Annotated in this window: 54 protein-coding genes (2 of these 54 only partly in view); 26 read left to right on the forward strand and 28 right to left on the reverse strand. The window is 65.4% G+C overall.

Annotation, left to right across the window (positions count from 1 at the left end; all coding sequences use genetic code 11):
• From Q9316_RS05610 to Q9316_RS05675, 14 genes are all read left to right on the forward strand, one after another.
• Positions 1 to 1,165 carry the end of a baseplate multidomain protein megatron gene (locus tag Q9316_RS05610; RefSeq protein WP_306034244.1) on the forward strand. Its footprint begins 2,672 nt before the window's first position, so the window shows 1,165 of its 3,837 coding nt (coding positions 2,673-3,837); its start codon lies beyond the left edge, outside the window; its stop codon occupies positions 1,163 to 1,165.
• A gap of 14 nt (positions 1,166 to 1,179) precedes the next feature.
• On the forward strand, positions 1,180 to 1,386 hold the full coding sequence (locus Q9316_RS05615) for a hypothetical protein (RefSeq protein WP_306034245.1): 207 nt from the start codon (positions 1,180 to 1,182) through the stop codon (positions 1,384 to 1,386).
• Positions 1,387 to 1,467: 81 nt separating this feature from the next.
• Positions 1,468 to 1,719, forward strand: a complete 252-nt coding sequence (locus tag Q9316_RS05620) for a hypothetical protein (protein WP_306034246.1) — start codon at positions 1,468 to 1,470, stop codon at positions 1,717 to 1,719.
• 41 nt (positions 1,720 to 1,760) lie between these two features.
• Positions 1,761 to 2,432: a response regulator transcription factor gene (locus Q9316_RS05625; protein WP_306034247.1), complete on the forward strand. Its 672-nt coding sequence runs from the start codon at positions 1,761 to 1,763 to the stop codon at positions 2,430 to 2,432.
• Positions 2,422 to 3,840, forward strand: coding sequence for an ATP-binding protein (locus Q9316_RS05630; RefSeq protein ID WP_306034248.1), 1,419 nt, complete (start codon positions 2,422 to 2,424; stop codon positions 3,838 to 3,840). The genes Q9316_RS05625 and Q9316_RS05630 overlap by 11 nt, the downstream gene beginning before the upstream one ends.
• A 108-nt stretch (positions 3,841 to 3,948) precedes the next feature.
• Positions 3,949 to 4,383, forward strand: coding sequence for a hypothetical protein (locus Q9316_RS05635; RefSeq protein WP_306034249.1), 435 nt, complete (start codon positions 3,949 to 3,951; stop codon positions 4,381 to 4,383).
• Between the two features lie 161 nt (positions 4,384 to 4,544).
• Positions 4,545 to 5,684 (forward strand): c-type cytochrome biogenesis protein CcmI, encoded by a 1,140-nt coding sequence (gene ccmI, locus Q9316_RS05640; protein WP_306034250.1) that lies wholly within the window; start codon positions 4,545 to 4,547, stop codon positions 5,682 to 5,684.
• Positions 5,681 to 6,130, forward strand: coding sequence for a cytochrome c maturation protein CcmE (gene ccmE, locus Q9316_RS05645; RefSeq protein ID WP_306034251.1), 450 nt, complete (start codon positions 5,681 to 5,683; stop codon positions 6,128 to 6,130). Before ccmI ends, ccmE begins: the two co-directional genes overlap by 4 nt.
• Positions 6,127 to 8,112, forward strand: coding sequence for a heme lyase CcmF/NrfE family subunit (locus Q9316_RS05650; RefSeq protein WP_306034252.1), 1,986 nt, complete (start codon positions 6,127 to 6,129; stop codon positions 8,110 to 8,112). Before ccmE ends, Q9316_RS05650 begins: the two co-directional genes overlap by 4 nt.
• On the forward strand, positions 8,109 to 8,567 hold the full coding sequence (locus Q9316_RS05655) for a cytochrome c-type biogenesis protein (RefSeq protein WP_306034253.1): 459 nt from the start codon (positions 8,109 to 8,111) through the stop codon (positions 8,565 to 8,567). Before Q9316_RS05650 ends, Q9316_RS05655 begins: the two co-directional genes overlap by 4 nt.
• A 134-nt stretch (positions 8,568 to 8,701) precedes the next feature.
• Entirely contained in the window at positions 8,702 to 10,267 is a 1,566-nt protein-coding gene (locus Q9316_RS05660; protein WP_306034254.1) for a Do family serine endopeptidase, read from the forward strand.
• 110 nt (positions 10,268 to 10,377) lie between these two features.
• The gene (locus tag Q9316_RS05665; protein ID WP_306034255.1) at positions 10,378 to 11,061 is read left to right on the forward strand and encodes a response regulator transcription factor; all 684 of its coding nucleotides are present in this window, start codon (positions 10,378 to 10,380) and stop codon (positions 11,059 to 11,061) included.
• Positions 11,062 to 11,065: 4 nt separating this feature from the next.
• On the forward strand, positions 11,066 to 12,490 hold the full coding sequence (locus Q9316_RS05670) for a sensor histidine kinase (protein ID WP_306034256.1): 1,425 nt from the start codon (positions 11,066 to 11,068) through the stop codon (positions 12,488 to 12,490).
• A 33-nt stretch (positions 12,491 to 12,523) separates the two neighbouring features.
• On the forward strand, positions 12,524 to 15,475 hold the full coding sequence (locus Q9316_RS05675) for a bifunctional [glutamine synthetase] adenylyltransferase/[glutamine synthetase]-adenylyl-L-tyrosine phosphorylase (RefSeq protein ID WP_306034257.1): 2,952 nt from the start codon (positions 12,524 to 12,526) through the stop codon (positions 15,473 to 15,475).
• Positions 15,476 to 15,490: 15 nt separating this feature from the next.
• On the opposite strand, the gene Q9316_RS05680 is transcribed toward Q9316_RS05675, so the two are convergent.
• Positions 15,491 to 17,839: a PAS domain-containing sensor histidine kinase gene (locus Q9316_RS05680; RefSeq protein WP_306034258.1), complete on the reverse strand. Its 2,349-nt coding sequence runs from the start codon at positions 17,837 to 17,839 to the stop codon at positions 15,491 to 15,493.
• A 119-nt stretch (positions 17,840 to 17,958) separates the two neighbouring features.
• Positions 17,959 to 18,699: a helix-turn-helix transcriptional regulator gene (locus tag Q9316_RS05685; RefSeq protein WP_306034259.1), complete on the reverse strand. Its 741-nt coding sequence runs from the start codon at positions 18,697 to 18,699 to the stop codon at positions 17,959 to 17,961.
• Between the two features lie 74 nt (positions 18,700 to 18,773).
• Between Q9316_RS05685 and Q9316_RS05690 the strand changes: the two genes are divergently transcribed.
• Positions 18,774 to 19,142, forward strand: a complete 369-nt coding sequence (locus Q9316_RS05690; RefSeq protein WP_306034260.1) for a VOC family protein — start codon at positions 18,774 to 18,776, stop codon at positions 19,140 to 19,142.
• Positions 19,143 to 19,151: 9 nt separating this feature from the next.
• Here the strand turns inward: Q9316_RS05690 and pepN are convergent, their stop codons facing one another.
• On the reverse strand, positions 19,152 to 21,800 hold the full coding sequence (gene pepN, locus Q9316_RS05695; protein ID WP_306034261.1) for an aminopeptidase N: 2,649 nt from the start codon (positions 21,798 to 21,800) through the stop codon (positions 19,152 to 19,154).
• A gap of 323 nt (positions 21,801 to 22,123) precedes the next feature.
• On the opposite strand from pepN, the gene Q9316_RS05700 reads away from it, so the two are divergent.
• Complete coding sequence (locus Q9316_RS05700; protein WP_306034262.1) at positions 22,124 to 23,062, forward strand: DMT family transporter; 939 nt, start codon at positions 22,124 to 22,126, stop codon at positions 23,060 to 23,062.
• Here Q9316_RS05700 and Q9316_RS05705 read toward each other — a convergent pair.
• The 7 genes from Q9316_RS05705 to Q9316_RS05735 form a co-directional block, all read right to left on the reverse strand.
• Entirely contained in the window at positions 23,053 to 24,339 is a 1,287-nt protein-coding gene (locus Q9316_RS05705; RefSeq protein WP_306034263.1) for an MFS transporter, read from the reverse strand. The genes Q9316_RS05700 and Q9316_RS05705 overlap by 10 nt on opposite strands.
• 371 nt (positions 24,340 to 24,710) lie before the next feature.
• Positions 24,711 to 24,854, reverse strand: coding sequence for a hypothetical protein (locus Q9316_RS05710; RefSeq protein ID WP_306034264.1), 144 nt, complete (start codon positions 24,852 to 24,854; stop codon positions 24,711 to 24,713).
• A 48-nt stretch (positions 24,855 to 24,902) separates the two neighbouring features.
• Complete coding sequence (locus Q9316_RS05715; RefSeq protein WP_306034265.1) at positions 24,903 to 25,079, reverse strand: hypothetical protein; 177 nt, start codon at positions 25,077 to 25,079, stop codon at positions 24,903 to 24,905.
• Between the two features lie 212 nt (positions 25,080 to 25,291).
• Positions 25,292 to 26,155: a uracil-DNA glycosylase family protein gene (locus tag Q9316_RS05720; protein ID WP_306034266.1), complete on the reverse strand. Its 864-nt coding sequence runs from the start codon at positions 26,153 to 26,155 to the stop codon at positions 25,292 to 25,294.
• A 44-nt stretch (positions 26,156 to 26,199) separates the two neighbouring features.
• Positions 26,200 to 27,492, reverse strand: coding sequence for an Hsp70 family protein (locus tag Q9316_RS05725; protein ID WP_306034267.1), 1,293 nt, complete (start codon positions 27,490 to 27,492; stop codon positions 26,200 to 26,202).
• A 145-nt stretch (positions 27,493 to 27,637) separates the two neighbouring features.
• Entirely contained in the window at positions 27,638 to 28,426 is a 789-nt protein-coding gene (locus Q9316_RS05730) for an SDR family oxidoreductase (protein ID WP_306034268.1), read from the reverse strand.
• A gap of 22 nt (positions 28,427 to 28,448) precedes the next feature.
• Positions 28,449 to 29,852, reverse strand: coding sequence for an FAD-binding oxidoreductase (locus Q9316_RS05735; protein WP_306034269.1), 1,404 nt, complete (start codon positions 29,850 to 29,852; stop codon positions 28,449 to 28,451).
• Positions 29,853 to 30,112: 260 nt separating this feature from the next.
• On the opposite strand from Q9316_RS05735, the gene Q9316_RS05740 reads away from it, so the two are divergent.
• The 4 genes from Q9316_RS05740 to Q9316_RS05755 all read left to right on the forward strand — a co-directional run bounded on the left by Q9316_RS05740 (position 30,113) and on the right by Q9316_RS05755 (position 35,043).
• Positions 30,113 to 31,777, forward strand: coding sequence for an electron transfer flavoprotein-ubiquinone oxidoreductase (locus tag Q9316_RS05740; protein WP_306034270.1), 1,665 nt, complete (start codon positions 30,113 to 30,115; stop codon positions 31,775 to 31,777).
• A gap of 228 nt (positions 31,778 to 32,005) precedes the next feature.
• Positions 32,006 to 32,635 carry a L,D-transpeptidase gene (locus tag Q9316_RS05745; RefSeq protein ID WP_306034271.1) on the forward strand — a complete coding sequence of 210 codons (630 nt, stop codon included), beginning with the start codon at positions 32,006 to 32,008 and terminating at the stop codon, positions 32,633 to 32,635.
• Positions 32,636 to 32,991: 356 nt separating this feature from the next.
• The gene (locus Q9316_RS05750; protein WP_306034272.1) at positions 32,992 to 33,990 is read left to right on the forward strand and encodes an ABC transporter substrate-binding protein; all 999 of its coding nucleotides are present in this window, start codon (positions 32,992 to 32,994) and stop codon (positions 33,988 to 33,990) included.
• Between the two features lie 165 nt (positions 33,991 to 34,155).
• On the forward strand, positions 34,156 to 35,043 hold the full coding sequence (locus Q9316_RS05755) for an ABC transporter permease (RefSeq protein ID WP_306034273.1): 888 nt from the start codon (positions 34,156 to 34,158) through the stop codon (positions 35,041 to 35,043).
• 65 nt (positions 35,044 to 35,108) lie between these two features.
• On the opposite strand, the gene Q9316_RS05760 is transcribed toward Q9316_RS05755, so the two are convergent.
• Entirely contained in the window at positions 35,109 to 36,017 is a 909-nt protein-coding gene (locus Q9316_RS05760) for a DMT family transporter (RefSeq protein WP_306034274.1), read from the reverse strand.
• A gap of 139 nt (positions 36,018 to 36,156) precedes the next feature.
• On the opposite strand from Q9316_RS05760, the gene Q9316_RS05765 reads away from it, so the two are divergent.
• The gene (locus Q9316_RS05765) at positions 36,157 to 36,627 is read left to right on the forward strand and encodes an Lrp/AsnC family transcriptional regulator (RefSeq protein ID WP_306034275.1); all 471 of its coding nucleotides are present in this window, start codon (positions 36,157 to 36,159) and stop codon (positions 36,625 to 36,627) included.
• Between the two features lie 71 nt (positions 36,628 to 36,698).
• Here Q9316_RS05765 and Q9316_RS05770 read toward each other — a convergent pair whose 3' ends face one another.
• On the reverse strand, positions 36,699 to 37,712 hold the full coding sequence (locus Q9316_RS05770) for a zinc-binding alcohol dehydrogenase family protein (RefSeq protein WP_306034276.1): 1,014 nt from the start codon (positions 37,710 to 37,712) through the stop codon (positions 36,699 to 36,701).
• Between the two features lie 101 nt (positions 37,713 to 37,813).
• Between Q9316_RS05770 and Q9316_RS05775 the strand changes: the two genes are divergently transcribed.
• Positions 37,814 to 38,218: a winged helix-turn-helix transcriptional regulator gene (locus tag Q9316_RS05775; RefSeq protein WP_306034277.1), complete on the forward strand. Its 405-nt coding sequence runs from the start codon at positions 37,814 to 37,816 to the stop codon at positions 38,216 to 38,218.
• Between the two features lie 19 nt (positions 38,219 to 38,237).
• Here the strand turns inward: Q9316_RS05775 and Q9316_RS05780 are convergent, their stop codons facing one another.
• Positions 38,238 to 39,476: an MFS transporter gene (locus Q9316_RS05780; protein WP_306034278.1), complete on the reverse strand. Its 1,239-nt coding sequence runs from the start codon at positions 39,474 to 39,476 to the stop codon at positions 38,238 to 38,240.
• Between the two features lie 343 nt (positions 39,477 to 39,819).
• Here Q9316_RS05780 and Q9316_RS05785 point away from each other — a divergent pair, with 343 nt between their 5' ends.
• Entirely contained in the window at positions 39,820 to 40,758 is a 939-nt protein-coding gene (locus Q9316_RS05785) for a diacylglycerol/lipid kinase family protein (protein WP_306034279.1), read from the forward strand.
• Between the two features lie 5 nt (positions 40,759 to 40,763).
• On the opposite strand, the gene Q9316_RS05790 is transcribed toward Q9316_RS05785, so the two are convergent.
• Complete coding sequence (locus Q9316_RS05790) at positions 40,764 to 42,134, reverse strand: glutamine synthetase family protein (protein ID WP_306034280.1); 1,371 nt, start codon at positions 42,132 to 42,134, stop codon at positions 40,764 to 40,766.
• 147 nt (positions 42,135 to 42,281) lie between these two features.
• Here Q9316_RS05790 and Q9316_RS05795 point away from each other — a divergent pair, with 147 nt between their 5' ends.
• A complete protein-coding gene (locus Q9316_RS05795; RefSeq protein ID WP_306034281.1) occupies positions 42,282 to 43,655 on the forward strand; it encodes an aspartate aminotransferase family protein in 1,374 nt (457 codons plus the stop codon).
• 6 nt (positions 43,656 to 43,661) lie between these two features.
• On the opposite strand, the gene vapC is transcribed toward Q9316_RS05795, so the two are convergent.
• The 7 genes from vapC to Q9316_RS05830 form a co-directional block, all read right to left on the reverse strand.
• Positions 43,662 to 44,051 (reverse strand): type II toxin-antitoxin system VapC family toxin, encoded by a 390-nt coding sequence (vapC, locus tag Q9316_RS05800; protein ID WP_306034282.1) that lies wholly within the window; start codon positions 44,049 to 44,051, stop codon positions 43,662 to 43,664.
• Positions 44,048 to 44,278: a type II toxin-antitoxin system VapB family antitoxin gene (locus Q9316_RS05805; RefSeq protein ID WP_306034283.1), complete on the reverse strand. Its 231-nt coding sequence runs from the start codon at positions 44,276 to 44,278 to the stop codon at positions 44,048 to 44,050. Before Q9316_RS05805 ends, vapC begins: the two co-directional genes overlap by 4 nt.
• A 60-nt stretch (positions 44,279 to 44,338) precedes the next feature.
• On the reverse strand, positions 44,339 to 45,841 hold the full coding sequence (locus tag Q9316_RS05810) for an AMP nucleosidase (protein ID WP_306034284.1): 1,503 nt from the start codon (positions 45,839 to 45,841) through the stop codon (positions 44,339 to 44,341).
• 60 nt (positions 45,842 to 45,901) lie between these two features.
• Positions 45,902 to 46,222, reverse strand: a complete 321-nt coding sequence (locus Q9316_RS05815; protein WP_306034285.1) for a YnfA family protein — start codon at positions 46,220 to 46,222, stop codon at positions 45,902 to 45,904.
• A gap of 70 nt (positions 46,223 to 46,292) precedes the next feature.
• Positions 46,293 to 46,469 carry a hypothetical protein gene (locus Q9316_RS05820; protein ID WP_306034286.1) on the reverse strand — a complete coding sequence of 59 codons (177 nt, stop codon included), beginning with the start codon at positions 46,467 to 46,469 and terminating at the stop codon, positions 46,293 to 46,295.
• 32 nt (positions 46,470 to 46,501) lie between these two features.
• Positions 46,502 to 46,666 (reverse strand): hypothetical protein, encoded by a 165-nt coding sequence (locus Q9316_RS05825; RefSeq protein WP_306034287.1) that lies wholly within the window; start codon positions 46,664 to 46,666, stop codon positions 46,502 to 46,504.
• Between the two features lie 175 nt (positions 46,667 to 46,841).
• Positions 46,842 to 47,180 (reverse strand): DUF2147 domain-containing protein, encoded by a 339-nt coding sequence (locus Q9316_RS05830; protein WP_306034288.1) that lies wholly within the window; start codon positions 47,178 to 47,180, stop codon positions 46,842 to 46,844.
• A gap of 468 nt (positions 47,181 to 47,648) precedes the next feature.
• Here Q9316_RS05830 and Q9316_RS05835 point away from each other — a divergent pair, with 468 nt between their 5' ends.
• Positions 47,649 to 47,918 carry an SEL1-like repeat protein gene (locus tag Q9316_RS05835; protein WP_306034289.1) on the forward strand — a complete coding sequence of 90 codons (270 nt, stop codon included), beginning with the start codon at positions 47,649 to 47,651 and terminating at the stop codon, positions 47,916 to 47,918.
• Between the two features lie 78 nt (positions 47,919 to 47,996).
• On the opposite strand, the gene Q9316_RS05840 is transcribed toward Q9316_RS05835, so the two are convergent.
• From Q9316_RS05840 to Q9316_RS05855, 4 genes are all read right to left on the reverse strand, one after another.
• Positions 47,997 to 49,112, reverse strand: a complete 1,116-nt coding sequence (locus tag Q9316_RS05840) for a pyridoxal phosphate-dependent aminotransferase (protein WP_306034290.1) — start codon at positions 49,110 to 49,112, stop codon at positions 47,997 to 47,999.
• Positions 49,113 to 49,229: 117 nt separating this feature from the next.
• Positions 49,230 to 49,658 (reverse strand): PilZ domain-containing protein, encoded by a 429-nt coding sequence (locus tag Q9316_RS05845; protein ID WP_306034291.1) that lies wholly within the window; start codon positions 49,656 to 49,658, stop codon positions 49,230 to 49,232.
• Positions 49,659 to 49,777: 119 nt separating this feature from the next.
• The gene (locus tag Q9316_RS05850) at positions 49,778 to 50,134 is read right to left on the reverse strand and encodes a hypothetical protein (protein WP_306034292.1); all 357 of its coding nucleotides are present in this window, start codon (positions 50,132 to 50,134) and stop codon (positions 49,778 to 49,780) included.
• Positions 50,135 to 50,253: 119 nt separating this feature from the next.
• A complete protein-coding gene (locus Q9316_RS05855; protein ID WP_306034293.1) occupies positions 50,254 to 51,477 on the reverse strand; it encodes an acyl-CoA dehydrogenase in 1,224 nt (407 codons plus the stop codon).
• A gap of 229 nt (positions 51,478 to 51,706) precedes the next feature.
• On the opposite strand from Q9316_RS05855, the gene Q9316_RS05860 reads away from it, so the two are divergent.
• Positions 51,707 to 52,735, forward strand: coding sequence for an extracellular catalytic domain type 1 short-chain-length polyhydroxyalkanoate depolymerase (locus Q9316_RS05860; protein WP_306034294.1), 1,029 nt, complete (start codon positions 51,707 to 51,709; stop codon positions 52,733 to 52,735).
• Positions 52,736 to 52,742: 7 nt separating this feature from the next.
• On the opposite strand, the gene iolB is transcribed toward Q9316_RS05860, so the two are convergent.
• The 3 genes from iolB to iolD all read right to left on the reverse strand — a co-directional run.
• Positions 52,743 to 53,537 carry a 5-deoxy-glucuronate isomerase gene (gene iolB / locus Q9316_RS05865; protein WP_306034295.1) on the reverse strand — a complete coding sequence of 265 codons (795 nt, stop codon included), beginning with the start codon at positions 53,535 to 53,537 and terminating at the stop codon, positions 52,743 to 52,745.
• A 9-nt stretch (positions 53,538 to 53,546) separates the two neighbouring features.
• The gene (iolE, locus tag Q9316_RS05870; protein WP_306034296.1) at positions 53,547 to 54,464 is read right to left on the reverse strand and encodes a myo-inosose-2 dehydratase; all 918 of its coding nucleotides are present in this window, start codon (positions 54,462 to 54,464) and stop codon (positions 53,547 to 53,549) included.
• Between the two features lie 173 nt (positions 54,465 to 54,637).
• Positions 54,638 to 55,235: the 3' portion of a 3D-(3,5/4)-trihydroxycyclohexane-1,2-dione acylhydrolase (decyclizing) gene (iolD, locus tag Q9316_RS05875; RefSeq protein ID WP_306034297.1), read on the reverse strand. 1,253 nt of this gene lie beyond the right edge of the window; 598 of the gene's 1,851 nt are visible here — the last part of the coding sequence; the start codon falls outside the window, past its right edge; its stop codon occupies positions 54,638 to 54,640.

The raw sequence follows: 55,235 nt of genomic DNA on the forward strand, positions 1-55,235 counted from the left end.
CCACCGGGCCGGCCAGCGGCAAGTCACCTTCCGCCTGCCGCCGACGGCGCTCGGCTTCACGCCCGGCGATGTCGTGCGGCTGGCGGCCGGTCCGGCGGGTCGCTTCCTGATCACCGGCATCACCGACGGACTGGTGCGCGAGGTCGAGGCGCGCGGCATCGCGGCCGGCGACAGCGCGGCGCCCGCGCCGGACGGCGGCGGACGGCCGGTGGACGGGCCCGGCCCGTCGGATGCCTTCGCGCCGGAGATCGTCTTCCTCGACCTGCCGGTGCTCGGTTCCGGCGCCGCGCAGGATTTTGCCCGCATCGCGGCCTATGCGCGGCCCTGGCGCTCCATGGCCGTCTCCAGTTCCGACGGCGGGGAGGGGTATCGCAGCCGCTTGCGCCTCGACCGGCCGGCGCGGATCGGCTGGCTCGTCGAACCGCTTGCGGCCGGCATTGTCGGCCGGTTCGATGCCGTGGGCGCGGTGATGCTCGAATTGCCGTCCGGCGGGCTCGCTTCGGCGGATTCGGTGAGCGTCCTCAACGGCGCCAACCGCATCGCCGTGCGCGCCGGCAACGGCGACTGGGAGATCATAGGCTTTAGGGACGCGAGCGAGATCGCGCCGCGGCGCTGGCGATTGACCGGACTGCTGCGCGCGCTGCACGGCACGGAGGACGCCATGGCGTCCGGCCTTGCCGCCGAGGCTGAGGTCGTGGTGCTGGACGATGCCGTCCAGCCGCTCGGCCTCGACGTCGAGGAGATCGGCCGGGCGTCGAACTGGATGGTCGACGCCGTCGGCGTCTCGGAAGGACAGGCGGGCCCGTTCACCTTTGCCGGCGGCCTGCGCGCGCTGACGCCGCTGTCCCCGGTACATCTTAGCGCCCGGCGCGGCGCGGACGGCATGGTGCGGTTCTCCTGGACGCGGCGCGGGCGGATCGATTCGGATAGCTGGCTTGCCGCCGAAATCCCGCTGGACGAACCGGTGGAGGCCTATCGCCTCGACATCCTCTCGGGCGGGACGGTGGTGCGCAGCATCGAGACGGCGACGCCGACCTATGCCTATCCGGCTGCGCAGGAGCTTGCCGATTTCGGCACGCCACAGACGGCCATCTCCATTCGCGTGCGCCAGCTCGGCCGCGCCGTGCCGCTCGGCCTGCCGGCCGAGGCGACGCTCATTCCCTGAAGAAAGGACGTGCCATGAACGATGTGAAAGCCTGGTACAAATCCCGCACCGTCTGGGGTGCGCTGATCGCGATTTCCGCCTCGCTCGCCCACGCGGCGGGCGTCGAGGTGACGACGGGCGAGGAGGGCGAACTTGCCGATCTCATCGTTGCGGCGGTGGGCGCGGTGGGCGGTCTCGTCGCGCTGATCGGCCGGATTTCGGCGCGCCGGCGCGTGATGTAAACCGCGTCCGGCATTCATTTGCCATTCAGCGAGGATCGTTTATTGCTTGCATCACAATGATCCGCATCTGAAAGTATGTTCATGGCTTCGCCACTTCTCATATCCGCGCTTGCGGCCAGCCTGATGCTCCCGGCACCCGTCGATACGGGCACCGCACGGGACGTCGTCGAGGTGGCCGGCGACTGCAGCAATGCGGCCGCGCAGGTGGTGGCCCAGACCGGCGGGGAACTCCTCTCCGCCAAACCGGACGGCGACAGCTGCGTCGTCACCGTTCTGGTGCCCGGCAATGGCAATGCGCGGCCGCGCAAGGTGACCGTCCGCGTGCCGATGTAACGGCCGGACGGCGGTAAAGACAGCAGATAGGAAGAGGGCGAATGCGCATCCTGGTGGTCGAGGACGATGTCAACCTGAGCCGGCAGCTCAGCGAAGCGCTGAAGGAATCGGGCTATGTGGTGGACCAGGCCTTCGACGGCGAGGAAGGCCACTATCTCGGCGATACCGAGCCCTATGACGCCATTATCCTCGATATCGGCCTGCCGGAAATGGACGGCATCACGGTTCTCGAAAAATGGCGCGCCGACGGCAAGGGCATGCCGGTCCTGCTCCTCACCGCCCGCGACCGCTGGAGCGACAAGGTGGCCGGCATCGACGCCGGCGCCGACGATTATGTGGCAAAGCCCTTCCATGTCGAGGAGGTCCTGGCGCGCATCCGCGCGCTGATCCGCCGCGCCGCCGGCCATTCCAGCCCGGATATCGTCTGCGGGCCGGTGCGCCTCGACACCAAGGGCTCCAAGGCGACGGTCAACGGCGAGACGCTGAAGCTCACCTCGCACGAATATCGCCTGCTCTCCTACCTCATGCACCATATGGGCGAGGTCGTCTCGCGCACCGAACTGGTCGAGCACATGTACGACCAGGATTTCGACCGCGATTCCAACACGATCGAGGTTTTCGTCGGGCGGCTGCGCAAGAAGATCGGCGTCGACCTGATCGAGACCGTGCGCGGCCTCGGCTACCGGATGCAAGCGCCGGCCAATGGAAAATAAGGCCAGGCGCTCCCGCTCGCTCACCTTCCGCGTCCTCTTCCTCGCCTCCCTCTGGGCCGCGGTGGCGCTCGTCGTCATCGCCGTCGTCATCTCGACGCTCTACCGGCAGAGCGCGGAGAAGAGCTTTCGCGATCTCCTGCGCGCCCAGCTCTACAACGTCATCAACACGGTTTCGGCGGGCGAGAACACACGGCTTGCCGGCACGCCGCAGCTCGGGGACCTGCGCTTCTTCCAGCCGCAATCGGGCTGGTACTGGATCGTCGAGCCGATCGGCGGAGCGCTGGAAGGCGAGGCGCTGACCTCATCCTCGCTCGGCACCGGCAGCATTCCCATCCCCGATACGGACAGCATACCCTTCGATACGCGCTACGAGCGCTTCTACACGACCATCGATTCCTTCGGGAACGAGGTGGAGGTGGGCGAGACGGAAGTGGTGCTCGACGACGAGGGCCGTACGGCGCGCTTTCGCGTCGTCGGCAACCGCGATGTTCTGGAAAAGGACATCGACGACTTCTCGGGCAGCCTCTATCTCGCACTGCTCGGCTTCGGTGTCGGCAGCCTGCTGCTCAACGCGGCGGCGATCCTCATCGGCCTTCGGCCGCTCGACCGGGCGCGCAAGGCGCTGGAGAAGATCCGGGCCGGCGAAAGCGAACAGCTCGACGGCGAATTTCCGAGGGAAATCCTGCCTTTGGCAAGCGAAGTGAATGCGTTGATCGACAGCAACCGGCGCATCGTCGAGCGGGCGCGCATGCAGGTCGGCAACCTCGCCCATTCGCTGAAGACGCCGATCGCCGTGCTGCTCAACGAATCGCGCCTGATATCCGCGCCGCAGGGCGATCTCGTGAAGACGCAGGCCGAGGCCATGCAGAGCCAGGTGCAATCCTATCTCAACCGCGCGCGCATCGCGGCCCAGCGCGAATCGGTGCTCGCCCGCACCGAGGCCCAGCCGGTGCTGGAGCGGCTGGTGCGGGTGATGCGGCGGCTCAATGCCGACAAGCAGTTTCCGCTGAAGGTCGATCCGCCGGGTCTCGTGCTGGCCATGGAGCAGCAGGACGTCGAGGAAACCGTGGGGAACCTTCTGGAAAACGCCGCGCGCCATGCGCGCTCGACGGTTTTTCTGCGTGTCTCGGCGGCGCCGGCCGACGTGCGCGGCAATGACGACGCGCGCAAGGGCTGGATCGTGATCGAGGTGGAGGACGACGGGCCGGGTCTCGAGCCGGACCAGATCCGCGAGGCGATGAAGCGCGGCAAGCGGCTCGACGAAAGCAAGCCGGGCACCGGGCTCGGCCTTTCCATCGTCAGCGAGATCGCATCCGAATATCAGGGAACCTTCGGACTTTCCCGAGGTTCCGGCGGCGGGCTGCTGGCGCGGCTCGTTCTGCCGGCCGTCACAAAGGATGTTGCCTGAGACGGCGGACAATGCAACAAGGGAGGGCTCGCGATAATGAGGATCGCGGGATTGACGAATTTCGGTGCGGCTTGCCGCCCTTTGCGTGAAGAGAGACGGTCCCAGCGGATGAAGACGGGTTTGCGCGGCGCCTTTTTCCCACTCCTTCTGGCAACAGTGACAGTTTCGGGATGCACGACCACGGCCGGCGGCAAGGGTGCGGGCGGCGGTATCATCTCGACCGGCCCGCAGGGCGCCGGCGTCTACATCACCGCCCTGCAGGGCGGTCTGGTCAGCCGCAACGCGTCCGCGCAGCTTTCCAAGGCGGACATGCAGCGCGCGCTGGAGGCCGAATACCGTGCGCTGGAGGCGGCCCCCGGCGGCCAGCCGGTCGTCTGGCAGGGGAGCGGCGTTGCCGGCTCCGTCGTCGCAGCCGCGCCCTATCAGGTCGGCTCGCAGAATTGCCGGCAGTACAGCCACACGCTGACGGTGGAGGGCCGCGACGCCACGACGCGCGGCGCCGCCTGCCGCAACGCGGATGGCGCCTGGACGCCGCTTTCTTAGGACCAGCCGCGCCCATTGCCGGCCTGAACCGAGTCCGGCTGGTACTCGCAACCCGGTTCTTGCGGCGTGATCGTTTGACGGTTGCGGCGAAACGCCTCAAATTCGCGTCATTGTGCCCTGGGGAATTGGAAACGTCCGCGCGTTCCAGTATTTGAACGGTCATGCTTTTCTGGATTCTTGTCGCCATCCTGACGGCAGCCGTTGCGGCCGTTCTCCTTCTCCCCCTGCTGCGACGCCCCGTGGCGGCCGCGGCCGACGCCAGTCATGACGTCGAGGTCTATCGCGACCAGCTCGAAGAGCTGAAGCGGGACGAGGCGACGGGGCTTATCGGGGCGAACGAGGCCGAGCTTGCCCGCGCCGAGGTCGCGCGCCGGCTGATCGCCGCCAGCAAGGCCGAGGCGAAGGAGCGGACAAGCCCGACCGAGCGTCGCAACCGGCTGGCGCAGCTCTTCGTCATCATCGCGCTTCCCGCCATCGGCCTCTGTCTTTATGTCGCGACCGGCCGGCCGGATCTTCCGGCCCAGCCACTCGCAGAGCGCCTCGCCAATCCCGGTAACGACATCAACGTCCTGATCGCCCGGGCGGAAAACCATCTGGCGCGCAATCCGGACGACGGCGCCGGCTGGGACCTCCTGGCGCCGATCTACTACCGCAGCGGCCGGATGGAGGATGCGGCGAACGCCTTTTCGCAGGCGATCCGCATCCTTGGCCCGAACACCGAACGTCTCGACGGCCATGCCGAAACGCTGATCGCGCTGTCGAACGGCATCGTGACGGCGGAGGCGCGCAAGCAGCTCGAACAGTCGCTGAAGCTCAAGGCGGACAATCCGCGCGCCAAGTTCTATCTGGCGCTGGCGCTGGAGCAGGAGGGCAAGAAGCCCGAGGCGCGCGCGGCCTTCGAGGCGCTGGCGAAGGAAACGCCGGCCGATGCGCCCTGGCTGCCGCTCGTCAAGCAGCATATCGCCGCGCTCGACGGCGGGCAGGGCGGCGAGGTGGCCGGCCAGCTCGGTAACCCGACCGCGGACGACATGGCGGCGGCCGAGGACATGTCGACGGGGGACCGCCAGCAGATGATCGCGGGCATGGTGGAGAGCCTTGCGGCCAAGCTTCAGGAAAATCCCGACAATTTCGAAGGATGGATGCGCATCATCCGTTCCTATGTTGTGCTGGATCAAAGGCCAAAGGCGGAGGCCGCGCTACAGACGGCGCTGAAGACCTTCCCGGCGGAGAGCGACAACGGCAAACAGCTTCTGGCACTGGCCCGGGACCTATCGATTTCGGCTGAGGGCAGCGGACAATGACACGCAAGCAGAAACGTCTGGCAGTGATAAGCGGCGGCGTCGCCTTCCTCGTGGCGGCGGTGCTGCTGGTCATGTTCGCCTTCAGCCAGTCGATCGCCTATTTCTACGTGCCGGGCGATCTCGCCAAGGCCAATGTGGCACCGGGCACGCGCATCCGCCTCGGCGGCCTCGTCGAAAGCGGAACCGTGAAGCGCGGCGAGGGCTCGACCATCACCTTCACCGTGACGGACACGCTGTCGACGGTGCCGGTGACCTATACGGGCATCCTGCCGGACCTGTTCCGCGAGGGGCAGGGCGTGGTGGCGGAAGGCGCCTTCGGCACGGACGGCCTGTTCGTCGCCGATACGGTGCTTGCCAAACATGACGAGACCTATATGCCCAAGGACGTGGCGGACCGCCTGAAGGCGCAGGGCGTCGAACTTTCCGGCAAGGAAACGATCAAATGATCATCGAGCTTGGACACTATGCCCTGGTTCTGGCGCTGGCGACGGTCATCGTGCAGTCCGTGCTGCCGCTGATCGGCACGATCCGGGGTGACCGCTCGCTGATGGCCGTGGCGCCCGCCGCGGCGCTTGCCGGTTTCCTGCTGGTGCTCTTCTCCTTCTCGGTGCTGACCTTCGCCTATGTCGTCTCCGACTTCTCGGTCGCCAATGTCTGGGAGAATTCGCATTCGCTGAAGCCGATGATCTACAAGATCTCCGGCGTCTGGGGGAACCACGAGGGCTCCATGCTGCTCTGGCTCCTCATCCTCGTCTTCTTCAGCGCGCTCGTCGCGACCTTCGGGGCCAACCTGCCGGAGCGGCTGCGGGCCAATGTGCTGGCGGTGCAAGGCCTCATCTCGGTCGCCTTCGCGCTCTTCATCCTGTTGACCTCCAATCCGTTCCTGCGACTTTCGCCGGCGCCGGCCGAGGGGCGGGACCTCAATCCGGTGCTGCAGGATATCGGCCTCGCGATCCATCCGCCGCTGCTCTATCTCGGCTATGTCGGCTTTTCCGTCTGTTTCTCCTTCGCCATCGCGGCGCTGATCGAGGGGCGGATCGATGCGGCCTGGGCGCGCTGGGTGCGGCCCTGGACGCTGGCCGCATGGAGCTTCCTTACCGCCGGCATCGCCATGGGCTCCTACTGGGCCTATTACGAGCTCGGCTGGGGCGGCTGGTGGTTCTGGGATCCGGTGGAAAACGCCTCGTTCATCCCCTGGCTTGCCGGCACGGCGCTGCTGCATTCCGCGCTCGTCATGGAAAAGCGCGAGGCGCTGAAGATCTGGACCGTGCTCTTGGCGATCCTCACCTTCTCCATGTCGCTGCTCGGCACCTTCCTCGTGCGTTCCGGCGTGCTGACCTCCGTCCACGCCTTCGCCACCGACCCGACGCGCGGCGTCTTCATCCTCGCCATCCTCATCGTCTTCATCGGCGGAGCGCTCTCGCTCTTCGCCTTCCGGGCGGCGACGCTGAAGGCCGGCGGGCTTTTCGCGCCGATCTCGCGGGAAGGCGCGCTCGTCCTCAATAACCTCATCCTGACAACGGCGGCGGCGACCGTCCTGACCGGCACGCTCTATCCGCTGGTGCTGGAGGCGCTGACGGGCGAGAAGATCTCCGTCGGTCCGCCCTTCTTCAACCTCACCTTCGGCTTGCTAATGCTGCCGCTGCTGCTGGCCGTGCCCTTCGGGCCGCTGCTCGCCTGGAAGCGCGGCGATGTTTTCGCGGCCGGCCAGCGCCTCTTCGCGGCGGTCGCCGCCGGTCTCGCGCTCGCCGCGGTGGTGCTCTACATCCAGAACGGCGGGCCGGTGCTCGCCTATTTCGGCCTCGCCATCGGCTTCTACATGATCGCCGGCGCCGTCACCGACCTCTGGCTGCGCGCCGGCATCGGCAAGGTCAAGGGCAACGTCGCCTTCCGGCGCTTCGTCGGCCTGCCGGGCTCGGCCTTCGGCACGGCGCTCGCCCATATCGGCATCGGCGTGACCGTGATCGGCGTGATCGCCGTGACGGCGTTCGAGACCGAACATGTCGTGGAAATGAAGCCGGGCATGCAGGTGGAGGCGGGCGGCTATACGCTGACCTTCGACGGCATGCGCCGCGGGCAGGGGCCGAACTACAGCGAGGAATCCGGCCATTTCACCGTAGCGCGCGGCGGCGTGACAGTCACCGACGTCTGGTCCTCCAAGCGCCTCTATACCGCGCGCCGCATGCCGACGACGGAGGCCGGCATCCGCACCTTCGGCCTCAGCCAGCTCTATGTCTCGCTCGGCGATGCGATGGCCGACGGCGGCATCGTCGTGCGCGTCTGGTGGAAGCCGATGATCCTGTGCATCTGGATCGGCGCGCTGATCATGATGGCGGGCGGCACGGTCTCGCTGTTCGACCGGCGCCTGCGCGTCGGTGCGCCGCAGAAGGCCCGCAAGGTCAAGCCCGCGCTGGGGGCGGCCGAATGATGCGCCGCCTGCTGCTGGCCGCGGCGTTCCTCGCCGCCGCCTTTCCCGCCTTGGCGGTCAATCCGGACGAGGTGCTCGCCGATCCGGCCTTGGAGGCGCGCGCCCGGGCGCTCTCGGCCGAGCTGCGCTGCATGGTGTGCCAGAACCAGTCGATCGACGATTCCAATGCCGAGCTCGCCCGGGACCTGCGTCTCCTGGTGCGCGAGCGGCTGAAGAACGGCGACAGCGACGAGGCGGTGATCGACTACGTCGTCTCGCGCTACGGCGAATTCGTACTGCTCAATCCGCGCCTGCGCGGCGAAACCCTGCTGCTTTGGGGCGCGCCGATCGTGCTCTTCCTCGCAGGGGCGACGGCGATGATCCTTTTCGTGCGCAAGCGCGGCGGGAAATCGACCGGAACGCCGCTTTCCGAGACGGAGAAGGTCGAGCTGGAGCGCGCGCTCAAGCGCGACTGAGGGCGGTGCGCCCGGAATTTCCCAACATTACGAAAAATTCATGCTGCGGATAGTGTGCCGTAATGTGAAGCGGCCTATCTCTCTTGGCCATCGGCTGCCGAGCGCAGCCATGAAAGCAGAGAAAAGGTGCAAGAATGTCCAAGATTTCAGCATTCCGTCCGGGCCTCAAGACCGTCCTGCAGACGTCCACCGTCGCCGGGCTTGCGGCCGTCATGCTTGCGACCGGCATTCCCGCGCGCGTCACCGAAAGTTTCGCGGAGGCCGTCACCGTCGAGGCCCCGCAGGTCGCGAGCTTCGCCGACGTCGTCTCGGCCGTTTCGCCGGCCGTCGTTTCCGTTCGCGTCCAGTCCGACGTCAAGCCGGCCAACGACGAGAGCAATTTCTCGTTCAACTTTGGCGGCCGCGGGTTCGACGACCTGCCCGAGGATCATCCGCTGAAGCGCTTCTTCCGTGAATTCGGCGGCCAGGACCAGTTCCACGGCGACCGCGGCCCGGATCGCCGCTTCGGCGACCGCCGCGGCCCCGGCCGCAAGCCGCATCTGCGCCCGAGCGCGCAGGGTTCCGGCTTCTTCATCTCCGAAGACGGCTATATCGTCACCAACAACCATGTCGTCAACGATGGTTCGGCCTTCACGGTCGTCATGAACGACGGCACGGAACTCAGCGCCTCGCTCGTCGGCAAGGACAGCCGCACGGACCTCGCCGTGCTGAAGGTCGACGAGAAGGACAAGCGCAAGTTCACCTATGTGAACTTCGCCGATGACAGCCAGATTCGCGTCGGCGACTGGGTCGTGGCTGTGGGCAATCCGTTCGGCCTCGGCGGCACGGTAACGGCCGGCATCATCTCGGCGCGCGGCCGCGACATCGGCTCCGGCCCCTATGACGACTACCTGCAGGTGGACGCCGCCGTGAACCGAGGCAACTCGGGCGGCCCGACCTTCAACCTCAACGGCCAGGTCGTCGGCATCAACACCGCGATCTTCTCGCCGTCGGGCGGCAATGTCGGCATCGCCTTCGCCATTCCGGCTTCCGTCGCCAAGGGCGTCGTCGCCGACCTGATGAAGGACGGCAAGGTCGATCGCGGCTGGCTCGGCGTGCAGATCCAGCCGGTAAGCCGTGACATCGCCGATTCGCTCGGCCTTGCGGATGCAGCCGGTGCGCTCGTCGTAGCGCCGCAGGCCGACTCGCCCGGCGCCAAGGCCGGCATCAAGAAGGGCGACGTGATCACCGCGCTCGATGGCGAGCCGGTCAAGGATCCGCGCGACCTCGCCCGCCGCGTGGCCGATATCGCACCCGGCAAGAAGGTCGATGTCGCCATTTGGCGTGACGGCAAGTCGCAGAACGTCTCGGTTGAGATCGGCACGCTTGCCGGCGAACAGATCCAGGCCGCGACGAGCCCCGACGAAGCTGTCCCGGAACAGGAGACCAGCGAGCAGGCGCTTGCCAATCTCGGCATCTCGGTGACCCCCGGCGATGACGGCCTGACGGTTTCCGCCGTCGATCCCGACTCCGACGCCAGCGAACGCGGCCTCCGGGAAGGCGACCGCATCACCTCCGTCAACAACCAGGCTGTGAAGTCTGCCGACGAGGTGCTGAAGGTGATCGAGGGCGCCCGCAAGGATGGCCGCTCCAAGGCGCTGTTCCAGGTCGAAACCAAGGATGGCAGCCGCTTCCTGGCGCTGCCGATCGACCAGGGCTGACCGGCTCCGCAGATCCCTGCCCACGGCGCCGCGAGATCGCAAGGTTTCGCGGCGCTGCCGTATCGGGGCTTCTGGTAAAGTCCCGCGCAACATGCTGTAAGGTCGGTGCGATGAAGATATTGATTGTAGAAGACGATCTGGAGGCGGCCGCCTATCTCTCGAAGGCCTTTCGCGAGGCGGGCATCGTCCTCGACCATGCGAGCGACGGCGAAAGCGGCCTGTTCCTCGCCACAGAGAACAGCTACGACGTGCTGGTCATCGACCGCATGCTGCCGCGCCGGGACGGGCTTTCGCTGATCTCGGAACTGCGCCGCCGCAACATCCACACGCCCGTTCTGATCCTCTCCGCCCTCGGCCAGGTCGACGACCGCGTGACGGGCCTGCGGGCCGGCGGCGACGACTACCTGCCGAAGCCCTATGCCTTCAGCGAGCTTCTGGCGCGCATCGAAGTGCTCGGCCGCCGCAAGGGAACGCCCGAGCAGGACATGGTCTACCGCGTCGGCGATCTCGAACTCGACCGGCTCTCCCACACGGTAAAGCGCGCCGGCAAGGAAATCCTCCTCCAGCCGCGCGAATTCCGTCTGCTCGAATACCTGATGAAGAATGCCGGACAGGTGGTGACGCGCACCATGCTGCTGGAGAACGTCTGGGACTATCATTTCGACCCGCAGACCAACGTCATCGACGTCCATGTCTCGCGGCTGCGCTCGAAGATCGAGAAGGACTTCGACCAGCCGCTGCTGCGCACCGTGCGCGGGGCCGGATACATGATGAAGGACGAGGCGGCGGGCTGATCCCATGCAGCGATTGCTCGGCCGGCTCACCGCGCTCTACCGCACCACCGCGGTGCGCCTTTCCGCGCTCTACCTCCTGCTTTTTGCCGCCTGCGCGGCCTTCCTCGTCTTCTACGTCTCCTCCATGTCGGAAGGACTGCTGCAGCAACAGATGCGCGAGGCGGTGGCGCAGGAAACAGAGCAGATCGAGCGTGTCTTCGACAACAACGGCATGAACGGCCTGCTGCGCACGCTGGAACGGCGCGCGCGCCAGCCGGGCGCCAACCTCTACATCATCGCAAGCCCCACCGGCGAGGTGCTGGCCGGCAACGTGGCGTCGATCCAGCCGGGCGTGCTCGACACGGAGGGCTGGACGGAGACGCCGTTCCGCTACCAGCGCTACCAGGAGGAAGCGCGCGGCAACAACCGCCCGATGGCCTATGCGCAGGTCATCCTGCTGTCCAACGGGCTGCGCGTGCTGGTCGGGCGCGACCTCGGCGAGCCGGAGAATTTCCGCAGGCTGGTGCGCCAGGCGCTGATGGTGGCGCTTGGCGTCATGGGCGTCGGCGCGCTCGCCATCTGGTATCTCATCGGCCGCAACGCGCTGAAACGCATGGACCGCATGTCGGACGCCAGCCAGCGCATCATGGCCGGCGACCTCTCGCAACGCCTGCCAACGAGCGGCTCGGGCGACGAATTCGACCGGCTGTCGGAATCGCTGAACACCATGCTCGGCCGCATCGAGAAGCTGAACGAAGGCCTCAAGCAGGTCTCCGACAACATCGCGCATGACCTGAAGACGCCGCTGACGCGCCTGCGCAACAAGGCGGAGGCGGCGCTGGCCGGCGGCGAGAAGGCCGAGCACCGCACGGCGCTGGAGGAGATGATCGGCGAATCGGACCAGCTCATCCGCACCTTCAACGCGCTCCTGATGATCTCGCGTGTCGAGGCCGGGCAGGCGCCGGCGGAAATGAGCGCCATCGACATCAGCGGCATCGCCCTCGACAGCACCGAACTCTACGAGCCGGTCGCCGAGGACAGCGGCCTCCGGCTCGTCACCGAGATCGCGGAGGACATCGAGATCAAGGGCAACCGCGAACTCGTCGGCCAGGCGCTCGGCAACCTCATCGACAATGCGATCAAATATGCCGAGGGCAGCGGCGGCGAACCGGATATCCGTGTCTCGCTCGCACGCCGCGACGGCGATGTCGTGCTTTCGGTCGCCGACAGCGGCCCCGGCGTGCCGGAGGAGAAGCGCGAGGACGTGGTGAAGCGCTTCGTGCGCCTCGACGCCAGCCGCTCGAAGCCGGGGACGGGGCTCGGCCTGTCGCTCGTCGGCGCCGTCATGGAGATGCATCACGGCCGCCTGGAGCTGGATGCGACCCATCCCGAGCGGGAAAACAATCGGGGGCTGACGGTCAGGATGGTTTTCCCCATCCTTCCGGACTGATACACCTCGTCCCTGACAGGGCGAGGAGACATCATGAGCGTGACGGAAGCGACGCGGTTTTCCGATCTTTCGACTTCCCCGATCCGGCCGCTGAGCCAGACGGAAGTCAAATCGGTTTTGTCCGATCTCAAGGATTGGGCCAAGGAGCACGCCGCCATCGCAAAGCTCCTGGGCGAGGAGGGGCCGCTCAAGGACTTCATCGTCGCGGCCTTCTCGCTCTCGCCCTATCTGCGCGACACCGCCCGCATCGACCCCCGCCTGCTCGCCCGCGCGCTGGAAGAACCGATCCTGCCGGCCATCGAGGCCGCCATCGCCCGCGCCCGCACGGCTTGGCAACCGGAAGGCGGCGAGGTGACGGAGGCTATGGTGATGACGCGGCTGCGCGTCGCCAAGCGCGAAGTCGCCTTCCTCACGGCGCTCGCCGATCTCGCCCGCATTTTCGACGCGCGCCGCACCACGGCGCTCCTGACGGCGCTGGCCGAGGCGGCGACCTCCGCCGCCATCGATCATCTGCTGCTCTCGGCGCACGAAAGCGGCAAGCTGAAGCTGCCCGATCCGGCCCATCCGAGCGAGGGATCCGGTCTGATCGTGCTCGGCATGGGCAAGCTCGGCGCCGCGGAGCTCAACTATTCCTCAGATATCGATCTCGTCGTCTTCTTCGATCCGATGGCGGACATCGCGGCCGATCCGAGCGAGACGGTCGAGACCTTCTCGCGCCTCGTGCGCCGGCTGATCCGCATCCTGCAGGAGCGCACGGCGGACGGCTACGTCTTCCGCACGGACCTGCGCCTCAGGCCCGACCCTGGCGCGACGCCGCTCGCCATCTCCTTCGATTCGGCGATGCTCTACTACGAGAGCCGGGGACAGAACTGGGAGCGCGCGGCCTTCATCAAGGCCAAGCCCGTCGCCGGCGATCTCAAGGCCGGCGAGGCCTTCCTCAAGGGGCTCGTCCCCTTCGTCTTCCGCAAATATCTCGACTATGCGGCGATCGCCGACATCCACTCGATCAAGCGGCAGATCCATGTCCACAAGGGGCATGGCGAGATCGCGGTCAAGGGGCACAATGTCAAGCTCGGCCGCGGCGGCATCCGCGAGATCGAGTTCTTCGTGCAGACCCAGCAGCTCATCGCCGGCGGGCGCGTGCCGGCGCTGCGCCTGCGCGCCACCGAGCCGATGCTGGCGGAACTCGCCAAGGCGAACTGGATCGATGAAGCGACGGCAAGGGAACTAACCGAGGCCTACTGGTTCCTGCGCGATGTCGAGCACCGCGTGCAGATGGTGCGCGACGAGCAGACGCACCTGCTGCCGGAGACCGAGGCCGAACTGAAGCGCATCGCCTTCATGCTCGGTTTCGAGGATACCGCCGCCTTCTCGGCAAAGCTCGTCGCGGTGCTGAAGACCGTCGAGCGGCGCTATGCGGCGCTCTTCGAGCAGGAGGCGAAGCTCTCCTCCGAGACCGGCAATCTCGTCTTCACCGGCCAGAAGGACGATCCCGACACGCTGGAGACGCTGAAGCGCCTCGGCTTCGAGCGTCCGGCCGACATTTCCCGCACCATCCGCACCTGGCACTATGGCCGCTACCGCGCCACGCAATCGGTCGAGGCGCGCGAGCGGCTGACGGAGCTGACGCCGCAATTGCTGCGCGTCTTCGGCGAGAGCAAGCGGGCGGACGAGGCGCTGCTGCGCTTCGACAGCTTCATCTCCGGCCTGCCGGCGGGCATCCAGCTCTTCTCGCTGCTCGGCAACAATCCGGCGCTGCTTTCCCTCATCGTCAACATCATGTCGTCGGCCCCGCGGCTGGCCGAGGTGATCGCGGCAAAACCCCATGTCTTCGACGGCATGCTGGATCCCGGCCTTCTCGCCGAACTGCCGACCCGCGCCTATCTCTCCGCGCGCATCGAGGGGTTCGTCTCCGGCGCGCGGCACTACGAGGAAATCCTCGATCGCCTGCGCATCATCGCGGCGGAGCAGCGCTTCCTCATCGGCATCCGCCTCCTGACCGGGGCGATCACCGGAAAACAGGCCGGGCGTGCCTTCACCCACGTCGCCGACCTCATCGTCGCGGCGGCGCTGAAGGCGGTGCTGGAGGAGATCGAGGCGGCGCATGGAAAATTCCCCGGCGGGCGGGTGGCGCTGGTCGGCATGGGCAAGCTCGGCAGTTTCGAGCTGACCGCCGGCTCCGACATCGACCTGATCCTGCTCTACGACCACGACGGCGATGCCTTCGAATCGGACGGGCCCAAGCCGCTCGACAACATCAAGTATTTCACCCGCATCACCCAGCGGCTGATCGCGGCGCTCTCCGCGCCGACGGCCGAGGGCGTGCTCTACGAGGTCGACATGCGGCTTCGACCATCCGGCAACAAGGGGCCAGTGGCGACGCGCATCACCTCCTTCGCCAAGTACCAGGAGGAGGAGGCCTGGACCTGGGAGCATATGGCGCTGACGCGCGCCCGCGTTCTCTGCGGCGACGAAAGCCTCGTCCGGCAGGCGGAGGAGATCTTCCGCACTGTGCTCGCCCGCAAGCGCGACACGGCCAGGATCGCCAAGGACGTCGCGGAAATGCGCGACCTCATCGACCAGGAAAAGCCGCCGAAGGACATCTGGGACCTGAAGCTCATCGCGGGCGGCCTGATCGACATCGAGTTCATCGCGCAGTTCCTGGCGCTCGTCGCGCCGGCACGGGGCGCGCCGCAGCCGGAAAAGGCCGTGGCGACGGGCGATGCGCTGGGCGTGCTCGGCGAAACGATGATGGACCCGAACGATCTCGACACGGTGCAGAAGGCGCTTGTCCTCTATACCGAGATTTCCCAGATCGTGCGCCTCTGCGTCGACGGCGGCTTCGATCCCAAGGAGGCGCCGGCCGGCCTCGTCGACCTCGTCTGCCGGGCGGGCGACTGCCCGGACCTGCGCACGCTGGAGGCGGAGATCCGCCGGGTGTCGAAGGTGGTGCGCAAGATTTTTCAGGCGACGGTCAAGGCCTGACCTCCGCCCTGTCCCTTACGCCGCCACCAGATGCAGCGCCGCGAGGCGTTCGCGGTCGGGAATGCGCACGGAGATGATCGTGCCCTTGCCCTCGACCGAGTGGATGCGCATGGCGCCGCCGTGCAGGTGCGCCAGCGAGCGGGAGATGGCGAGCCCGAGGCCGGAGCCGCCCTTGCTCTTGGCGTACTGGCTCTGCACCTGCTCGAAGGGCTGACCGATCTTCTGGAGCGCAGACTTGGGGATGCCGATGCCGGTATCGGCGATCGTCAGCGTGACGGCGCCATCCACCTTGCGCGCCCGCACCTCCACCTTGCCGCCGGAATTGGTGAACTTCATCGCGTTCGACAGAAGGTTGAGCAGGATCTGCTTCATGGCGCGGCGGTCGGCGACGGCCAGAAGGTTGCACGGGCATGCCTGCCGCACCTCGATGTTCTTCTTCTCCGCCTGCAGCATGGTCAGGCGCATGGTCTCCTCGATCAGCGGCGCCAGATCGACCGTCTCGCAGCTGATGCGCATATGGCCGGCCTCGATCTTCGACATGTCGAGGATATCGCTGATGACGTTGAGCAGGTGCTTGCCGCTCTCGTGGATGTCGCGGGAATATTCGCGGTATTTGTCCGAGCCGATCGGGCCGAACATCTGGTTCTGCAGGATTTCCGAAAAGCCGAGGATGGCGTTGAGCGGCGTGCGCAGCTCGTGCGACATGTTGGCGAGGAATTCCGACTTGGCGCGGTTGGCCGCCTCGGCGCGGTCCTTTTCCGCCTGATAGTTGGCGTTGGCCAGCGAAAGCTCCGACTTCTGCCGTTCCAGCTTGGCGCGGGAGGCCGAGAGGTCGCCGATGGTCGCCATCAGGCGGCGCTCGGATTCGCGCAACCGGACCTGATGGCGCTTCATCATGGTGATGTCGGTGCCGACGGAGACAAGGCCGCCGTCGCGCGTGCGCCGCTCGTTGATCTGCAGCCAGCGCTCGTCGGCAAGCTGGACCTCGCTCGTCTGGGAGGCGCCGGTGCCGTCGGCGTCCGCGATGCGGCGCTCGATGACCGGGCGCGCGGCCGCGGCATGCACTGTGCCGCGCTCGGTGCCGGGCACGAGCACGTCGTCGGGAAGCCCGTAGGCCTGCTGGTAGTGCGCATTGCACATGACGAGCCGGTCGTGCTTGTCCCACAGCACGAAGGCCTCGGAGGTGCATTCGATGGCGTCGGCCAGCCGCTGGTCGGCCTCCTGGTAGCGCTGGGCGAGCCGGTGCTGCTCGGTGACGTCCATGGCGATGCCGATCATATGCATGCGGCCGGAGGCCATGCGGATGAGCTGGGCGCGGGCGCGCAGCCAGACATAGTGTCCCTCGGCATGGCGCATGCGGAAGACCTGGTCCACCTGCTTGGCTTCGCCGCGGGCGACCGCGCGGGCGACCTGGTAGATGCCGTCGTCGTCGGGATGCATCAGGCGCGCCGCATCGCCGAAGGAGAGCACGCTGTCGCGCGCCGGCATGCCGAGCATCTCGTACATGGAGCGCGACCAGAACAGCCGCCGGTTCGCAAGGTCGAAATCCCACAGGCCGCAGCGGCCGCGGGCGAGCGCCGTCTCCACGCGCAGGTTGGATTCGGCGAAGATCGCGTCGGCATCGCGCGCCCGCTTGGCCTGGATGTAGTAGGCGTAGAGAATGACGAGCAGGATCGCCGAAATGCCTGAGAACAGCGTGACGTTCAGCGCCACCTCGTCGCGCCAGAATACGGCAAGCTGGCCGAGCGGATTGGCGACGACGATGAAGCCGCCCTTGCGCGGCATCTGCACGAGCGAGGCGTAGTATTCCTGCCCGCCGATGCGGGTGCGGAAGACGCTGGCCGGATCGCCGAAATACTGCGTGGCCGCAAGGTCGGGGGAGAAGCGCGCAAGCGACTGGCCGACATAGCGCGCCGCCGCCAGCGAGGCGCCGAAGACGCGCCCCTTCTCCTCGACGAAGAGAACGATGCCGCCCGGCTGCATTCTATCTTGCGGCAGGTGCACAGAGAGCGCCGCCTCGGCCGCCATGCGATCGGATTTCACGAGGCTGTCGGCCATCGGGCCGGAGAAGACCGCGCCAACGGCCATCGCCGTCAGCGAGGTCGTGTCGCGCACACCCGTCTCCATCCGGTCGTGCTCGATCAGGATACCCACCATCCGGGAGATCGCCACGACAAACAGGAATGCGATGATCAGGATCGGTATCGACCGTTTCAGCACAGGCTCGGCCCGTGTCAGATGCCGTGCGGCAGGTCCGGCGAAAATCTTCGCCTGTCCCGTCAGTTCATTTTCCCAGGCCGCCATTCCCGGAAATTTGAGACGAGTCCACCCGCCGGCTGCGCGTCCTCGTTGCGCGTCCGCCATAGTCATAAACCTTTGTAACCCTCGTGTGATTCGCCGCGCCGCTCGCCCGAATCTGCCCTAATGAATCAATTGTGATTCGGCTTGTCCATAGAAAAAGGTAAAAGTTCCTTAACCATTTCTCATGGTTGGGAAATCGCATTTGCCGGCGGGACGGCTGCGTCCGGCGCCGGGCGTCGGCGCGGTCCCATATCGGCTTCCCGCCACTCTTTTAGCATGGCCGTGCGACGGCGCGGATAGCGCTGGTCGAGGAGGGCAAGGGACCGCATGCGGTCGGTGCGGAAGTGCCGGTAGCCCTGCCGCCATTCGCACCAGGCGACCAGCATGCGCGTTTCCTCGAAATAGCCGAGCGCGACCGGCCAGACGATGCGTTCGGTCAAACTGCCGGCGCCGTCCTCATAGGACAGCCGGACCTTGCGCTCCCGGCGGATCGCCGCGCGCAGCACCGCGAGACCGACCACTTCGCTGTCGATGACCTTGCGCGGACCGACCAGCAGCGCCGTATTCTCCAATTCGTCGCGAAGCTCCGCTGGCAGCACCGCCGAAATCTTGGCAAGGGCATCGGACGCGGCCTTCGTCATCGGCGTGTCGGCGAATTTCTGTACCCAGCGAAAACCGAGCGTCAGCGCCTCCAGCTCGCCTTGCGAGAACATCAGGGGCGGTAGCATGAAGCCGGGCCGGAGCACATAGCCAACGCCGGGTTCGCCCTCGATATCGGCGCCCTGCGCCTGCAAGGAGGCGATGTCGCGGTAGAGCGTGCGAATGCTGACGCCAAGTTCGCCGGCAAGCGCCGCGCCGCTCACCGGCCGGCGATGGCGGCGCAGGATCTGGAGGAGGGCGAGCAGTCGTTCGGATCGGGCCATGGCAGGATACTGCCAGTTTTTGGCAGCGGTGTCGCCTAGCATCGCCCCGTCAACGCAAAGAAAGGACGATCCCCATGATCTCTCCCAATCTCCTGATCCTCTATGTCGAGAATCCCGCCGCAAGCGGCCGCTTCTACGAAACGCTCTTCGGGCGCGCGCCGGTCGCGCAATCGCCCGGCTTCGTCGCCTTCCGGTTCGACAATGGCCTCGGTCTCGGCCTGTGGTCGACAAGCGCGACGGATTTCGTTTCGGCAGGCTCCGGTCATCGCTCCGAGATCGCCATCGTCGTTGAAGACGATGCAGCGATCGACGATCTGCACGAAAAGTGGCAGGCGGCCGGTGTCACGATCGAGCAGCCGCCGTTCGCGGCCGTCTTCGGCCGCACCTTCGTCGCGCTCGATCCGGACGGCCACCGCATCCGCGTCTGCCCGCCGGACAAGTGAGCTGAAGGGTCAGCCCTTCAGCATGCGCTCCACGATATCGGACACGTCGGAAGAGAGCTTTTCGCCCGCAGCGATGCTGCGCAGCGCGTTGCGGGCGTGGTCGGAGCGCACCTCTTCCAGAGCCCGCCAGGAGCGCATCGAGGTGAGGATGCGGGCGGCGAGCTGCGGGTTCTTCGGGTCGATTTCAAGAATCTGCCCGGCGAGGAACCGGTAGCCTTCGCCGTCTGCCCGGTTGAAGCCGGTCGGGTTGGAGAAGGCGAAGGTACCGACGAGGGCGCGCACGCGGTTCGGGTTCGACTTGTTGAAATGCGGGCTTTCCATCAGCCCCTTGACCCGCGCCAGCGCGCCTTCGCCCGGAATGGTCGACTGGATTGAGAACCACTTGTCGATGACCAGCGCATTGTCGGCGAAGCGGGCGCGGAACGCTTCCAGCGCTTTTGCCGTCTCCGGCGCATCCGGGAAGCGATGGGCGAGCACGGTCAGCGCGGCGCTGAGGTCGGTCATGTTGTCGGCGGCGGCAAAGGCGTCCGCCGCGTGGGCCGGCGTGCCGTCGGAAACCGCGAGATAGGCAAGGGCCGCATTGCGCAGCGCCCGATGGCCGGCGCTTGCCGCATCCGGCGTGAAGGCGCCTTCGGTGCGGTGCCCGGCGAAGAGGGCGGTGAAGACGGCGGGATCGCGGTTCGCGACGAAGGCGAGCACCGCCTCGCGGCCGGCACGGATGGCGTCCGGGTCGTTGTTGCTGCCGAGTTCGCGCGCGATATCGGATTCGGAGGGCAGCGCCAGCGCCTGCGCCCGGAAGGCGGGCTCGAGCGTCTCGTCGCCGGCGATGGCAATCAGCGTGTCGGCGAGAACCGGATTGGTCTCGACCGGTTCGCCCGCGCGTGCCTTGCGCGCCGCCGCGACGAGGCTCGGCAGCGCGAGGTCGTTCAGCGCCTGCCAGCGGGCAAAGAGGTCGTCGTCATGGCGCGCGATATGGGCGAGGTCGGCGGAGGCCTGCTCGAAATGCAGGTTGACCGGCGCGGAGAAGCCGCGGTTGAGCGAAACGACCGGGCGCGAGGCAATCCCCGAGAAGGTAACGGTCTGGCGGCGCTCCTTGAGATGCAGCACGTCGCCGGTCACCTCAGCGCCGTTGATCGCACCCGGCGCCGCTTCGCTGCCGTCGGCAAGCAGCAGGCCGAAACGCAGCGGAATGTGCATCGGGTCCTTGGCGGCCTGGCCCGGCGTCGGCGGGATCATCTGTTCCAGCGAGAGTGTGAAGTCGCCCTTCGCCTGATCGTAGCTCGACGAGATGCTGACGAGCGGCGTGCCGGCCTGGCTGTACCAGAGTGAGAATTGGCTAAGATCGACGCCGTTGGCATCCTCGAAGCACTTGACGAAATCCTCGATCGTCGCCGCATCGCCGTCGTGACGCTCGAAATAGAGGTCCATGCCCTTCTTGAAGCCGTCCCGGCCGAGGATGGTCGCGATCATGCGCGTCACCTCGGAACCCTTCTCGTAGACGGTGGTCGTGTAGAAGTTGTTGATCTCGCGGTATTTCGTCGGGCGCACCGGATGGGCGAGCGGGCCGGCATCCTCGGGAAACTGCTCCGACTTCAGGTGCCGTACCTCGGCGATGCGCTTGACGGCGCGCGAGCGCTGGTCGGCGGAGAATTCGTGGTCGCGATAGACCGTCAAGCCTTCCTTGAGGCAGAGCTGGAACCAGTCGCGGCAGGTGACGCGGTTGCCGGTCCAGTTGTGGAAATATTCGTGGGCGATGATCGCCTCGATATTCGCATAGTCCTGGTCGGTCGCCGTTTCGGGGTCGGCCAGCACGTATTTGTCGTTGAAGACGTTGAGCCCCTTGTTCTCCATGGCGCCCATGTTGAAGTCCGAGACGGCGACGATCATGAAGATATCGAGGTCGTATTCGCAGCCGAACACCTCCTCGTCCCATTTCATCGAGCGCTTCAGCGCGTCCATCGCATAAGCCGCGCGCGGCTCCTTGCCGTGCTCGACATAGATCTTCAGCGCCACCTCGCGGCCCGACATCGTCGTGAACGTATCCTCCACCACGCCGAGGTCGCCCGCGACCAGAGCGAAGAGGTAGGACGGCTTCGGGTGCGGATCGAACCAGGCGGCGAAATGCTTGCCTTCGCCATAGCCGGCGCCGCCGAGGAAGTTGCCGTTGGAGAGCAGCAGCGGGCAGCTCGCTTTGTCGGCGATGATGTTGACCGTGTAGACGGCGAGCACGTCCGGCCGGTCGGGGAAATAGGTGATGCGGCGGAAGCCCTCGGCCTCGCACTGCGTGCAGTAGATGCCGTTCGTGCGGTAGAGGCCCATGAGCTGCGTGTTGGCCTCGGGATTGATCTGCGTGGTGATCGTGATCTCGAAGGGCTCTGTCGCCGGCAGGTCGCGGATCGTCAGGCTGTCGGGCGATGCGTCGTAGCGGGCGGCGTCCATCTCCATCTGGTCGAAGAGCAGGCCGGTCATCACCAGTTCGTCGCCGTCGAGGACGAGCGGCGCGGCGGGATCGACGCCCTCGCGGCGATGGAAGATCAGCCGCGCCTCGACCTTGGTCTCCGTCGGGTCCAGTTCGAAGGTCAGGTCGACGCGCTCGAGAACGAAGTCAGTCTGGCGATAGTCCGCCAGGTGGATGATCTGGCCGTTCTCTGTCCGCATCGATATGTCCTGCTTTTTGCCGTCCGGTTCCGTGTCGCTGTGCATGACGATGCGGTCCGCCGGGACGGTCTGCCCCCAAGTTCCATGAATAGATATGCGTATTCACTTAACATCTCATTTCCAGCGGTCCCGCCAATTCACAAATTCGTGCCATGTCGGGACAGGCCATTTTGGGGACGTTCGATCAATATTATCCGCGACGCATCACCAGAATTGATCCCATCCGGCGGGCAATCCCGCTAAACTTGCAGGCCTCTGAATCGGTTCTCCGGTCTCCTCAACGCCTGGTGCCATGGCCTGCCGGCCGATGGCGAGTTTCCCGCATGGATTTGCATTCTCCCAATCCCATGAAGGGGATTTTCCTCAAGGTCGCCTCGGTGATGATCTTCCTGTGCATGTCGGCGCTCATCAAGGCGGCCGGCAAGGAGATTCCCGCGGGGCAGATCACCTTCCTGCGCTCCGCCTTCGCCATGGTGCCGATCCTCGTCTTCCTCGGCGTCAAGGGCCAGTTGCGCGACGCCTTCCGCACCAACGACATCTTCGGCCATTTCAAGCGCGGCTTCATCGGCATCCTGTCCATGGGCTTCGGCTTCTACGGGCTCGTGCATCTGCCGCTGCCGGAATCGATCGCGCTCGGCTATGCCCTTCCGCTCGTCACGGTGATCGTCGCCGCGGTCTTTCTCAAGGAGCGGGTGGGCGTTTACCGTTGGACGGCAGTGCTCATCGGCCTCATCGGCGTCGCCGTCATAAGCTGGCCGCGCCTCACGCTTTTCCGCGACGGCGGCCTCGGCTCGTCGGAGGCCATGGGCGTGCTCGCCATGCTGGCCTTTGCCTTACTAGGTTCCTGCGCCATGGTGCTGGTGCGCAAGCTGGTGCAGACGGAGCGCACGCCGACCATCGTGCTCTATTTCTCGCTGTTCGCGTCGGTCTTCTCGCTCGGCACGCTGCCGTTCGGCTGGATCGACCTCGGCTGGCCGGAGCTGGTCATGATGATGTTCGCCGGCTTCTGCGGCGGCATCGCCCAGCTTCTGCTAACGGCAAGCTATCGCTATGCCGACGTGTCGACCATCGCGCCGTTCGAATATACCTCGATCGTGCTCGGCCTCATCGTCGGCTATTTCCTGTTCGGCGACGTTCCGACGGCCACCATGCTGACCGGCACGGCCATCGTCGTCAGCGCCGGCATCTTCGTCATCTTCCGCGAGCACCGGCTCGAGTTGAAGCGCCGGGCAGAGCTCCGGCACCAGACGCCTCAGGGCTGACGCCATTCCGGCGTCGTCGTGTCCTCGACGAGATCTTCGGAGACGGCATCCGGCTGGAGCGCCGCGGCGGCCGCATCCGCGCCGAGCGGCTGCACGGCCATCGCCTGGTAGTCCGTCTTGCTGACGAGCCCGTCGGCATCCTCGCGGCGGCTGATGCGCCAGGCGGCATAGGCGCCGTAGAGCAGGAAATAGACCGCCAGCACCATGAACAGCGCGCCGGGGCCGAAGCGGTCCATGATCGGGCCGACCATCAGCGGGCCGGAGATCGTCCCGAACCCGTAGACGATCATCATGCCGGAGGAGACCTCGACATATTCGTCCGGCTGCGCGCGGTCGTTGGCATGCGCCACGTTCAGCGCATAGATGGGGAAGATGACCGAGCCGACGAAAGCCGCGACGACGTAGAGCAGCACTGGCGGCCCGCCGGAGACCAGCGCCATGACGAGGCAGGAGACGGTCCCGACGATGCCGCAGGCGACCATGACGAGCCGGCGGTCCATGCGGTCCGAGGCGCGGCCGATCGGGATTTGCGAAAGGGCGCTGCCGAGGAGGACGCAGGCGAGCAGCGTCGCGCCTTCCGCTGTCGAAAGCCCGGTGCGCTGGGTGAACACGCCGCCGAGGTTAAGCCAAGCGCCGGAGAGCGCGCCGGCAAGGAACGCGCCGACGACGGCGACCGGTGAGCGCCGGTAGAGCTTCGGCACGTTGAAGCGCGCCTGCGTCGGCGGCGCCGGCAGCGGCGAGGAGGTCAGCGCGGTCGGCAGCAGGGCGATGGAGAAGATAATGCCGCACAGGATGAAGAGCGTGGTGTTGGACGGATCGCCGAGCGGGACGAGATACTGCCCGCCGATGGTGCCGACCATCGTGGTGATCAGGTAGATGGAGAAGACCGAGCCGCGGTTTTCGTTGGTGACGCGCTCGTTCAGCCAGCTCTCGATGATGAGGTAGCTGCCGGAAATGGCAAAGCCCGATATGGCGCGGAACAGCATCCAGGCGCGCCAGTCGACGACGAGGGCGCAGAGAAGGATGCCGACGGCAAGCAGCGTGATCAGCGCCACGAAGACGCGTACATGTCCGACGAGCAGAATGAATTTCGGGGTGACGATGCACGACAGCGTGAAGCCTATCGTATAGCCGGTCGCGATCATCGAGATCGTCTGCGTCGACCATCCCTCCGCGACCGCGCGCACCGGCACGACATAGCTTTGCAGGCCGAAGGCCACCATCATCAGAAGGGTGGACAGCATCAGGCTGAGGATCGACACAAGGCTCGCCAGCATGGGAGGCTCCGGGAGAGGCGCGATGGCGCGTTCGGTTTCGGAGTGTCGCTCTATTGCGGTGGCCGTGCCCTGTCTACTGCGACAGCGGCTGGCGTAAACCAAAAAAGCCTTTGGAAGCAGGGATTAATGGGAATTCCCGGAGGGGTTGTGCTAGGAAGGTGTGCCGGGTGCATTCCTGGCATATTGAAAGGAGGTGAGACGATTGAAAATCCGGCTTACGCTGGTCATCAGGTTCAGGACTTGGCGGTTCACCCTGACGATCAGCTAAGAAAACGGAGATCGGGCTTCGGCCCGGTCTCCACCGGAGGAACGTCGTCTCACCTCCTCGCGATGGAGATCATATCACGGCCAGGGCCGGTTTCAAAGCTGCCTCAGTTGGGCAGGAAGGCCTTGAGCGGGTCGCGGCGCTGGGCAGCGTCGCGCGGCAGGGAGGCCAGCACGGAATACTCCCGGGCGGCGTTCACGGCGGCGCGGATATCGGCGATGTCGGACATCAGCTTGCGGATATGAGCCATGGATGTGCTCCTCTGGTTGGGGGAGGCGCGGATGCGCCGTGCAGCCGATCAGCGTGTGATGAACTCGGAGAAGAGCTGCGCGGGACGGGTGATGCGGGCAAAACCGGTGGCCGTGAGCTGCTCGTTGGCCGGGGCAGCGATGCCGCCGAAGCCGTGGCCGGTGCGCAGCCCGGAATGGCGGAGCGTTTCGAAGCTCGAATGGATGGGCCGAAAGCGGGCGGTCATGGGTCGATTCCTTAAATCCTGTCCCTCCCGTCCTTCTATATTGCGCCGCAGCATTAATTTTGCAATGCGACATTCTGCCCGGCAGATATGTGCAATCCGCATGGCTGCTGAAACATTTTGTTCATGCTTGAGGCAGGTTCGCGGCGAATCTGGAGAACGTTAGAAGCGCTTCCGACCTAATGCATTGAAAAGATTGAAAACGCTTTCGCGGGCTAGCCGCCGAGCCCTGCACGAAAAGCGAGCAGGTCCTGCCAGGCGAGCCGCTTGCTGATCGGCGATGTCATCAGGTCCTGCGGATGAAGCGTCGCAAAAGCCGGCACCTTGCGCCCTGAAACGTCGATTTCCCGCCATTCCCCGCGCAACTGGTGGATCGTGTCGTTGGAGCGCAACAGGAATCGCGCGGCGAAATTGCCGAGAATCAGCAGGTGATTCGGCTCCGCCAGCGCGATCTGCCGCTCGATGAAGGGCCGGCAGATGTCGGCCTCGCGCTGCGACGGCGGACGATTGCCCGGCGGCCGCCACGGCACGACGTTGGTCAGCATGAGATCGGCGCGGGCGAGCCCGATGCCGGCGAGCATGCGGTCGAGCATCGCGCCCTGCCGGCCGGAAAAGGGCAGGCCGTCGCGGTCGTCGTCGGCATTCGGCATGGCGCCGACCACCATGACGGAGGGTTTCGCATTGCCCTCGGCAAAGACGAGGCAGCGGGCGCTGGTCTTCAGGTTGCAGCCGTTGAAGGCCTCCATGGCCGTGCGCAGATCCTCCAGCGTGCGGGCGCCGGCGGCGGCGGATTCGGCTTCAGCCACCGCCTGGCTGTCGGGGATCGCCACGTTCGGCATCGGGGCAGGGAGTGCGGGACGCGGCTGCTCCTGCCGTGCCGGCGCCTGGCGGCCTAGCTGCTGCTGCGGCACGGGCGCGGTCTCCCGCGGCGCCGAAGCGCCGCGCGCCGCGCGCATCGCCTCGAATTCGGCGATGCGGTCGACCGGTTCTTCTTCCAGCAGCCAGTCCACGCCCGCATCCGCATAGAAATGCAGAAGCGCTCTCAATTGCTCGGGGTGGAGGTCTCTGGCGGCGTTCATTTCCCTACCTTAGCGAAGCGGGCTTGCAGAGGAAAGCGCCGCGCTCACGCCGTCCACGTCGCGACGTCGTCGCTTTCGCCGATGAGGGCAAGACCGTGCGCGATCGACAGCAATTCGCCGCCGCTCTCGATCTTCCCGGCATCGAAGCGATTGGTGAAGATGCGGCGAACCGCCGGCACGAAGGAGGTGCCGCCGGTCAGGAACACCTTGTCGATCGCATCAGGCGCCGTACCGGTCTTTTCCAGCACCTCGTCGAGCGCCCCTTCGATGCGGGCGAGGTCCGGCGCGATCCATTGCTCGAAATCGGCGCGCTTCACCGTCTTGCGCCCGGCGGCGCCGAGCGGCGCGAAGTTGAACTCCGCCTCGTCGGACGCCGACAGGGCCATCTTGGTGGCCGAGATCGCCTGGTAGAGCGGATAGCCCTCGTCGTGCTCGACGAGGTCGATGAAGAGTTCCAGCTTCTCCGGCGCGACCGCCGAGCGGACCAGCGACTTGAGGTCGGCGAATTCGCGCGTCGTCTTGAAGATCGACAGCTGGTTCCAGCGCGCGAAATTGGCGTAGTAGCCGCTCGGCACCTCCAGCAGCTTGTCGAAGCTCTTGAAATAGGTGCCCTTGCCGATCTCCGGGGCGACGAGGTGCTCGATCATGCGCGAATCGAAATGGTCACCGGCGATGCCGACGCCCGAATGGCCGATCGGCGTCGCGGACAGCCGGCCCGCCTTTCGCTCGAAACGGATGAGCGAATAGTCCGTCGTACCGCCGCCGAAATCGGCGACGAGAACGGTGGCGTCGCTCTTCAGCGTCTGCGCGAAATAGTAGGCCGCCGCCACCGGCTCGTAGACATAGTGGATTTCCGGGAAGCCGAGACGGGTCAGCGCCGCATTGTACCGCTCGAGCGCCAGCGCCGGATCGGGGCTGGCGCCGGCGAACTGCACCGGCCGGCCGGCGATGATCCGCGCGGTCTCCGCCGGCCATGCCTCCCCGGCATAGGCCTTCAGCCGCCGCAGGAAGATTTCCATCAGGTCGTCGAAGGCGTGCCGGCGGGCGAAGATCAGCGTGCCCTGGAAGAGCGCGCTGGCCGCAAAGGTCTTGATCGACTGCAAGAAGCGGCAATCGCCGGGATTGTCGATGAACTGGCGGATCGCCGCCTGTCCGGCCTCGACCTTCAGCGCCTGCGCGCCGACGACCGGATCCTTCATGAAGGAGAGCGCGGTGCGCATCGTGTCGGTGGTGCCGGCGCTGCTGTCGAAGGTCATGGACCGCGTTTCGCTGCCGCCCGTCGCCAGTGCCAGAACCGTGTTCGTCGTGCCGAAATCCAGCCCTAGTGCCCGTGCCATCGCCGTGCCCCTGTCATCGTCAGAATGTGTTGAACCGGAGCGAGAAGGCTCCGCGCGCGAAAGGGCGCATGAAGCGCGCCCGCGAGAATTTGAGAGCGCGCCAGATGGCACAGGCGATGGAGATTGGCAAGGGGAAGGGCGGTCCTCAGACCGAGTGTGCGGCCCCGCCGTCACAACGCACGAGGCTGCCGGTGACGTAGCTTGCCGGCGCGCTGCACAGGAAGGCGGCGGTGGCGGCGAATTCCTCGACGGTGCCGTAGCGGCGGGCGGGAATGGCCTTTTCCGAGGCGGCGCGCACGTCCTCGATGCTCTTGCCGCTGCGCTCGGCAGCGGCCGCGTCGAGGCTTTTCAGCCGGTCGGTCATGATGCTGCCGGGCAGCAGCATGTTGGAAGTGATGCCGTATTCGGCGACTTCCGTCGCCAGCGTCTTCGACCAGCCGGCCAGCGCCGGGCGCAGCGTGTTGGAGAGCGCAAGGCCGTGGATCGGCTCGATCACGCCGGAGGAGGCGACGGTGAGGATGCGGCCCCAGCGCTGTTCCTTCATGCCGGGCAGCAGCCGGTTGGTGAGTGTGATGATCCTGAGCACCATGGAATGGAAATAGGTGGCGAGCTTTTCCGCGCTCATGTCCTCGGTGGAGCCTGGCGTCGGCCCACCGGAATTGTTGACGAGTATGTCGACCCCGCCCAGCTTCTCCTGGACCGCCGCCACGATGCTTTCCACGAAGGCCTCCTCGCCGAGGTCCGCCTGTACCCAGTCGGCGCGGCCGGCACCTTCCGCATTGATGGCGTCGCAATTGGCCTTCAGCACGTCCACGCTGCGCCCGCACAGGAGCACATGCGCGCCCTCGCGGGCGAGCGCCACGGCGATACCCTTGCCGAGGCCGCGGGAGGAGGCGAGGACGAGGGCGCGCTTGCCGGTGATGCCGAGATCCATGATGAAATCCTTGACTGTGGGCTCAATCGGCCCGGAAGGGCACCTTGCCCGGATTGAACAGGTTTTCGGGGTCGAAGGCGGCCTTGATCGCCTGCGCGACGGCGCGGCGGGCCGGATTGCCATAGGTGAGATAGGCGCGGCGTTTCTCCGTGCCAACCCCGTGCTCGGCGGAGAAGCTGCCGCCGGATTCGGCGATGCCCGTATAGACCGCATCCTCGATCGGCTCCTTCAGGGCCGCGGCGTTCGCGCTCTTGCCGATGACGGAAATATGCAGGTTGCCGTCCGCGACATGGCCGTAGACATAGGCATCGAAACCCGGATCCACTGTCTTCAACCGTGCCGTCAGGCCTGCGGCATAGTCGTCGAGGGCGCCGGGCGGCAGGGAAACGTCGTAGGAGGGGGCGGCCGGGTGGAGGCGGTAGATGAAATCGCTCTCTTCGCGAAGGGCCCAGAACCGGCGGGCCTGGTCGAGCGAGGCGGCAACGATGCCGCTCGTCAGCCCGTGCCGTTCCCAGAGGTCGGCAAGGCCCGCTTCCAGCGCGTCGCGCGCCTCCGCTTCGCTGGCGGCGGAGACCTCCATCAGGAGGACGGCTGCCGTCTCGTCCTCCAGCCAGTCGAGGTCGAAGCGGCGTTCCCCGGCGCTGTCGCGGAAATAGCGCGCCCACATCAGTTCGGCGCCTTCGAGCTGGAGGGCGGGCAGGGCACGGAAATGCGCGATGAGGGCGAGGGCAGAGGCGGCGTCCCTGACGCCGACCAGCGCGGTGGCGCGCATCGGATTGAAGCTGTCGAGCTTCAGCACGGCTCGCGTGACGAAGCCGTAGGCGCCTTCCGAGCCGATGAGGAGCTGCTTGATATCGGGTCCGGCGCTGACCTTGAGGACGCGCGTCAGGTCGCTGAAGAGGCTCCCGTCCGGCATCACGGCCTCGATGCCGAGCACCTGGTGGCGCATCACGCCGTTGCGGAAGGCGAGGATGCCGCCGGCATTGGTGGCGATCATGCCGCCGATCGTCGCGCTGCCGCGGGCGGCAAGGTCGATGCCGGGGGTAAGGCCGAAACCGGCTGCCGCCTCCTGCAAGGCCTGCAGCGTCACGCCGGCGCCGAGGGTGACGGTACGGGCGAGGGGGTCGATCGCCTCGATACGGTCCAGCCGCGCCGTGGAGAGAATCAGCTCGCCCGGCCGGCTGATGCCGCCGCCGACAAGGCCGGTGCGACCGCCCTGCGGCACGACCGGCACGCCGTTCGCGGCACACCAGCGCACCACGGCGGCGGCGGCCTCCGGCGTCGCGGGCACCGCCATGGCGCCCGCGCCGAAATTCCCGGGATGCTCGCCGGCGTGCCGGTCGGCAAGTTTTTCGCTTCCGATAAGGTGAAGGTCCTCGCCGAAATCGTTCAAGTCGCGCTGGAGCGATCGGATAATCTCGGACATGGTAACGACCCTCACCGGTGGCTGGCTGAAAAATGCCTAGTCCCGTGAGGAAACGGAATCAAGCGAGCTGGTAGCGGCGCGTGCGACAATCGGTTGACGTTTACGTTAAAGTAAATAAACTTTCGGTCCTATCATGACGTCATGCGCAATGCAGGGAAACTCTGTCGCAGAACGGCTCGACAAGGTTTCCCGTATTTGCCATGACAGGCCGACCGAGGGAATTTCCGCGACTTTTGAGGGGTTGCGGGGTGGAGATAAGAATGAGCGAAGAAATGGAACTCCCCGAACGCGAGAGCATGGAATTCGACGTGGTGATCGTCGGCGCGGGGCCTGCGGGTCTGTCCGCCGCGATCCGGCTGAAGCAGGTCAATCCTGATCTCACCGTCGTCGTGCTCGAAAAGGGCTCGGAAGTCGGCGCGCATATCCTCTCGGGCGCGGTCGTCGATCCCATCGGCATCGACCGCCTGCTGCCCGACTGGCGCGAGGACGACAGCCATCCCTTCAAGACCGAGGTCAAGGACGACCACTTCCTGCTGCTCGGCCCGGCGGGCTCCGTGCGCCTGCCGAACTTCGCCATGCCGCCGCTGATGAACAACCACGGCAACTACATCGTCTCGCTCGGCAATGTCTGTCGCTGGCTGGCGACGAAGGCGGAGGAACTCGGCGTCGAGATCTATCCCGGCTTTGCCGCGACCGAAGTGCTCTACAATGACGAGGGCGCGGTCATCGGCGTCGCCACCGGCGACATGGGCATCGAGCGGAGCGGCGAGCCCGGCCCGAACTATACCCGCGGCATGGCGCTGCTCGGCAAGTACACGCTGATCTCCGAAGGCGTGCGCGGTTCGCTCGCCAAGCAGCTGATCGCGAAGTTCGACCTCCAGAAGGATCGCGAGCCCCAGAAGTTCGGCATCGGCCTCAAGGAGCTCTGGCAGGTGAAGCCTGAGAACCACAAGCCCGGCCTCGTGCAGCACTCCTTCGGCTGGCCGCTCGGCATGAAGACCGGCGGCGGTTCGTTCCTGTACCATCTGGAAGACAACCTCGTCGCCGTCGGCTTCGTGGTGCATCTCAATTACAAGAACCCCTATCTCTATCCCTTCGAGGAGTTCCAGCGTTTCAAGACGCATCCGGCGATCCGGGGCACCTTCGAAGGCGGCAAACGGCTTTCCTACGGCGCGCGCGCGATCACGGAGGGCGGCTACCAGTCGGTGCCGAAGCTGTCCTTCCCCGGCGGCGCGCTGATCGGCTGCTCGGCCGGCTTCGTCAACGTGCCGCGCATCAAGGGCAGCCACAATGCGGTGCTGTCGGGCATGCTCGCCGCCGAGAAGCTGGCGGATGCGATCGCCCACGGCCGCGCCAACGATGAGCCGATCGAGATCGAACAGGGCTGGCGCGACAGCGCCATCGGCTCGGACCTGAAAAAGGTGCGCAACGTCAAGCCGCTGTGGTCGAAGTTCGGCACGGCCATCGGCGTCGCCCTCGGCGGCCTCGACATGTGGACGAACACGCTGCTCGGCTTCTCCTTCTTCGGCACACTGAAGCATGGCAAGACGGATGCGCAGAGCCTGGAGCCGGCGGCAAAACACAGCAAGATCGACTATCCGAAGCCCGATGGCGTCTTGACCTTCGACCGTCTCTCCTCGGTGTTCCTGTCGAACACCAACCACGAGGAGGACCAGCCGATCCACCTTCAACTAAAGAACCCGGAGCTGCAGAAGACCTCGGAACTCGACGTCTATGCCGGTCCGTCGACGCGCTACTGTCCCGCCGGCGTCTATGAGTGGGTGGAGAAGGACGGCAAGGACGTCTTCGTCATCAACGCGCAGAACTGCGTGCACTGCAAGACCTGCGACATCAAGGACCCCAACCAGAACATCAACTGGGTGCCGCCACAAGGGGGCGAAGGGCCGGTCTATCCGAACATGTAGTGTTCGGGGAGGCCGGGCCGCACGGACTCCCGCAGGAAAGAGCGCGGCGAAGGGGCCGGTCTATCCGAACATGTAAGTCGCTATTACCGTAAGAAGGCCGCTTTCTGCGGCCTTTTTCTTGCCACGCATCTTAACATCACCTGCAACCGCAGCGCGCTCCTTAACCCTCGATTAACCATAACCGCATAATTCTCAGCCCCGAGGACAGATATTCAAGGGGCTTTAACCATGTCGATTTCCCGCCGCGGATTCCTGCTCGGCGCATCTGCACTGCTCGCGGGCTGCGCGACGAACGGCACCAGCGACCGCGCCAACTACGGCGACCGCATGGACGAGAAGCACCCCCTGAAGGCGATGCCGCTCGACAAGATCAAGCCGGAGCTGCGCCGCCAGGAAGTCGCCTACGAGACCGGTCATGACGCGGGCACCATCGTCGTCGATACGCCGGCGCGCCGGCTCTATTACGTGCTCGGGGGCGGGCGGGCGATGCGCTACGGCATCGGCGTCGGCCGGCAGGGCTATTCGCTGGCCGGCAACGCCTATATCGGCCGCAAGGCCGAATGGCCGAGCTGGACGCCGACGCCGAACATGATCCGCCGCGATCCGAAGAAGAACCTGAAATATGCAGGCGGCGTGCCCGGCGGCATCAACAACCCGCTCGGCGCCCGCGCCATCTACCTCTACCAGAACGGCAACGACACGATGTTCCGCATCCACGGCACCAACCAGCCGTGGTCGATCGGCGAGGCCATGTCGAGCGGCTGCGTGCGCATGCTCAACCACGACGTCATCGACCTCTACGCACGCGTGGAGGCGGGCGGGCGCGTGCACGTCATCCAGGGACGGCGCGAGGCCTGACCCCGCACAGCTTCTACACCATGTCGTAACGAGGCAAGGCCGGCGGATGCCGGCCTTTCTCGTTTTCCGGTTTGAAAAAGCTGAATTGTATCATACCATTGCCGGCGTGATCTGCGGCCTGGACAAAGTCGGGACGTTCCCGCGGATTTGATGGTTCCATGACGCATTGGGATCAATGGCAGACGCATTCGTACCGGCATTCGACCCGGCAGCTGCAAAAGTCGAGGATGCGGTATCGCGGAATCCACGGGGCCTTGCGCCTCTTCGGGACGGACCGCGCAAGATCACGAGTCCGGTGGCGGCGGTGCAGCGGGCTCGAACGGCATAACGACACCGCCGCAAATGAGGGAACGGATATGAAACATCTTCTTGCTTCCACCTGCCTCGTCGCCGGCCTCATGGCCATGACGGGTGCGGCCCGCGCCGAATGCGGCGACCTGACCATCGCCAGCATGAACTGGCAGAGCGCCGAGGTTCTCGCCGCGCTCGACAAGTTCATCCTGACCGAGGGCTACGGCTGCAACGCCGAGGTCATCGTCGGCGACACTGTTCCGACCATCACCTCGATGATCGAGAAGGGCGAGCCGGACCTCGCACCGGAAGGCTGGGTCGATCTCCTGCCCGACGTCGTCAATCGCGGCATCGAGGAAGGCAAGCTGATCGGCGCGGCCGTGGCGCTGTCCGACGCTGCCGTCCAGGGCTGGTGGATCCCGAAATACATCGCCGACGCCAATCCCGAGATCAAGACGATCGACGACGCGCTGAAGCACCCGGAACTGTTCCCCGATCCGGAAGACAAGTCGAAGGGCGCCGTGCACAACGGCCCGCAGGGTTGGGGCGGCACGGTCGTGACCAGCCAGCTCTACAAGGCCTATGGCGGCGAGGCGGCGAACTTCACGCTGGTCGATACCGGCTCTGCCGCCGGCCTCGACGGCTCGATCGCCAAGGCCTACGAGCGCAAGGAAGGCTGGGTCGGCTACTACTGGGCCCCGACGGCGCTGCTCGGCAAGTACGAGATGGTGAAGCTGGAGCACGGCGTGCCCTATGACGCGGCCGAGTGGAAGCGCTGCAACACGGTTGCCGATTGCCCGGATCCGAAGAAGAACGACTGGCCGAAGGACAAGGTCCAGACGCTGGTGACCAAGGCCTTCTCCGAACGCGCCGGCGAGGATGTCATGGGCTACCTCAACAAGCGCGCCTGGTCGAACGACACGGTCAACAAGCTGATGGCCTGGATGACCGACAACCAGGCGAGCGGTGACGATGGCGCCAAGCACTTCCTGGAGGAGAACGAAGCCCTCTGGAAGGAATGGGTCTCGCCGGAAGCCGCCGAAAAGATCAAGGCAGCCCTCTGACCGCCTGATCGAGAAGGGGTGGCGCGTCTGTTCCGGCGCGCCGCCCTTCGCTTTCGTTTTAGCGCATGTCGTTGGCGCAAATCGATGCGCGTGTCCCGGCGGCATGCATCAGGGTTGGCTCAAATAATCCGGCGCAAGACCGGACGGAGCCGGAAGGGGATCGATATGGAATGGTTCACGAAATTTCCGACGATGGACGCGAATTCTTTGCGCGACCTGAAGAAGACGATCGACGAAGGATTTCGCACCTTCACCCGCGCCTATGGCGACGGCATCGAATCCGTCTTCGAGCCGCTGCAGCATTTTCTCATCTGGTCCGAGCGTTTCATGACGCGCACGCCCTGGCCGATCATCCTCCTGCTGATCGCGCTCGTCGCCTGGTTCGCCAGCCGTAACTGGAAGATCGTCGCCGGCAGCATCGCCACCCTTCTCGTCATCGGTTACCTCGACATGTGGGACGATACGATGAAGACGGTCTCGATGATCTTCGTCTGTACGGTGCTGTCCATCGTCATCGGCATACCGATGGGCATTCTCATGGCGCGGTCCGACCGGGTGCAGAACGTGATCAATCCCGTGCTCGACGTCATGCAGACCATGCCGAGTTTCGTCTACCTGATCCCGGTCGTCATGCTGCTCGGCATCGGTAAGGTTCCCGGCCTCATCGCGGTGGTCATCTACGCCATTCCGCCGATGATCCGCCTCACCAATCTCGGCATCCGCCTCGTCGACAAGGACGTGCTGGAAGCCGCCGACGCCTTCGGGTCTTCGAGCTGGCAGAAGCTGAAGAACGTGCAGATGCCGCTGGCGCTTCCCACCATCATGGCCGGCATCAACCAGACGATCATGATGGCGCTCGCCATGGTCGTCATCGCCTCGATGATCGGCGTGCAGGGCCTCGGCCAGCCGGTGCTGAAGGCGATCTCGAACCAGTATTTCACGCTCGGCATCTTCAACGGGCTTGCCATCGTCGGCATCGCGATCATCTTCGACCGCGTCAGCCAGGCCTTCGGCAAGCGCCTGCAGAAGCACCGCGAGATCATCCACGGTTGATCGAAAGCGCGACGACGCTAAAGGGCGCCCCGGTGAAAACCGCGGGCGCCCTTTGTCTTTAGGGATCAGTGTTTCGGCGAGAAGATGCCGGTGGAGAGCGCGACGCCGCCGCCGACGACGAGCGCGGCGACGATTTCCGCCGGCCCGAAGCTTTCGCCGAGGAAGAATGCACCGCCGAGCGTCGCCAGAACCGGCGTGATGGCGGTGAAGGCCGCGGCCTGGCTGCTGCCGAGCGCCCTGATCGCCGTGCCGTAGGCGAAGGTGGCGACGAGGCCGGAAAGGATGCCCTGGCTGGTGACCTGGAGCGCAAGGTCGGGCAGGGAGGCTTCGGCAAGGTGCGTGCCGAAGAGCGCGGCCAGCACGAGATGGATCAGGAACGACCAGACGGCGATGATGGCGGCGCCTTCGAGGGCGGAGAGCCCCGAGCGGCGGAAGGCGTGGGTGAAGCCGGCCCAGAGAATGGCGCCGACAGGCAGCAGCACGAAGCCGGTTGCCGTCATGCCGCTCTTGAACATGCTGGCGGCCAGCAGGATCGCGACGCCGGCAACGATGGCGCCAAGGCCGGCAAGGCGCATGCGATCCGGCCGCTCGCCGAACAGCGCGATGCCGATGACGGCGGTCGCCAGCGGCAGCGAGCCGCCGAGCAGGATGCCGCCGGGCGCGGCCGGCGTGACGTGCAGCGCGGCGGCCGTCACCTGGAAGAACACCGCCCCGGCGCCCGCCACCATGACGACGACAAGCTTGACCGGCACGCCCTTGGGCAGAAGCCCGGTGCGCAGCCAGATCGGCGCCAGCAGGATGGCCGGTACGCCATAGCGGATAAGGCCGATATCGATGGTGCCGAGCGGGGTTGCAGCCGTGTGGCGCGTCGCCAGCACCCAAAGCGCCCAGATCAGCACGGTGACCACCGCGCCCGCATAGCCGGCGATGAGCGGATTGGATTTTTCTTCGGAGGAGAGCGAGATCATGGCCATGGCGACATCCTTTCTGGGTGCGGCGCAATTCATGGCCGTAATTTAGCGCCGGATGACCTGGCATGTCCTTGCGAGTTGTGCCTAAAATGACATACTCTGCGCATGATCATGCCAATCAGGTCGTAGAAAGTTTTCGAATATGCCAAACCTTGATAAATTCGATATCGCCATCCTGAAGGTGCTGCAGGAGGATGCGCGCGCGACCAATGTGGAGATCGCCGAGCGGGTGAACCTTTCGCCGTCGCCCTGCCTGCGCCGTATCCGCAATCTTGAGAAATCCGGCGTGCTGCGCGGCTACCGCGCCGATATCGATCGCAAGGAAGTCGGCCTTGGTCTGACCGTCTTCGTGGAAATCAAGGTGGGGCACCACAGCCGGGAAAATGCGATGGCGCAGCAGGAGGCGCTGCTCGCCGTGCCGGAGGTCGTCTCGTGTTTCCTGATCTCCGGCAATGCGGATTTCCTGGCGGAAGTGGTGGTGGAGGATCTGGCCGGCTATGAAAAGCTGCTGACGGAAACCCTGCTGACCATGCCCGGCGTCACCGATATCCGATCCAACTTCGCGATCCGCAGCATCAAGACCGGCGGCCCGCTGAAACTGCCGACGTTGTAGCGAAGACTCCCACCGCAACCCACCGGCCGTTTCGCCGGCGGGCTGAGGTGGCTCGTCAGGAGGGCAGCGGGTCAGAACCCTTCGAGCACCAGCTTGCCGCGCGTGCGCCCGCTCTCGTCCATCGCATGGGCCTTCCGCAGGTTCGCGGCATCGATCGTGCCGACCGTCTCGGCGAGCGTCGTGCGGATGCTGCCCGCATCCACGAGGCGCGAGACCTCGTTCAACAGCCGGTGCTGCTCGATCATGTCGGGCGTCTGGAAGAGCGACCGGGTGAACATCAGCTCCCAGTGGGTCGAGACGGCCTTGCGCTTGAAGGGCATGACGTCGAGCGTCGTCGGATCGTCGATCAGCCCGAATCGGCCCTGCGGCGCGATGGCCTCGACGATGGCGCCGAAATGGTCCTGCGTGTTGGTCGTCGAGAAGACGAAGGCCGGCGCGCCGATGCCGAGCGCGGCGACCTCGCCGGCCAGCGGCCTGCTGTGATCGACGACATGGTGTGCGCCGAGGCTCTTCACCCATTCTGCCGTCTCCGGCCGCGAGGCGGTCGCGATGACGGTAAGCTTGGTCAGGCTGCGGGCGAGCTGCACCGCGATGGAGCCGACGCCGCCCGCGCCGCCGATGATGAGGATGGCATTGGCCGCGCCCGGCACGCTGTCGCGCACTTTCAGCCGGTCGAACAGCATTTCCCAGGCGGTGATCGCCGTCAGCGGCAGCGCGGCCGCGGCGGCGAAATCGAGCGAGGCGGGCTTGCGGCCGACGATGCGTTCGTCGACCAGATGGAATTCGGAATTGGTGCCGGGGCGGTCGATGGCGCCGGCGTAGAACACCGCATCGCCCTCCTTGAACAGGGTGGCCTCCGGCCCGGCCGCCTTCACGATCCCGGCCGCGTCGAAGCCGAGCACCCGCCAGCCGCCATCGGCCGGCGCAGCGTTGCGGCGCAGCTTCGTATCGACCGGGTTGACGGAAACGGCCCTGATTTCGACCAGCAGGTCGCGGCCTTTCGGCTCGGGCGTCGGCAGCTCGATATCGACGAGGGCGGTGTCAGAGGTGATGGCCTGCGGGGTCTGGTAGGCGATGGCGCGCATCGGGATCTCCTTTCGCGTTGAATGGAGACTAGATGAAGGGTAGCGTCATGTTACGCAAGAATGCACAAATAGTGTTCATAGTATCGAAAAGGATACCGTCTATGTCCCGCCCGCGCGCCAAGCTCACCAGCAATTTCCCGGGCTGCCCGGTCGAATCGACGCTCTCCTTCCTCGATGGCAAATGGAAGGGCGTGATCCTGTTTCACCTGATGGACGGCAAGCTGCGCTTCAATGAACTGCGCCGCAAGCTGCCGAGCATTACGCAGCGCATGCTGACCAAGCAGCTACGCGAGCTGGAGGAGGTGGGCATTCTCTCGCGCACGGTGTTTCCCGTCGTTCCGCCCCGCGTCGATTACGAACTGACGGCTGCCGGCCATAGCCTGGAGCCCGTCGTCCGCGCGCTTGCGGCCTGGGGCGCCAGGAACGTCGTCTGCGAAGACGGCCAAAACCGCATCCGCCTTGCCGATGAAACGAAAACGGCGTCCCCCGGAAGGGACGCCGCCTGATCTCCTGAATTTCCGGCCGTTATTCCGCCGGGCAGACGGGCGTTTCCGCGCGGTCCATCTTTTCCAGCGTCAGGGAGAGAAGGAAGACGCCGAAGCCGACGACGGCCGTCGCCGCACCGACGAAGCCCATCGAACCGTAGCCATAACCCGCGCTGATCGCCATGCCGCCGAAGAGGGCGCCGAGCGCGTTGGCGACGTTGAAGGCCGAGTGGTTGAGCGCGGCGGCAAGCGTCTGCGCATTGCCGGCAACGTCCATCAGGCGCGTCTGGAGCGCCGGGCCGACGACGAAGCTGCAGCCGATCAGGAAACAGCAGAGGCCGAGCAGGACGGGATTGTTCGCCGTCAGCGACAGGCTGACCAGCACGAAGAAGTAAAGCACCAGCGACCAGCCGATCGTGCGCATCAGCGAGAGGTCTGCGAGCTTGGCGCCGAAGATGTTGCCGATGATCATGCCGAAGCCGAAGATCGCCATGAACACCGGCACCATGCCGACATTGAGGCCGGCGACCTCCGTGACGATAGGCGAAATGTAGGTGAAGACGGCGAACATGCCGCAGAAGCCGGTCGCGGCGATGCCGAGCGTCAGCCAAACCTGCTTGCGCTTGAGGGCGGAAAGCTCGGTCAGGGCATTGATGCCCTTCGGCGCCTTGTCGCGCGGCAGGAAGATGGCGATCAGCCCAACCGTCAGGAGCCCCGTGATGCCGACGGCGACGAACATGTACTGCCAGTCGAGCAACTGGCCGAAGAACGCGGCGAGCGGCGTGCCGATCAGCGTGGCGACCGTGAGGCCGAGCATGACCTTGCCGACCGCCTGCGTGCGCTTGTTGACCGGGACCATCGAGGCGGCAACCAGGGCGGCGACGCCGAAATAGGCGCCGTGCGGCAGGCCCGAGAGGAAGCGGAAGAGCATGAAGCTCTCGAAGGTCGGCGCGACGGCGCTGGCAAGGTTGCCGAGCGCGAAAAGTCCCATCAGCACCAGAAGCAGGTCGCGGCGGCGGTAGCGCGCGCCAATGACGGCGATGATCGGTGCCCCCACCACGACGCCGAACGCATAGGCGCTGATGACGTAGCCGGCCTGGGCGGTCGTCACGCCGAAGGTGGTCGCGACATCCGGCAAGAGGCCCATGATGGCGAATTCGCCGGTGCCGATGCCGAAGCTGCCGACGGCGAGCGCCAGGATGATCAGGGTGACGGTGAGCGCTGCAAGCGGCGGCTGCCCGGAGGAGAGGGCGGCGTTGGACAGGGGATGTTCGGACACGGGGTGGCTCCGCAAGAGGTGGCCCACGCGCGAAAAACCAGCGACGGACCCGGCACGGGCGGCCACTCCTCCTGGCTGCTGATGCGGTATGGTCCGGCCGGAATGGCCACGATGGGGAAAATACGACGCGGCCGGCCGGCGCACTCCCGACGCAGGCGACCGGGCGGCAATATAGCAGAGTGGCGGGCGCTGCCTACTCCGATTTTTCACCTCACCCGAATTTGCCCCGCTCACGATTTATTGCGCCCTGTTGCGCGCGCGCCTGTGAATTGCCGCTTTCTCGACTATCTAATGGATCGATAGCCACCTTCAGGCGTTCCCGACCGTCACGCGGAGTATGTGAATGCGAGTTCAGGCGATTTTCAACAGGGACGGGGGGACGTTCCGCACCACCGACATGGATGCCTATGCCCGCCATGCGGAAGAGGTATTCTCGAAAGCGGGGCACCACCTCGATTGCGATATCGTAGAAGGAGCCGATATCGAGATGGCGCTGCGCCGCTGCGCGGATCGCACGGATCTCGACGCGATGCTCGCGGGTGGCGGCGACGGCACGGTCTCGGCTGCGGCCGGCCTTGCCTGGCAGAGCAAGATGCCGCTCGGCATCGTGCCGGCGGGCACGATGAACCTTTTCGCCCGCTCGCTGAACATTCCGCTCGATATCTGGCAGGCGATCGACGCGCTGGCGGACGGCGACATCGCCGCCGCCGATATCGGCACGGCGGATGACCGCGCCTTCGTGCACCAGTTTTCCGCGGGCCTTCATGCCCGCATGGTGCGCCTGCGCAACGCGATGACTTATCGCTCGCGCGTCGGCAAGATCGCGGCCAACACCCGCGCCGCCTTCGGCGTCATCCTCGATCCGCCGGAATTCGAGGTGGAGTTCAACGTGGATGGCGTCGAGGAGCACCGCAAGGTCTCCGCCATCAACGTCTCGAACAACCGCTTCGGCGAGAATGGCCTTCTCTATGCCGACGACCTCACGGGCGGCCATCTCGGCTTCTATACGACCAAGCCCCTGAAGCCGGCCGGCGTCGCGAAGCTCGCCTTCGACATCCTGCGCGGCAAGCTGCGCGAGAATGCCGACGTCACGGAAATGACCGGCACGGCCGTGGACCTGCATTTCCCGCGCGTCGACCGGGCGATCAACTGCGTGATCGACGGCGAATTGCTGCCGATGGACCGCGACGTGTCGATCCGGCTGCATCCGGGCGAATTGAAGGTGATCGTGCCGAAGGTGCAGGCAAAGAACATGGCGACGGCCGAACCGGCTGCCGCCTGAGCCGGTTAGATACGCGGCAGGTAGGTCTGGTAGTCGAAATCCGAGACCGTGCGCAGATAGGTGATGGCCTCCTTGCGCTTGGTGTCGCCGTAGAGCTTCTGGTACTCCGCGCCGAAGGCATCCTTGATGAAGGGCGATGCGGAAAATTCTTCCACGGCCGTCAGGAAGTCGTGGGTGAGGCGCTTGGCGTCCGGCGCGTCCTTGCCGGGCTCCGTCACCGGGCCGGGATCGAGGTCTTCGTCGAGGCCGAGCAGGATGCCGCCGAGGATCGCGGTCAACAACAGGTACGGATTGACGTCGGCGCCCGCCACACGGTGCTCGACGCGCGCGGCCGGGCCGTCCTTGTCCGGAATGCGGATCGCCGTGCCGCGATGGCCGAAGCCCCAGGTCAGGTCGACCGGGGCGAAGGAGCCCGGCTGGAAGCGGCGGTAGGAATTGGCGAAAGGCGCGAAGACGAGCTGCGCATCGCGCATCGTCTGGAGCATGCCGGCGCAGACCGATTTCAGCTTGGCCGGCTCGCCGCCTTTGGCATCGAGGATGTTCCGGCCGTCCTTGTCGATGACGCTGCAATGGACGTGCAGGCCCGAGCCGGCCTGGTCGGCATAGGGCTTTGCCATGCAGGTGGATTTAAGGCCGAAGCGGCGCGCGGCCTGCTCGGCGATGCGCTTGAGGTAGATGCAATCGTCGGCGGCAGCGAGCGCATCCGGCCGGTGCAGGAGATTGATCTCGAATTGGCCGGGGCCGAATTCCGCCGTCGTGGCATCGGCGGGCAGGTCCATGGCCTTCGCCCAGGCACGCACGGTCTGGAGATAGCCGTCCAGTTCATCCGTCGCGCGCATGTCGTAGAGCTGGAAGCCGTTGGGCGTGTCGCGATACATCAATCCGGCCGGCGGGCGCGGCTTGCCGGTCTCGCGCCAGTCGTCCTCGACCACGTAGAATTCGAGTTCGGTCGCCACGACCGGCGTCAAACCCCTGTCTTCGAAGCGCTTCAGCATGCGCGCGAGGATGGCGCGCGGGTCCATGAAGGAAGCGCTGCCGTCGAATTCGTGCATGGTGGCGAGCACCTGGCGCGAGCCTTCGGGCGCCCAGGGCATGGCGGTCAGCGAGCGGCGGTCGGGAATGCACACCCCATCGGGATCGCCGACGGAAAGGGACAGGCCTGTAATGTCGTCGTTGTCGTCGCCCCAGATGTCGAGCGACTGGGTGGAGGAGGGCAGGCGCACCGAGCCGTCCCAGATTTTCTTCTCGCCTTCGGGCGGAACCTGCTTGCCGCGCAGGTCGCCGTTCATGCCGACGAGGAGGATTTCGATGCGGGCCGGGGCATCGGTGGGGGCATTGGCGGGCGGCGAACCGGCTGCCGTCTTGTGGTTTGTCATGGTGCCTGCTTTGGTTTGGCGGGAGGCCTGGACAAGAAATTTTGCTTTCGCTCGATCTCTTGCCAAATGCCTGTTGTATGGGCATTTTCGTAACCCATTCTGTCCCGCCGTTCAATAAGGCGGGTCTACCCCTGAGGATGTAGTCAAATGTCGAAGACCAGTGCAGCAGCCGTATCCAACCTCGGTGCCCTCGATGCCGCCCATCACCTTCATCCCTTCTCGGACATGAAGAAGCTGAGTGCGACCGGCACGCGCATCATCGAGCGTGGCGAGGGCTCGTACATCTTCGACAATCACGGCAAGCGCTATCTCGACGGCTTCGCCGGCCTCTGGTGCGTCAATATCGGCTATGGCCGCAAGGAGATCGCGGACGCCGTCGTGCGCCAGATGAACGAGCTGCCCTATTACAACACGTTCTTCGGCACCACGACGCCGCCCGCCGTTCTTCTCGCCCAGAAGATCGCCTCCCATGCCGGCCCGAACATCAACCGCGTGTTCTTCACCGGCTCGGGTTCCGAGGCGAACGACACCTGGTTCCGCATGGCCCGCGTCTATTGGGGCGCCATGGGCAAGCCGACCAAGAAGGCGATCATCGCCCGCAAGAACGGCTATCACGGCTCCACCGTCGCCGGAGCCTCGCTCGGCGGCATGAAGTGGATGCACGAGCAGGGCGACCTGCCGATCGCCGGCATCCACCATATCGACCAGCCCTTCTGGTACGCGGAGGGCGGCGATCTCACCTCCGACGAGTTCGGCCTGAAGATGGCGCGCCAGCTCGAGGAGAAGATCGATGAGCTCGGCGAGGACAATGTCGCCGCTTTCGTCGCCGAGCCGATCCAGGGTGCGGGTGGCGTCATCGTTCCGCCGACCACCTACTGGCCGGAAATCGCCCGTATCTGCAAGGCGCGCAACATCCTGCTCGTCTGTGATGAAGTGATCTGCGGCTTCGGCCGCACCGGCCACTGGTTCGGCCACCAGCATTTCGGCGTCGAGCCGGATCTGGCGCCGATCGCCAAGGGCCTTTCCTCCGGTTATCTCCCGATCGGCGGCGTCATGGTTTCCGATCGCGTCGGCAATGTGCTGGTGGAAGAGGTAGGCGATTTCAACCACGGCTTCACCTATTCCGGTCACCCGGTCTGCGCCGCCGCCGCGCTGGAGAACATCCGCATCATCGAGGATGAAAAACTCGTCGAGCGCGTGCACGACGATATCGGCCCCTATCTCGCCGCCGGCCTGAAATCGCTGGAAGACCTGCCGATCGTCGGCGAGGTCCAGCAGGTCGGCCTGATGGCCGCCGTGCAGCTTGCCGAGGACAAGACGACGCGCAAGCGCTTCGAGGACAAGGAAAAGGCCGGCGTCACCGTGCGCAACCATTGCCTGGAAAACGGCCTCGTCCTTCGCGCCACCGGCGACCGCATGCTCTTCTCCCCGCCGCTGGTCATCACTCATGCCGAAGTCGACCAGATGGTCGAGATCACCCGCAAGGGGCTGGAACATGCCTGGAAGGTGATGACGGCCTGATCGGCATCAGGCGACCCGAAGGCCGAGATGTTCGGCCATCGGGTCGAAGTCCCTGTCGGCATGCAGCAGGCTGTAATCGTGCTCGATGCAATAGGTGCCGATGATGAGGTCCACGGTCTTGCGGATGGTTATGCCCTTTGAACGCAGTTTACGATAGTTGCCTGCGGCTTTGACCGCTATCTGCGGAGAGAGCATGGGCACCACCGTGTAGCGCACCAACCCCTTGTGAATGTTTGCCGCATGTCGGTCGTTGTGGGCTCCTCGGAGAATTTCGAGAAGAATGATGTCGCCCATGATGATCTCGGGGCCGTCGGACAAGGCTCTGAGGCGTGTCGTCTCGGGCGTGGAGGCGCCGCGCAGGGCAGCGATCCACACCGAACTATCGGCAATGATCATTGCGCCGCGTCTTTACCGAAATCCTCGGAAGGATCGATATCGGTTCGCATCGCGTCAAGGTCGCCTTCCCATCCCATGCCCCAAAGCTCATCCAAGGCTTGCCGACGATAGCCATTTTCGACGAATTGCCGCAGCGCGAGTTCGACGGTCGCTTTTTTCGTCGCCAAACCTGAAAGCTCCATAGCCTTGGCGATCAAGTCGTCATCGATCTCTATGTTGGTACGCATCTCAGCCTCATGTGTATGGGGTTGATCCATCATACACCAAGACGGGATCGCTCACAAATATTACTGGAACGCCGTCTCGAAGAAGCTCCGCAGCTTGCGCGAATGCAACTTCTCCGTCGGCATGCCCGCCAGCTTTTCCAGCGCCCTTATGCCGATCCGCAGGTGCTGGTTCACCTGGGTACGGTAGAAGGCCGTCGCCATGCCGGGGAGCTTCAGTTCGCCGTGCAGCGGCTTGTCGGAAACGCACAGCAGCGTGCCGTAGGGCACGCGGAAGCGGAAGCCGTTGGCGGCGATGGTGGCCGATTCCATGTCGAGCGCGATGGCGCGCGACTGGGAAAGGCGCTTCACCGGTCCGCGCTGGTCGCGCAGTTCCCAGTTGCGGTTGTCGATGGTGGCGACGGTGCCGGTGCGCATGATGCGCTTGAGGTCGTAGCCTTCGAGGCCCGTTACCTCTTCCACGGCGCTTTCCAGCGCCACCTGCACCTCGGCGAGCGCCGGGATCGGCACCCAGACCGGCAGGTCGTCGTCGAGCACATGGTCCTCGCGCACATAGGCATGTGCCAGCACGTAATCACCGAGCGTCTGGCTGTTGCGAAGGCCGGCGCAATGGCCGAGCATCAGCCAGGCATGCGGACGCAGCACGGCGATGTGGTCGGTGATCGTCTTGGCGTTGGAGGGGCCGACACCGATATTGACGAGCGTGATGCCGCCATGGCCCTTCTTCTTGATGTGGTAGGCCGGCATCTGCGGCAGGCGGCCGGGCGTGATGTTTGGCTCCGGCTTGTCGGCGCCGGCGGGCGTGATGAGATTGCCGGGCTCGACGAAGGCCGTATAGCCGTTGCCGCCCTCCGCCATCTGCTGGCGCGCCCATTCGCAGAACTCGTCCACATAGAACTGGTAGTTCGTGAAGAGCACGAAGTTCTGGAAGTGGTTGGCGCTCGTCGCCGTGTAGTGGCTGAGGCGGGCGAGCGAATAGTCAATCCGCTGCGCGGTGAACGGGCCGAGCGGCGAGGGCTCGCCGGGGCCGGGCTCGTAGGCGCCGTTGGCGATCTCGTCGTCGGTATTGGTCAGGTCGGGCGCGTCGAACAGGTCGCGCAGCGGCAGCTCGATGCCCCCGGCGATTTCCGCCTCGACATAGGCGCCTTCGCCGAAGGCGAAATGCAGCGGAATGGGCGTCGTCGATTCCGAGACGATGACGCGCACACCGTGGTTGCGCATCAAGAGGCCCAGTTGCTCCTTGAGATAGTGCCGGAAGAGTTTCGGGCGGGTGATGGTCGTCGTGTAGACGCCGGGCGAGGCGACGTAGCCATAGGAAAGGCGGGAATCGACATGGCCGAAGCTGGTCGTCTCGATGCTGACCTGCGGATAGCAGGCGCGAAAGCGCGTTTCCGGCGTGCCGGATTTGCCGAGCGACACGAAGGCGTCGGTCAGGAACGTCGTATTGCGTTCGTAAAGCGCTTGAAGGGCATCGACGGCGGCCACCGGATCATCGAAGGACTGGGCCTCGTAGGGTTCCGGCGTGGCGAAGGAAAGGGGTCTCGGCGAGAAGATTCGTTTGCTCATGAATCACTATAGTTGCTGTTATTTGACAAGCAAACGACAAGTTCGGCGTGCCCGCAAGCCTTATCGCGGAGCTGCCAGGATGATGCCCGCGCCGGCGAGCGCCAGCGTCGCGCCGGCGACGTCGAAACGGTCCGGCTGCATCCCTTCGGCGAACCACAGCCAGAGCAGCGAGGCGGCGATATAGACCCCGCCATAGGCCGCATAGGCCCGGCCGGCAAAAGCGCTGTCGACCTGCGTCAGCAGCCAGCCGAAAAGGGCAAGCGAGGCCATGCCGGGAAGAAGCCAGAGAATGGATTTGTCGAGCCGCCACCAGGCCCAGAAGGCAAAGCAGCCGGCGATTTCGGCAAGGGCTGCGAGGGAAAAGACAAGGAGGGACTTCATCCTGTGCTCCGGGCGCTCGGTGGTGGGCCGGCCGGGTTTAGCACGGATCGAGGACGTGGACAGTGCCGTGTCAGCTCATCGACTGGCGCTGGAGGGTGACGAAGAGCACCAGGCCGGCGCCCTGCTTTTCGATGCCGAGGCTGCCCGCATTGCTCCAGGCAAGCGCGCCGACCGGGGCGATCATCATCGCCGAAAGGGCAAGGATGCGCAGCGCGACGGCGGACGTGTGGATGAGGGCGGTCATCATCTCGGTTTCTTTCAGGAGCGTTTCGGTCGGTATCAGAGCGAGGCGCGGCACATTTCCGGCGCCGAGCATGCGGCGAGCTTGCCGGTGGTGTTGTGCGTGCTGCGGCGGTAATCGGTCTCGACGGCGGCGGCCAGCATGATCGCGAAGATGGCCATCAGGAGCGTGATGATGGTCAGGCGGCGAGCGAGGATGTCCATGGTGTTCCCCCATGTGGAATGTTTCGGTGTACCCCTTGTCGCATTCCGGGACTGAACGCTCCCTGAGAGGCCGGTTCATCTCCCGTTCAGGAACGGTGTGATTCGCCCTTCCGGCTCCTCAAACAAAAAAGCCGGCGTCAGGAACGCCGGCTTTCGTGAGGTGATGTGCGGGATGTCAGAGCCGCGACCAGGTCTGCGATTTGCAGAGAACCGCGAGTACGCAGCCCTTCATGCGCAGCGACTTGCCGCTGACCGAGCCGGAGCCGCTATAGGTCTTGTCCGTCTCGGGGTCGGTGATCGAGCCGCTATAGTCGTTGCCCGATCCGCTCAGCTTGCCGATGCTCTTGCCGGCATGCTTGCCCGTCTTCAGCGTGATGCAGAAGCTGCCGCCGCACTTGGCGATGGCGGCGGTCGCGCCGCTCGCCGTCTTCCAGTTGCCTTCGATCGGTTCCGCGGCAAGGGCGATGCCCGGAGCGACCAGAAGGGCGGCGGCGATCCATGTCCTCAGTTTCATTCTCTTCCTCCTCCAGAATGAGAGCCCGAATATATCTTACGCACACGTAAAGGTAAATATGCCCGATCGCTGGTTTTTCGCGTGTTTTCGGCGAGGCCGGACGGGAGAAAAACGAAGGCCCAGAACGTGCGGTCGTTTGCGGTGGTTAGCGAAAGGTTGAAATCGCCGGTTGAACAATCCGTAAATTTTGAAGCAAATCCGCCGGATTCCAGCGGCTCCGATGTTTAACGAAAACCCAATTTTACCAAGCGTTTGGATTTTGTTCGTCTCAAATTAAGCATGCATTTTAAGCGCATTTTGAAAGGCCCGCGGCATAGTGGAGCCATAAGACGAGCACGGAGAAACCGGCCGGCAAAACTCTGAAGGAAGACCATGCCGCAGAAGACGGCAGGCGCCAGAGGAGGCCCGAAAGGGCAGGTAAAACAGGATAATACGAGCAGTAAACCGAGTTAGACAGGGACAATCGAAATGGCACGCTTTGACTTTCAGACCACCGAAACGGCCGCCATGACGGGCGGTGAGAGCCGCGCTGAAATCTTCTGCGACATGGGCCTCATGTATGCCACGGGCCGCGGCTGCGACGTCGATCTGGTGCAGGCGCACAAGTGGCTCAACATCGCTGCCATCAAGGGTTGCGAACGCGCCGCCGAGCTGCGCGGCGACCTTGCCGCGACGATGACGAAGACCGACCTCGCACTGGCGCTGCGCGCCGCCCGCGAGTGGATGACGGTGCACTGATAGGGGCGCGTCGACAGCGGGCGGACGAGCATCTGCGGCCTAGAAGAAAAAGACCTGCGGGCCGCAGCAGACCGCCGCCTACTTGCCGACTGCCTTCAAGACCTTCGGCAACGCTTCCTCCAGCAACGCCATGTCGCCTTCCGGCCCCACGCTGATGCGGATGCACCGGTTGTGGGGGGCGACGCCCGGCATGCGGATGAAGACGCCGTGTTCCATCAGGCCGTCGACGATGGCCCGGGCGTGGGTGCCGTCCCGGCCGCAATCGACGGTGACGAAATTGGTGGCGGAGGCGAGCGGCGAGAGGCCGTTGGAACGCGCGATCCCCGCGATGCGCTCGCGGGACGCGGCAATGCGGGCGATGACGTCGGCAAGATAGGCCTGGTCCTTCAAGGCCGCGAGCGCCGCCTCGACCGAGACCCGCGCCATGCCGAAATGATTTCGGATCTTGTCGAAGGCCTGCGCATTGCCGAGCGTGCCGATCGCATAGCCGATCCGCGCGCCGGCAAGGCCGTAGGCTTTCGAGAAGGTGCGCATGCGCAGGATGTTCGGCTGGCCGATCAGCGCACCGATGGACGGAATGGTGCCGGCCGGCGCTGTCTCGCCATAGGCCTCGTCGAGAACGAGCAGCGTCGTTTCGGGAAGCGCCCGCGCAAAGGAGACCACGCTGTCGGCATCCCACCAGCTTCCCATCGGATTGTCGGGATTGGCGAAATAGACGAGCGGCGCCTCTTCGCGGCGCACGGCCTCCAGAAGGCCGTCGAGGTCCTCCCGGTCGCCGGAATAGGGCACCGTGACCAGCCGCCCGCCAAATCCGTTCACATGGTAGTTGAAGGTGGGATAACCGCCGAGCGAAGTCACGACCGGCGTGCCCGGCTCGATGACGAGGCGTGCGATCTCGCCGAGCAGCCCGTCGATGCCGCCGCCGACCGCGATATTGTCGCGCGAAACGCCGTGATGCAGGGCAAGCGCCTCGCGCAGCTCGAAATTCTCCGGATCGCTGTACATCCAGGTCGTCCCGGCCGCCGCACGCATCGCCTCCAGAACGGAAGGGGCGGGGCCGAAGCCGCTTTCATTGGCGCCGATGCGGGCTTTCACGGCAAGGCCGCGATTGCGCTCGATGGCTTCCGGCCCGACGAAGGGAACGGTTGCCGGCAGGGACTGGGCGAGGGCGGTAAAGCGGGAGAATGCGGACATGAAAGCGCCTGGAGATCGGTGGAACGGTCGGGAGGCCGCCAGCCGGTCGACGCAAGGCGCCCGCCGGAATCGGCTTTCCGTGGGCACCCTAGCCAATAAAGCGGGAAGGTGAAACGGTCAGGTGACGGCCGAGCCGATGCCGCGTCTTTCCACGCCGGCCATGTAGCGCCGCTCTTCCTTCTTGGGCCGGCTGCTGGTGCCGCCGGTAAAATAATCGGACCGCACGATCGTGTGCAGCAGCTCTTCGTCTATTTCCTTGATGAACTGCACGCCGATCCGGTTGTCGTTGCGGTAGACTTCCGCGCAGCCGATGCGCGAGGCGACGCCGACGATGGAGAGGTAGTAGTGCAGCGGCAGGCCGATGGTGGTGCTGACGGTGAAGCTGGCGCCGCCCTGGGAAATGTCGATCAGCCTGCAGCTGCGCATCTTCGGCGCGGCAAGGTCGAAGCCGACGGTCATCAGCATGCCCTGCCGGTTGACGCTAAAACGATCCCATTTGCGTTCGTAAAGTCCCGCTTTTGACCGCGGATCGGCACCGATACTCATGGTTACACTCCCGATAAGGACATCATGCCCGACAGAGGAGGGAGTGTTGCAGGCGATTGTTTTGTTTCGTTGAAACAAAAGCTTAAAAGTTTAATCGCCGCGTTTTTCCGAAAGTCCGGTCACAGCGCGTGCGTGTCCGGCTGGCGGCCTAGCACGGCGTTGAGGAAATCCGGGTCGAGGAACATGTTGAAGCGCACCACCAGTTCTTCGCCCTCGCGCTTGAACTCCGTGCAGGGGATGCCGTCGCGCACGCCCTGGATCTCCAGGTAGAAATTCTCCGGCAGCGTCAGCGTCTTGTTGACCGAGAGCATCGCGCCCGCGCTTGAAAGGCTGCGCACGAGGCAGGTATAGCGCATCGCCGTGCTGAGATGATGGCCGATCGGCGTGATGAAGCCGGGCCGGTCGATGCGATACTGGACAAAACTGCGCTTGGGATGGCGCAGGCGAAGCTGGTCGTGGATGTGTTCGAGGGGCATGTCGCCCTCCCGCTTCTATTGCCGGGTTTGAACTGTACCGAAACGGGATGGATAAAACGTGAAAGCGGCCGCGCGCATTTTAGCGAGCGGCCGCCGGTATTCACAATCGCGGATGAAGCTTACTGGAAGGCCTGGAGGCCCGTCTGTGCGCGGCCGAGGATCAGCGCATGGATGTCGTGCGTGCCCTCGTAGGTGTTGACGGCCTCAAGGTTCATGACGTGGCGGATAACGCCGTATTCGTCGGAAACGCCGTTGCCGCCGTGCATGTCGCGGGCAACGCGGGCGATGTCGAGCGCCTTGCCGCAATTGTTGCGCTTCATCAGCGAGATGAGCTCGGCCGGTGCACGGTGCTCGTCGAACAGGCGGCCGAGGCGCAGTGCGCCCTGCAGGCCGAGCGAGATCTCGGTCTCCATGTCGGCAAGCTTCTTCTGGATGAGCTGGTTGGCGGCGAGCGGCTTGCCGAACTGCTTGCGGTCGAGCGTGTACTGGCGGGCGGCGTGCCAGCAGAATTCCGCCGCGCCCATGGCGCCCCAGGCGATGCCGTAGCGCGCGCGGTTGAGGCAGCCGAAGGGGCCGGCAAGGCCCGCCACTTCCGGCAGCAGGTTTGCGTCCGGAACGAAGACGTCCTGCATCATGATCATGCCGGTGACGGAGGCGCGCAGCGAGAACTTGCCCTCGATCTTCGGCGTCTCGAAGCCCTTCATGCCGCGTTCCAGCACGAAGCCCTTGATCTTGTTGTCATGCGCGTCGGATTTCGCCCAGACGACGGCGACATCGGCGATCGGCGAATTGGTGATCCAGTTCTTGGCGCCGGAGATGAGGTAGCCGCCGTCGACCTTCTTGGCGCGGGTGATCATGGAGGAGGGGTCCGAGCCGTGATCGGGCTCGGTGAGGCCGAAGCAGCCGACCCACTCGCCGGAAGCGAGCTTGGGCAGGTACTTCTTGCGGGTCTCTTCCGTGCCGTAGGCGAAGATCGGGTGCATGACGAGCGAGGACTGCACGGACATGGCCGAGCGGTAACCGGAATCGACGCGCTCGACCTCCCGGGCAACGAGGCCGTAGGAGACGTAGTTGGCGCCGACGCCGCCGTATTCTTCCGGAACGGTCGGGCCGAGCAGGCCGAGCTCGCCCATCTCGCTCATGATCTCGCGGTGGAAGATCTCGTGACGGTTCGCTTCGGTGACGCGCGAGGCGAGCTTGTCCTGGCAATAGGCGCGGGCCGTATCGCGGATCATGCGCTCTTCGTCGGTGAGCTGGTCCTCCAGGAGGAAGGGATCGGCCCAGTCGAAGGGCGCCATCTTGGCGCGGGCCTGTTCCGGAGTGGCGCTGTGGTGCTCGCTCATTGCTTCATCCTGTCGCGTTTTGTCGTTGCAGAAGTGCTACATCAGCTTGTCCCTCTTCGAAAGGGCGGGAACGAAAAGGGCCGGCGAACACTTTGGCTATTTGTGAATGCCCTCATGAATGTGGAGAATGAGCCGGTCCGGCCGCATTTTTCCCTTTTCGCCTTTATCCTGCCGCTCGAGATGAGCTAGTAGCCTGACAATGAGCAATTCCCCCAAAAGGAGGCTGAGCATGCGCGACCGCTTCAAGCGATCAGTCGAGCGGCTGTTGCCGACCGAAGCCAAACTTGGCGATCTGTTCTGGCCGTTTTCCCGTGATCCCGAGCGCAAGGTGCCGCCCGTCCGGCGACGCCCCGCAGTCTCCTCGCCCCTCGTCGAAGTCACCGGGTTCGGCAGCAATCCCGGCGGCCTGCGCATGTTCGAGCATGTTCCGGAAGGCCTGCCCGCCGGGCGCCCGCTCGTCCTCGTGCTGCACGGCTGCCAGCAGGACGCGGAAAGCTACGACCGGGCGGCCGGCTGGGCGTTGCTTGCGGAAGAACGCGGCTTTGCCGTGGTCTACGCCCAGCAGCGCGAGGCCAACAACCCCCGGCTCTGCTTCACCTGGTTCCGTCCGAGCGAGGTGACGCGCGACCGCGGCGAGACGATGTCGATCCGCCAGATGGTGGCGTACACGGCGGAACGGGTGGCAAGCGATCCGGAACGCATCTTCGTCACCGGTCTTTCCGCCGGCGGGGCGATGACGGCCGCCATGCTCGCCAACTATCCGGCGCTTTTTGCCGGCGGCGCCATCATCGCCGGCCTGCCCTTCGGTGCCGCGCGCGATGCGTCCCGCGCCTTCGACGCCATGGCGGCGGCCCCCGAGCGCACCGCCCGCGAATGGAGCGATCTCGTGCGGGCGGTTTCGCCGCGCATCGCCCGCAAGCCGGCCATTTCCATCTGGCACGGCACGGCGGACGAGACCGTCTCGCTGTCGAACGGCCTTGCGCTCGCCGAACAGTGGCGCGACCTCTACCGCCTGCCGAAGGAGGCCTTCGTGGAAAAGCGCCTGAAGCGCCGGCGCACGCGCATCTGGCCGGACAAGGAGGGCAGGGCTCTCGTCACCTTCCACGAAATCGACGGCATGGGCCACGGCACGCCCGTCCTGACCGGCGAGGGCGGGGGGTACGCCGCTTCGGCCGAGCCCTTCATGCTGGATGTGGGCTTTTCGTCGACGCTTGAGATCGCGAAAGAGTGGGGGCTGACGCGCAAGTGGAAGCGGTAGGGTCTGCTCACCCCAGCAGCCATTCGTGCTCCCTGGCGTTGTGGAACTTCCACACCCGCTTCGGCCCGGCCATCACGTTGAGATAGTAGAGATCGTAGCCGTGGATGGTGGCGCAGGGGTGGTAGCCCTTGGGCACCAGCGTCACGTCGCCGTCCTCCACCGCCATCGCCTCGTCGAGCGACCGGTCGTCCGTATAGACGCGCTGGAAGGCAAAGCCCTGCGGCGGGTTGAGGCGGTGGTAATAGGTCTCCTCGAGGAGGCTTTCGTTCGGTAGGTCGTCTTGGTCGTGCTTGTGCGAGGGATAGGACGAGGTATTGCCGCTCGGCGTGATGACCTCGACGACGAGCAGCGAATGGGCCGAACCGTCGTCCTCCGGCATGATGTTGTGGACGTGGCGGACGTTCGAGCCCTTGCCGCGCGTGAGCTTCGGATGCGTGCCCGGCGGAATGGCCTTCGCCTTGTGGTCCCCGCCGCCCGGTGCCGAGCAGACGGCAAGTTCCAGGTCGGTTTCCGCCGTCACCGTCCAGTTCGAATCGGCCGGGATGTAGAGCGCGTGCGGCACACCGTCGAACGGGCTCATGCGCTCGCCGAGAATGCCGAAATCCTCGCCGCCCGCCGTCGCCTTGCCCTTGCCGGAAATCCAGACGAGGCAGACCTCGCGGCTTCCCGTTTCCGCCGCGACGATCTCGCCCGGCTTCATGCGGTGCAGGTCGAAGCCGACATAGGTCCAGCCGGCGCTTTCCGGCGTGACATGGCTGACGCGGCCATGCACGCCGTTCGGTTTCACGATGAGGTTCGGCATGGTTCGCTCCTATCCCTTCGGAAAGCCTTCCGTCTCGACGGTATAACCCGCCGCTGTCATCACGCGCATCAGTTCCGCGTAACCGACCTCGGCCATTTTCTGCGGCGGCGCCTTGCGCGGGTCCTGCTCGGCCTCCACGACGAACCAGCCCTCGTAGCCGTAATCCGCGAAACGCTGGACGATGGCGCCGAAATCGAGCGAGCCGTCGCCCGGCACGGTGAAGGCGCCGAGCGCCACCGCGTCTAGGAAGGATTGTCTGCTGCGGTCGAGCCCATCCACCACCGCCTTGCGGATATCCTTGACATGGACGTGGTTGATGCGGGCGTGGTGCCTGTCGATGGCGCGCAGCACGTCGCCGCCGGCAAAGGCGAGATGGCCGGCATCGAGCAGCAGCGGAATGCCTTCGCCCGACGCGTTCATGAAGGCGTCGAGTTCCGGCTCGGTCTCCACGACGGCGGCCATATGGTGGTGATAGGAGAGCGGCATGCCCTGGTCGCCGCACCATTCGCCGAATTCGGTGAGGCGGCGGCCATAGGCCTTCATCTCGTCGTCCGAGAGGCGCGGCTTGGTGGCGAGCGGCCTGGAACGGTCGCCCTGGATGGAGCGGCCGACCTCGCCATAGACGATGCAGGGCGCATCGACCGCCTTGAACAGTTCGATCATCGGCGCGATGCGGTCCTTGTTGGCCGAAAGCTCCTCGTCGACCAGCGTGCCGGAAAACCAGCCGCCGCACAGCGTGACGTCGGCTGCGCGCAGGATCGGCAGCATCTCCTCCGGATTGCTCGGGAAGCGGCGGCCCTGTTCCATGCCGGTGAAGCCGGCGCTGCGCGACTGGCGCAGGCACTCTTCGAGGGAAACGTCGTCGCTGAGTTCCGGAAGATCGTCGTTCCACCAGGCGATGGGCGACATGCCGAGTTTGGCTTTCATCTGTTGTCTCCTTGGAGAAGGCGCTCGGCCTCCCATGTTGTGGTCTCTGCCTCTCCTCCGTCATCCTCGGGCTTGACCCGAGGATCCACCCACACGGCACGCCTTGAGTTCGTGGCATGGATCCTCGGGTCAAGCCCGAGGATGACGGAGGAGAGGAGGAGGCGTTGTCTATCCTAGCCGACGTTCTGTGCCGCGCGCGCCTTCACATAGGCCTCGCGCGCCCGGTTGACCTCCCCGCGCGGGCTCACTTCCGGCACAGCCACGTCCCACCAGTGGCCACCCTCCTGAGTGGTGACCAGCGGGTCCGTGTCGATGACGATGACCGAGGTGCGGTCGTTGCCCTTGCTTTGCTGGATCGCCGTTTCGAGATCGGCAATAGAGGAGACCTTGACGGCGACCGCGCCCATGCTCTCGGCATGCGCCCGGAAGTCGATATCCGGCATGGTCTCGATCATCGAGTCCTTCAGGAGATTGTTGAAGTTCGCGCCGCCGGTGCCCATCTGCAGCCGGTTGATGCAGCCATAGCCGCGATTGTCCAGCACCACGACGGTCAGCTTCTTGCCGAGCATGATCGAGGTCGAAAGCTCGGAATTCATCATCATGTAGGAGCCGTCGCCGACCATCACGACGACATCCGCCTCCGGCCGCGCCAGCTTGACGCCGAGGCCGCCGGCAATCTCGTAGCCCATGCAGGAAAAGCCGTATTCCATGTGGTAGCCGCCCGGCTTCACGGCTTGCCAGAGCTTGTGCAATTCGCCGGGAAGGCCGCCG

Source organism: Shinella zoogloeoides, from assembly GCF_030733845.1.
Taxonomy (GTDB): Bacteria; Pseudomonadota; Alphaproteobacteria; order Rhizobiales; family Rhizobiaceae; genus Shinella; species Shinella zoogloeoides_C.

Excerpts from the sequence above, each read along its gene's own strand:
- ccmE (WP_306034251.1), top strand. The coding sequence starts at position 5,681 with ATGACACGCAAGCAGAAACGTCTGGCAGTGATAAGCGGCGGCGTCGCC.
- Q9316_RS05660 (WP_306034254.1), top strand. The coding sequence starts at position 8,702 with ATGTCCAAGATTTCAGCATTCCGTCCGGGCCTCAAGACCGTCCTGCAG.
- Q9316_RS05760 (WP_306034274.1), bottom strand. The coding sequence starts at position 36,017 with ATGGCCATGATCTCGCTCTCCTCCGAAGAAAAATCCAATCCGCTCATC.
- Q9316_RS05740 (WP_306034270.1), top strand. The coding sequence starts at position 30,113 with ATGAGCGAAGAAATGGAACTCCCCGAACGCGAGAGCATGGAATTCGAC.
- Q9316_RS05630 (WP_306034248.1), top strand. The coding sequence starts at position 2,422 with ATGGAAAATAAGGCCAGGCGCTCCCGCTCGCTCACCTTCCGCGTCCTC.
- Q9316_RS05815 (WP_306034285.1), bottom strand. The coding sequence starts at position 46,222 with ATGAAGTCCCTCCTTGTCTTTTCCCTCGCAGCCCTTGCCGAAATCGCC.
- Q9316_RS05705 (WP_306034263.1), bottom strand. The coding sequence starts at position 24,339 with ATGCTGGCGAGCCTTGTGTCGATCCTCAGCCTGATGCTGTCCACCCTT.
- Q9316_RS05625 (WP_306034247.1), top strand. The coding sequence starts at position 1,761 with ATGCGCATCCTGGTGGTCGAGGACGATGTCAACCTGAGCCGGCAGCTC.
- Q9316_RS05675 (WP_306034257.1), top strand. The coding sequence starts at position 12,524 with ATGAGCGTGACGGAAGCGACGCGGTTTTCCGATCTTTCGACTTCCCCG.
- Q9316_RS05670 (WP_306034256.1), top strand. The coding sequence starts at position 11,066 with ATGCAGCGATTGCTCGGCCGGCTCACCGCGCTCTACCGCACCACCGCG.
- Q9316_RS05725 (WP_306034267.1), bottom strand. The coding sequence starts at position 27,492 with ATGGCACGGGCACTAGGGCTGGATTTCGGCACGACGAACACGGTTCTG.
- ccmI (WP_306034250.1), top strand. The coding sequence starts at position 4,545 with ATGCTTTTCTGGATTCTTGTCGCCATCCTGACGGCAGCCGTTGCGGCC.
- Q9316_RS05745 (WP_306034271.1), top strand. The coding sequence starts at position 32,006 with ATGTCGATTTCCCGCCGCGGATTCCTGCTCGGCGCATCTGCACTGCTC.
- Q9316_RS05795 (WP_306034281.1), top strand. The coding sequence starts at position 42,282 with ATGTCGAAGACCAGTGCAGCAGCCGTATCCAACCTCGGTGCCCTCGAT.
- Q9316_RS05835 (WP_306034289.1), top strand. The coding sequence starts at position 47,649 with ATGGCACGCTTTGACTTTCAGACCACCGAAACGGCCGCCATGACGGGC.
- Q9316_RS05620 (WP_306034246.1), top strand. The coding sequence starts at position 1,468 with ATGGCTTCGCCACTTCTCATATCCGCGCTTGCGGCCAGCCTGATGCTC.
- Q9316_RS05820 (WP_306034286.1), bottom strand. The coding sequence starts at position 46,469 with ATGATGACCGCCCTCATCCACACGTCCGCCGTCGCGCTGCGCATCCTT.
- Q9316_RS05685 (WP_306034259.1), bottom strand. The coding sequence starts at position 18,699 with ATGGCCCGATCCGAACGACTGCTCGCCCTCCTCCAGATCCTGCGCCGC.
- Q9316_RS05825 (WP_306034287.1), bottom strand. The coding sequence starts at position 46,666 with ATGGACATCCTCGCTCGCCGCCTGACCATCATCACGCTCCTGATGGCC.
- Q9316_RS05730 (WP_306034268.1), bottom strand. The coding sequence starts at position 28,426 with ATGGATCTCGGCATCACCGGCAAGCGCGCCCTCGTCCTCGCCTCCTCC.
- Q9316_RS05735 (WP_306034269.1), bottom strand. The coding sequence starts at position 29,852 with ATGTCCGAGATTATCCGATCGCTCCAGCGCGACTTGAACGATTTCGGC.
- Q9316_RS05785 (WP_306034279.1), top strand. The coding sequence starts at position 39,820 with ATGCGAGTTCAGGCGATTTTCAACAGGGACGGGGGGACGTTCCGCACC.
- Q9316_RS05710 (WP_306034264.1), bottom strand. The coding sequence starts at position 24,854 with ATGGCTCATATCCGCAAGCTGATGTCCGACATCGCCGATATCCGCGCC.
- Q9316_RS05700 (WP_306034262.1), top strand. The coding sequence starts at position 22,124 with ATGGATTTGCATTCTCCCAATCCCATGAAGGGGATTTTCCTCAAGGTC.
- Q9316_RS05855 (WP_306034293.1), bottom strand. The coding sequence starts at position 51,477 with ATGAGCGAGCACCACAGCGCCACTCCGGAACAGGCCCGCGCCAAGATG.
- iolE (WP_306034296.1), bottom strand. The coding sequence starts at position 54,464 with ATGAAAGCCAAACTCGGCATGTCGCCCATCGCCTGGTGGAACGACGAT.
- Q9316_RS05690 (WP_306034260.1), top strand. The coding sequence starts at position 18,774 with ATGATCTCTCCCAATCTCCTGATCCTCTATGTCGAGAATCCCGCCGCA.
- Q9316_RS05810 (WP_306034284.1), bottom strand. The coding sequence starts at position 45,841 with ATGAGCAAACGAATCTTCTCGCCGAGACCCCTTTCCTTCGCCACGCCG.
- Q9316_RS05755 (WP_306034273.1), top strand. The coding sequence starts at position 34,156 with ATGGAATGGTTCACGAAATTTCCGACGATGGACGCGAATTCTTTGCGC.
- Q9316_RS05850 (WP_306034292.1), bottom strand. The coding sequence starts at position 50,134 with ATGCCCCTCGAACACATCCACGACCAGCTTCGCCTGCGCCATCCCAAG.
- Q9316_RS05840 (WP_306034290.1), bottom strand. The coding sequence starts at position 49,112 with ATGTCCGCATTCTCCCGCTTTACCGCCCTCGCCCAGTCCCTGCCGGCA.
- Q9316_RS05845 (WP_306034291.1), bottom strand. The coding sequence starts at position 49,658 with ATGAGTATCGGTGCCGATCCGCGGTCAAAAGCGGGACTTTACGAACGC.
- Q9316_RS05830 (WP_306034288.1), bottom strand. The coding sequence starts at position 47,180 with ATGAAACTGAGGACATGGATCGCCGCCGCCCTTCTGGTCGCTCCGGGC.
- Q9316_RS05750 (WP_306034272.1), top strand. The coding sequence starts at position 32,992 with ATGAAACATCTTCTTGCTTCCACCTGCCTCGTCGCCGGCCTCATGGCC.
- pepN (WP_306034261.1), bottom strand. The coding sequence starts at position 21,800 with ATGCGGACAGAGAACGGCCAGATCATCCACCTGGCGGACTATCGCCAG.
- Q9316_RS05720 (WP_306034266.1), bottom strand. The coding sequence starts at position 26,155 with ATGAACGCCGCCAGAGACCTCCACCCCGAGCAATTGAGAGCGCTTCTG.
- Q9316_RS05665 (WP_306034255.1), top strand. The coding sequence starts at position 10,378 with ATGAAGATATTGATTGTAGAAGACGATCTGGAGGCGGCCGCCTATCTC.
- Q9316_RS05715 (WP_306034265.1), bottom strand. The coding sequence starts at position 25,079 with ATGACCGCCCGCTTTCGGCCCATCCATTCGAGCTTCGAAACGCTCCGC.
- Q9316_RS05680 (WP_306034258.1), bottom strand. The coding sequence starts at position 17,839 with ATGGCGGACGCGCAACGAGGACGCGCAGCCGGCGGGTGGACTCGTCTC.
- Q9316_RS05765 (WP_306034275.1), top strand. The coding sequence starts at position 36,157 with ATGCCAAACCTTGATAAATTCGATATCGCCATCCTGAAGGTGCTGCAG.
- Q9316_RS05655 (WP_306034253.1), top strand. The coding sequence starts at position 8,109 with ATGATGCGCCGCCTGCTGCTGGCCGCGGCGTTCCTCGCCGCCGCCTTT.
- Q9316_RS05635 (WP_306034249.1), top strand. The coding sequence starts at position 3,949 with ATGAAGACGGGTTTGCGCGGCGCCTTTTTCCCACTCCTTCTGGCAACA.
- Q9316_RS05860 (WP_306034294.1), top strand. The coding sequence starts at position 51,707 with ATGCGCGACCGCTTCAAGCGATCAGTCGAGCGGCTGTTGCCGACCGAA.
- iolB (WP_306034295.1), bottom strand. The coding sequence starts at position 53,537 with ATGCCGAACCTCATCGTGAAACCGAACGGCGTGCATGGCCGCGTCAGC.
- vapC (WP_306034282.1), bottom strand. The coding sequence starts at position 44,051 with ATGATCATTGCCGATAGTTCGGTGTGGATCGCTGCCCTGCGCGGCGCC.
- Q9316_RS05790 (WP_306034280.1), bottom strand. The coding sequence starts at position 42,134 with ATGACAAACCACAAGACGGCAGCCGGTTCGCCGCCCGCCAATGCCCCC.
- Q9316_RS05615 (WP_306034245.1), top strand. The coding sequence starts at position 1,180 with ATGAACGATGTGAAAGCCTGGTACAAATCCCGCACCGTCTGGGGTGCG.
- Q9316_RS05805 (WP_306034283.1), bottom strand. The coding sequence starts at position 44,278 with ATGCGTACCAACATAGAGATCGATGACGACTTGATCGCCAAGGCTATG.
- Q9316_RS05775 (WP_306034277.1), top strand. The coding sequence starts at position 37,814 with ATGTCCCGCCCGCGCGCCAAGCTCACCAGCAATTTCCCGGGCTGCCCG.
- Q9316_RS05650 (WP_306034252.1), top strand. The coding sequence starts at position 6,127 with ATGATCATCGAGCTTGGACACTATGCCCTGGTTCTGGCGCTGGCGACG.
- Q9316_RS05770 (WP_306034276.1), bottom strand. The coding sequence starts at position 37,712 with ATGCGCGCCATCGCCTACCAGACCCCGCAGGCCATCACCTCTGACACC.